40 protein-coding genes and 1 pseudogene are annotated in these 45,985 nt (G+C 69.8%); 24 read left to right on the top strand and 17 right to left on the bottom strand.

Annotated features, from left to right (window positions below; genetic code table 11):
- Positions 1–3,066: glycoside hydrolase family 38 N-terminal domain-containing protein (locus ETD86_RS19420; RefSeq protein WP_138667569.1), on the bottom strand; the 3,066-nt coding region annotated here is incomplete at its 3' end.
- Between the two features lie 207 nt (positions 3,067–3,273).
- Here ETD86_RS19420 and ETD86_RS19415 point away from each other — a divergent pair.
- Positions 3,274–4,125 (top strand): bifunctional methylenetetrahydrofolate dehydrogenase/methenyltetrahydrofolate cyclohydrolase, encoded by an 852-nt coding sequence (locus ETD86_RS19415; protein WP_138667568.1) that lies wholly within the window; start codon positions 3,274–3,276, stop codon positions 4,123–4,125.
- Between the two features lie 120 nt (positions 4,126–4,245).
- On the opposite strand, the pseudogene ETD86_RS60115 reads toward ETD86_RS19415, so the two are convergent.
- The 3 genes and pseudogenes from ETD86_RS60115 to ETD86_RS19400 form a co-directional block, all read right to left on the bottom strand.
- Positions 4,246–4,392: pseudogene (locus tag ETD86_RS60115) on the bottom strand (aldehyde dehydrogenase family protein); the annotation flags it as partial.
- A gap of 225 nt (positions 4,393–4,617) precedes the next feature.
- Positions 4,618–5,493, bottom strand: coding sequence for a MurR/RpiR family transcriptional regulator (locus ETD86_RS19405; RefSeq protein ID WP_170223160.1), 876 nt, complete (start codon positions 5,491–5,493; stop codon positions 4,618–4,620).
- A complete protein-coding gene (locus ETD86_RS19400) occupies positions 5,478–6,908 on the bottom strand; it encodes a glycoside hydrolase family 3 protein (RefSeq protein ID WP_138667567.1) in 1,431 nt (476 codons plus the stop codon). Before ETD86_RS19400 ends, ETD86_RS19405 begins: the two co-directional genes overlap by 16 nt.
- A gap of 91 nt (positions 6,909–6,999) precedes the next feature.
- Between ETD86_RS19400 and ETD86_RS19395 the strand changes: the two genes are divergently transcribed.
- Positions 7,000–8,541 carry a glycoside hydrolase family 10-like protein gene (locus ETD86_RS19395; RefSeq protein ID WP_138667566.1) on the top strand — a complete coding sequence of 514 codons (1,542 nt, stop codon included), beginning with the start codon at positions 7,000–7,002 and terminating at the stop codon, positions 8,539–8,541.
- 208 nt (positions 8,542–8,749) lie between these two features.
- Here ETD86_RS19395 and ETD86_RS19390 read toward each other — a convergent pair whose 3' ends face one another.
- Positions 8,750–9,403 carry an FHA domain-containing protein gene (locus ETD86_RS19390; RefSeq protein ID WP_138667565.1) on the bottom strand — a complete coding sequence of 218 codons (654 nt, stop codon included), beginning with the start codon at positions 9,401–9,403 and terminating at the stop codon, positions 8,750–8,752.
- Between the two features lie 237 nt (positions 9,404–9,640).
- On the opposite strand from ETD86_RS19390, the gene ETD86_RS19385 reads away from it, so the two are divergent.
- From ETD86_RS19385 to ETD86_RS19370, 4 genes are all read left to right on the top strand, one after another.
- Positions 9,641–10,762: a citrate/2-methylcitrate synthase gene (locus ETD86_RS19385; protein WP_138667564.1), complete on the top strand. Its 1,122-nt coding sequence runs from the start codon at positions 9,641–9,643 to the stop codon at positions 10,760–10,762.
- A gap of 7 nt (positions 10,763–10,769) precedes the next feature.
- The gene (locus tag ETD86_RS19380) at positions 10,770–11,072 is read left to right on the top strand and encodes a DUF3017 domain-containing protein (protein WP_170223159.1); all 303 of its coding nucleotides are present in this window, start codon (positions 10,770–10,772) and stop codon (positions 11,070–11,072) included.
- Between the two features lie 53 nt (positions 11,073–11,125).
- The gene (locus tag ETD86_RS19375; RefSeq protein WP_138667562.1) at positions 11,126–12,343 is read left to right on the top strand and encodes an NADP-dependent isocitrate dehydrogenase; all 1,218 of its coding nucleotides are present in this window, start codon (positions 11,126–11,128) and stop codon (positions 12,341–12,343) included.
- A 309-nt stretch (positions 12,344–12,652) separates the two neighbouring features.
- A complete protein-coding gene (locus ETD86_RS19370) occupies positions 12,653–13,045 on the top strand; it encodes a hypothetical protein (protein WP_138667561.1) in 393 nt (130 codons plus the stop codon).
- 80 nt (positions 13,046–13,125) lie between these two features.
- On the opposite strand, the gene ETD86_RS19365 is transcribed toward ETD86_RS19370, so the two are convergent.
- Positions 13,126–15,708 (bottom strand): AfsR/SARP family transcriptional regulator, encoded by a 2,583-nt coding sequence (locus ETD86_RS19365; protein WP_138667560.1) that lies wholly within the window; start codon positions 15,706–15,708, stop codon positions 13,126–13,128.
- Positions 15,709–15,838: 130 nt separating this feature from the next.
- Positions 15,839–15,970, bottom strand: a complete 132-nt coding sequence (locus ETD86_RS59160; protein WP_281286933.1) for a hypothetical protein — start codon at positions 15,968–15,970, stop codon at positions 15,839–15,841.
- A gap of 69 nt (positions 15,971–16,039) precedes the next feature.
- Between ETD86_RS59160 and ETD86_RS19360 the strand changes: the two genes are divergently transcribed.
- Complete coding sequence (locus ETD86_RS19360; RefSeq protein ID WP_170223158.1) at positions 16,040–16,519, top strand: WD40 repeat domain-containing protein; 480 nt, start codon at positions 16,040–16,042, stop codon at positions 16,517–16,519.
- 418 nt (positions 16,520–16,937) lie between these two features.
- Positions 16,938–17,966 carry a polysaccharide deacetylase family protein gene (locus ETD86_RS19355; RefSeq protein WP_246148006.1) on the top strand — a complete coding sequence of 343 codons (1,029 nt, stop codon included), beginning with the start codon at positions 16,938–16,940 and terminating at the stop codon, positions 17,964–17,966.
- On the opposite strand, the gene ETD86_RS19350 is transcribed toward ETD86_RS19355, so the two are convergent.
- Positions 17,963–19,093 (bottom strand): saccharopine dehydrogenase family protein, encoded by a 1,131-nt coding sequence (locus tag ETD86_RS19350; protein ID WP_138667558.1) that lies wholly within the window; start codon positions 19,091–19,093, stop codon positions 17,963–17,965. The genes ETD86_RS19355 and ETD86_RS19350 overlap by 4 nt on opposite strands.
- A gap of 169 nt (positions 19,094–19,262) precedes the next feature.
- On the opposite strand from ETD86_RS19350, the gene ETD86_RS19345 reads away from it, so the two are divergent.
- Positions 19,263–21,212 carry a serine/threonine-protein kinase gene (locus ETD86_RS19345; protein ID WP_138667557.1) on the top strand — a complete coding sequence of 650 codons (1,950 nt, stop codon included), beginning with the start codon at positions 19,263–19,265 and terminating at the stop codon, positions 21,210–21,212.
- Positions 21,213–21,266: 54 nt separating this feature from the next.
- On the top strand, positions 21,267–22,253 hold the full coding sequence (locus ETD86_RS19340) for a malate dehydrogenase (protein ID WP_138667556.1): 987 nt from the start codon (positions 21,267–21,269) through the stop codon (positions 22,251–22,253).
- A 239-nt stretch (positions 22,254–22,492) separates the two neighbouring features.
- Here the strand turns inward: ETD86_RS19340 and galE are convergent, their stop codons facing one another.
- Complete coding sequence (galE, locus tag ETD86_RS19335; protein ID WP_138667555.1) at positions 22,493–23,440, bottom strand: UDP-glucose 4-epimerase GalE; 948 nt, start codon at positions 23,438–23,440, stop codon at positions 22,493–22,495.
- 86 nt (positions 23,441–23,526) lie between these two features.
- Here galE and ETD86_RS19330 point away from each other — a divergent pair, with 86 nt between their 5' ends.
- Complete coding sequence (locus ETD86_RS19330; protein ID WP_138667554.1) at positions 23,527–24,840, top strand: hemolysin family protein; 1,314 nt, start codon at positions 23,527–23,529, stop codon at positions 24,838–24,840.
- Between the two features lie 14 nt (positions 24,841–24,854).
- Positions 24,855–25,859 carry a tryptophan--tRNA ligase gene (gene trpS, locus ETD86_RS19325; protein WP_211370160.1) on the top strand — a complete coding sequence of 335 codons (1,005 nt, stop codon included), beginning with the start codon at positions 24,855–24,857 and terminating at the stop codon, positions 25,857–25,859.
- 48 nt (positions 25,860–25,907) lie between these two features.
- Here the strand turns inward: trpS and ETD86_RS57045 are convergent, their stop codons facing one another.
- A complete protein-coding gene (locus ETD86_RS57045) occupies positions 25,908–26,132 on the bottom strand; it encodes a hypothetical protein (RefSeq protein WP_211370159.1) in 225 nt (74 codons plus the stop codon).
- Positions 26,133–26,272: 140 nt separating this feature from the next.
- Here ETD86_RS57045 and ETD86_RS19315 point away from each other — a divergent pair, with 140 nt between their 5' ends.
- Positions 26,273–26,830 (top strand): TetR/AcrR family transcriptional regulator C-terminal domain-containing protein, encoded by a 558-nt coding sequence (locus tag ETD86_RS19315; protein WP_138667552.1) that lies wholly within the window; start codon positions 26,273–26,275, stop codon positions 26,828–26,830.
- On the opposite strand, the gene ETD86_RS19310 is transcribed toward ETD86_RS19315, so the two are convergent.
- The 3 genes from ETD86_RS19310 to ETD86_RS19300 all read right to left on the bottom strand — a co-directional run bounded on the left by ETD86_RS19310 (position 26,827) and on the right by ETD86_RS19300 (position 28,854).
- Entirely contained in the window at positions 26,827–27,021 is a 195-nt protein-coding gene (locus tag ETD86_RS19310) for a hypothetical protein (RefSeq protein WP_138667551.1), read from the bottom strand. The genes ETD86_RS19315 and ETD86_RS19310 overlap by 4 nt on opposite strands.
- Positions 27,022–27,111: 90 nt before the next feature.
- Positions 27,112–28,302 (bottom strand): helix-turn-helix domain-containing protein, encoded by a 1,191-nt coding sequence (locus ETD86_RS19305; protein WP_138667550.1) that lies wholly within the window; start codon positions 28,300–28,302, stop codon positions 27,112–27,114.
- 81 nt (positions 28,303–28,383) lie between these two features.
- Complete coding sequence (locus tag ETD86_RS19300; protein ID WP_138667549.1) at positions 28,384–28,854, bottom strand: MarR family winged helix-turn-helix transcriptional regulator; 471 nt, start codon at positions 28,852–28,854, stop codon at positions 28,384–28,386.
- Positions 28,855–28,944: 90 nt separating this feature from the next.
- Between ETD86_RS19300 and ETD86_RS19295 the strand changes: the two genes are divergently transcribed.
- A complete protein-coding gene (locus ETD86_RS19295) occupies positions 28,945–29,808 on the top strand; it encodes a haloalkane dehalogenase (RefSeq protein WP_138667548.1) in 864 nt (287 codons plus the stop codon).
- Here ETD86_RS19295 and ETD86_RS19290 read toward each other — a convergent pair.
- The gene (locus ETD86_RS19290; protein WP_170223157.1) at positions 29,805–30,311 is read right to left on the bottom strand and encodes a MarR family winged helix-turn-helix transcriptional regulator; all 507 of its coding nucleotides are present in this window, start codon (positions 30,309–30,311) and stop codon (positions 29,805–29,807) included. The two genes, ETD86_RS19295 and ETD86_RS19290, sit on opposite strands and share 4 nt — an antisense overlap.
- Positions 30,312–30,372: 61 nt before the next feature.
- Between ETD86_RS19290 and ETD86_RS19285 the strand changes: the two genes are divergently transcribed.
- Positions 30,373–31,635, top strand: coding sequence for an amidohydrolase family protein (locus ETD86_RS19285; protein ID WP_138667546.1), 1,263 nt, complete (start codon positions 30,373–30,375; stop codon positions 31,633–31,635).
- A 46-nt stretch (positions 31,636–31,681) separates the two neighbouring features.
- A complete protein-coding gene (locus ETD86_RS19280) occupies positions 31,682–32,647 on the top strand; it encodes a YihY/virulence factor BrkB family protein (protein WP_138667545.1) in 966 nt (321 codons plus the stop codon).
- Here the strand turns inward: ETD86_RS19280 and ETD86_RS19275 are convergent.
- Positions 32,636–33,739 (bottom strand): D-alanyl-D-alanine carboxypeptidase family protein, encoded by a 1,104-nt coding sequence (locus ETD86_RS19275; RefSeq protein ID WP_246148005.1) that lies wholly within the window; start codon positions 33,737–33,739, stop codon positions 32,636–32,638. The two genes, ETD86_RS19280 and ETD86_RS19275, sit on opposite strands and share 12 nt — an antisense overlap.
- 98 nt (positions 33,740–33,837) lie before the next feature.
- Here ETD86_RS19275 and ETD86_RS19270 point away from each other — a divergent pair, with 98 nt between their 5' ends.
- On the top strand, positions 33,838–34,077 hold the full coding sequence (locus ETD86_RS19270; RefSeq protein ID WP_138667543.1) for an SCO4848 family membrane protein: 240 nt from the start codon (positions 33,838–33,840) through the stop codon (positions 34,075–34,077).
- On the opposite strand, the gene ETD86_RS19265 is transcribed toward ETD86_RS19270, so the two are convergent.
- On the bottom strand, positions 34,049–35,440 hold the full coding sequence (locus ETD86_RS19265) for a peptide ligase PGM1-related protein (protein ID WP_246148004.1): 1,392 nt from the start codon (positions 35,438–35,440) through the stop codon (positions 34,049–34,051). The two genes, ETD86_RS19270 and ETD86_RS19265, sit on opposite strands and share 29 nt — an antisense overlap.
- A 494-nt stretch (positions 35,441–35,934) precedes the next feature.
- Here ETD86_RS19265 and ETD86_RS19260 point away from each other — a divergent pair, with 494 nt between their 5' ends.
- Positions 35,935–37,158, top strand: coding sequence for a M20 family metallopeptidase (locus tag ETD86_RS19260; RefSeq protein WP_138667542.1), 1,224 nt, complete (start codon positions 35,935–35,937; stop codon positions 37,156–37,158).
- Here ETD86_RS19260 and ETD86_RS19255 read toward each other — a convergent pair.
- Positions 37,139–39,016, bottom strand: a complete 1,878-nt coding sequence (locus tag ETD86_RS19255) for a Xaa-Pro dipeptidyl-peptidase (RefSeq protein ID WP_138667541.1) — start codon at positions 39,014–39,016, stop codon at positions 37,139–37,141. The two genes, ETD86_RS19260 and ETD86_RS19255, sit on opposite strands and share 20 nt — an antisense overlap.
- A gap of 279 nt (positions 39,017–39,295) precedes the next feature.
- Between ETD86_RS19255 and ETD86_RS19250 the strand changes: the two genes are divergently transcribed.
- The 6 genes from ETD86_RS19250 to ETD86_RS19225 all read left to right on the top strand — a co-directional run.
- Positions 39,296–40,366 carry a BMP family lipoprotein gene (locus ETD86_RS19250; RefSeq protein WP_138667540.1) on the top strand — a complete coding sequence of 357 codons (1,071 nt, stop codon included), beginning with the start codon at positions 39,296–39,298 and terminating at the stop codon, positions 40,364–40,366.
- A gap of 84 nt (positions 40,367–40,450) precedes the next feature.
- Complete coding sequence (locus ETD86_RS19245) at positions 40,451–42,061, top strand: ABC transporter ATP-binding protein (RefSeq protein WP_211370158.1); 1,611 nt, start codon at positions 40,451–40,453, stop codon at positions 42,059–42,061.
- A complete protein-coding gene (locus ETD86_RS19240; RefSeq protein ID WP_138667538.1) occupies positions 42,061–43,200 on the top strand; it encodes an ABC transporter permease in 1,140 nt (379 codons plus the stop codon). The genes ETD86_RS19245 and ETD86_RS19240 overlap by 1 nt, the downstream gene beginning before the upstream one ends.
- A complete protein-coding gene (locus ETD86_RS19235; RefSeq protein ID WP_138667537.1) occupies positions 43,197–44,477 on the top strand; it encodes an ABC transporter permease in 1,281 nt (426 codons plus the stop codon). Before ETD86_RS19240 ends, ETD86_RS19235 begins: the two co-directional genes overlap by 4 nt.
- On the top strand, positions 44,474–44,869 hold the full coding sequence (locus ETD86_RS19230; RefSeq protein WP_138667536.1) for a cytidine deaminase: 396 nt from the start codon (positions 44,474–44,476) through the stop codon (positions 44,867–44,869). The genes ETD86_RS19235 and ETD86_RS19230 overlap by 4 nt, the downstream gene beginning before the upstream one ends.
- Positions 44,869–45,985: thymidine phosphorylase (locus tag ETD86_RS19225; RefSeq protein ID WP_138667535.1), on the top strand; the 1,117-nt coding region annotated here is incomplete at its 3' end. The genes ETD86_RS19230 and ETD86_RS19225, both read left to right, overlap by 1 nt.

The following is a 45,985-nucleotide window of genomic DNA, read 5'->3' as shown; positions in this document are numbered from 1 at the left end:
CGTGAGGAGTGAGTGGGTCGGCGGGAGGCTGCCGTCCTGGGGGTCCAGCGAGCGGGGGAGCAGCGGGGTGATGTGTTCCTGGGCCGCGGCGGGCAGGCGCAGGGCTCGCCAGTCGCCCTCGCCGGCGGCCAGCGAGTAGGAGAACTCGTGAGTCCAGTGCTGGAGCTGGAAGCCCGAGCCGTCCGGCGTCGTGCGGCGGGGCGGGTCCAGCCAGATGCCCGAGGGCCAGCCCGTGCAGGACCGCATCAGCGACAGGTGCAGCGCCCCGGACGGGTCCACGGCGAAACCGGGCAGGCCGTAAGCCAGCAGCGCGACCGTACGCTCCTCCAGACGCTCGGCCCCCAGCGGGCACACGGCCTCGATCGTGGCGTCGGCCAGGTCGGTCACCAGGTCCGCGATCGGCCCGGCGACGATGAGGGCGGGCAGGGCGCGGAGGTCGCGCAGGTCGGCGCTCGGCTGCCAGACCTCCGGCAGCGGGTGCTCGGCGGGCACCCACACGCGGGGGGCGCCCGACTTCAGCGCGTCCAGATACGCCGGGTCGGCCTGGGCGAGCAGGTCGGCGGCCACGGGGTTGGTGTCGGGGCCGCCCACGATGATGCGTACGTCCGGCAGGTTAGAGTCGACGTCCAGCCAGCCGTACCTGCTGCCCGAGGCGGAGGACGTGGTGGCGGTCACGCCCGCGCGGGCCAGCGCCACCACCAGGTCCCTGGCCCCGGGCGCGTCGGCGAGCGTGGGCACCACGACCTCCGCCACGCCCAGCGCCCGCGCGCCCGCCTCGCCGAGATCGACCTTGGCGGTGGTGGACAGCCCGAACCACGTGTTGGCCGGGTTGTCGAGCGTCCATGGATGCTCGGCCGTGTCCACGTCGGGAAGCGCGAAACCGCGACCCACCACGGCGCCCGACACGTCCGACACCGGCAGCGCGCCTTCGACGCGGGCGGGGAAGCGGACGCGGAGCAGGCGGTCGGCGCCCGTGTGGTCCAGCACCCGGGTGGTGAAGTCGATGCGGTCCGAGCCGGACAGCAGGGTGACGGTCTGCTCGTAGGAGATCTCGCCCACCCGACCTGTCACGATGAGGCGCCGGCCGATCGGGCTCGTCTCCGCACGCGCGGTCAGCGCCCGGGTCTCCCCCGACCCGGTGGGGTGACCTGTGGGGATGAGGTGCCACGGGCCCTCACCCATGTCGGGGTGCTGCGGGTATTCGTCGTAGAGGCGTAGCTCGTTGCCGAGCCCGGAGAGGACCTCCTGGCCCGAGGCCAGGTCGAGGATCGAGGTCAGGCCGCCGCCTTGGGAGGGGTCCGCGGTGACGCGCCAGCGGTCGTTCTCGATGGTGACGGCGCCGGACGCCGGTGTGGGACGCCAGGCGGCGGGGGAGCCCGGAACCACCCGGTACGTACGCCAGCCCAGCGAGGGAACGTCGTGGGCCAGGAACGTGAGCGTGCCGTCCTCCAGCACGGCAGGCACGTCGGCCAACGTATGACCCGCAGGCAGGCGTACCCGCGCCAGGCCGTCGCGGGCGAAGGGCAGCGTGTTCGTGACCGCGATGCTCGGGGCGTCCACCGCGATCTGGCCGGCCAGGGCGTCCAGGGCGGTGTCCCTGGCGGCCGTGGCCAGGTCGTGGGCCTCTCGCCAGCCGGTCAGCAGGTCGATGTAGACCTGGTCGGACTCCGAGCCGGTGATGGCGTCGTGGTGCGCGCCGTACGCCAGCTGCCGCCACACCTTGTCGAGGGCCGTGTGCGGGTAGCGGCCCAGGCCGAGCGCCTGCGCGAACGCCGACAACCGCTCGGCGTCGAGCGCGGCCACCTCGGCGGCACGCTGGGCCTGCTTGGTGTCGATGTAGGAGACGTCCTTGCCGGTATAAATCGGGTTCATGTCGCGCGTTTGGGGGCTGAAGTGCGACATGTCGGCGCGGACGGCGTCCAGGAAGTCCCGCGGCGTGGCGCACACGAACCTCGGCCACACGTAGCGGGCCGCCCACGTGCGGTGGACGTCGGTGACCCACTTGTTGGGCGGTGTGTAGTCGGTGCCCACAGGGAGCAGGATGTGCTTGGTCGCGGCCGCGGGCTTGAGCGACCGGTAGAGGTCGTAGACCGCCTGGCACGCCTCCTCCAGCGTGGGCGTGGAGTCCATCCACCAGCCCGCCGAGTAGTGCGCCGGCATGTAGTGGGTGAGCACGCCCTGCCCGGACGGCGAGATCCACTCGAACTCGCTCGGGAACTGCATCATGGCCGCGTCGTTCTTGGCCTGCTTGAAGTTCTTGTGGATCGGCCCCCACTGGTGGAACGGCCCGCGCGCCCACGCGCTGCCGGTCAGCCCCGCCGCCGCCAGGTAGCCGGGGAACTGCGGGTCGTGCCCGAACACGTCCAGCTGCCACGCCGTACGCGGATCGCCGCCCAGGATGTCGCGTTGGTAGCCGATGCCGTAGACGAGGTTGCGGATCGTGGTCTCGGCGCCGGTCAGGTTGGTGTTGGGCTCGTTGTAGGTGCCACCGATCAGCTCGGCCCGGCCCTCGGCCATGAGGGCGCGCAGATCGGCCCGCCGCTCGGGATGGGTGTCGAAGAACGGCTTGAGGTAGTCGACCTCGGCCAGCACGAAACGGTAGTCGGGGTCGCGCAACGCCAGCTCGATGTGCGCCTCCACCAGCGCGAACGCGTTTCGCTCCCACAAGGGCCTCGTCGTGGCGTCGGCCGAGAGCAACTCCCAGGGGCTGGTGTAGGCCGCCTGAGTGTTCCACCACACGGGGTCGTAGTGAAAGTGGGACACCATGTGCATCGTCCAGCCCGGCTCCTCGGCCGTGACCGTGACCTCCAGGGACTCCTCACCCAGCGTCACCACGCACGGCACGGCGGTGCCCGGTGACGCCGTCACGGTCAGGGGGATCTCCAGGACGCCGGAGGCGGTGGCGGGCACGGTCACCGGCTCGGCCGGACGCACGCCCTCGCCACGCAGCTCCAGGAGCGTGTCGTGCGCTCCTGGGGCGACCGTGACGCGTAGCACCTGGTGCGGCTCGCCCTCGGAGCCTACGAACAGATCGGTCGACTCGGCGGACAACAGGCGGACAGGCAAGGGCGTACCTCCGTGAGGAGCAGAGCGAGGTGCCGGCGCCCGTAACACTAAGCCCTCCGAAGATCAATGACAACGATGTCAAAGATCGTCTGTGGATAACTTGAGTCGACTGCCTGGGTTCTGTGGATAACTCCCGAGTCCGGCTCGTGTACGCGCCCGGGGACGGTGGCTGCGAGAACAGAGAGCAGGCATGGAAGGATGTCCCGCATGAGCGCAGTGAAACTCGACGGCAAGGCGACCGCCGCCAAGATCAAGGCAGACCTCACGACCCGGGTGACCGCGCTCAAGGACCGCGGCATCACGCCCGGCCTGGGCACGGTGCTGGTGGGCGACGACCCGGGCAGCCAGATCTACGTGGCCGGCAAGCACCGTGACTGCGCCGAGGTGGGCATCGCCTCCATCCGCGTCGACCTGCCGGCCACCGCCACGCAGGCCGAGGTCGACGCCGCCGTCGACGGGCTCAACGCCTCCCCCGAGTGCACCGGCTACATCGTCCAGCTCCCCCTCCCCAAGCACCTCGACACGATGGCCCTGCTGGAGCGCATGGACCCGGCCAAGGACGCCGACGGCCTCCACCCGGTCAACCTCGGCCGCCTCGTCCACATGGTCGACGCGCCGCTCCCGTGCACCCCGCACGGCATCGTGCTGCTCCTGCAGGAATACGGCGTGCCGATCAAGGGCGCGGAGGTGGCCGTGGTCGGGCGCGGCATCACGGTGGGCCGCTCGCTCGGCCTCCTGCTGACCCGCCGCAGCGAGAACGCCACCGTGACCCTCTGCCACACCGGCACCCAGGACCTGGCCGGCCACGTCCGCCGGGCGGACATCGTGGTGGCGGCGGCAGGCGTACCCGGCCTGATCACCCGCGACATGGTCAAGCCGGGCGCGGCCGTCCTCGACGTGGGGGTCTCCCGGGTGGACGGGAAGATCGCCGGTGACGTGGCGCCGGACGTGGCGGAGGTCGCGGGGTTCCTCACGCCCAACCCGGGCGGCGTCGGCCCCATGACCCGCGCCCTGCTGCTCTCCAACGTCGTGGAGGCCGCGGAACGCCAAGCTCGGTGAAGGCGGCAAGGCGCCGGGATCCCCGGCGCCTTGCACGCACCACGCGAGCCCTGAGCGAGCCTCGTCGTTCACCGTCTGGCCGTTGATGTGCACGATCCCCGTCGGCACCAGGTCGACCGGCGACAGCCCCTTCATGACGTCGCGGGTCAGGACGCCTGGCGACAGGCCGTGGTCCGAGTCGGCGGCCGGCGCCGCCGTCAGCTCCGCCGAGGAGAACGTCATCACCGGCGCCACTGGCCCGAACGCCTCCTCCGCGTACGCCGGCACGCGGGCCGGCACCCCGGCCAGCACGGTGGCCTCCCGCCGGACGACCTGGACGCCTACCTGGAACGGGCCTCGCCGCGCCGGCTCACCTCCCGCACGATCGTGCTGCCCGCCGCCTTGCGGGCGGAGCTGGATCGGGTGCGGGGCCGGGGGCGGGCGAGCGGTCGCCCGCGCCTAGCCTGACGAGCACACACCCATGCCGCCGCCGGCGGCGCCCGCCCGGCCGGGTCACCGGCTGCGGTACCGGTCCGTGGCGTCCCGGGTCGCCCGGATGGCCGCGTCCGCCGTCTCGTACGTCCGCTGCGCCAACCCCACGAAGATGCAGTCCACGATCAGCAACTGACTGATCCGGCTGGCCAGCGCCCCGGGCCGGAACGCCGTCTCCCGCCCCGCCGACACCAGCGTGTGATCCGCCAGCTCAGCCAGAGCCGACCGCGGATTGTTGGTGATCCCCACGATCAACGCCCCGGCCTCGGCGGCGGTCCGGGCGGGGACGAGCACGTCGGGAGTCTCCCCGCTGCAGCTGATCGCCACCGCCACATCCCCTTCCCGCAGTAAAGCCGCACTGGTCAAGGCCAGATGGGCATCGCTGAACGGATGGCTCGACAGCCCGATCCGCAGCAACTTCTGCGACATGTCGGCCGCGACCAGCCCCGACGCCGCCACCCCGTACACGTCCACCCGCCGCGCCACCGAGATCGCCGACACCACCTCGCCCAGCTGGTCGGGATCGAGCTGGGCGGCGGTGTCGGCCAGGGCCTCCGACTCGGCCCGCGCCACTTTGGCGATCACGTCCGTCAGCGGGTCGTCCGGCGCCAGGTCCCCGGGCACCAGCCGCTCGGGCTCCTTGGCCACGGCCGCCGCCAGCGCGAAGCGCATCTGCGAGTACCCGGAGAACCCGAGCGCCCGCGCCGTCCGCACGATCGTGGCCTCGCTGGTTCCTGACACCCCGCTGAACTCGGTGATCGTGCTGCGGACCACCAGCCCCGGGTCGTCCAGGATGATGCGCGCGATGGACTGGGCCGCCGGCGTGAGCGACGGCAGCACGGCACGTACGGTGGCGACGGGGTTGGCCGGCTCGGCGGCGCTCACCAGGTCAGCCATTCCGCCGCCGCCTGGGCGGACACCCGCGAGATCCCGTGGGTGGCGACGTGGGCCGCGCCGACCGGCGGGCCGGGGATGCCGGTGTCCACCACGATCACGTCGGGTCGCGCCGCCACGGCCTTGGCCACGACGTCGCGTACCCAGGGGTGCCGGGCGGCGTCGTGCACGACCAGCACGACCGGCCGTTCGTCGAAGGGCGGCAGCTCGCCGTCGGGTTCCATCCGCAACATGGCCGTGTCGGGCAGCCGCCTGGTGAGCGCCGCCGTGACGCCGGTCGGCGTCGCAGGGTCGACGGCCTGGCTGTGGCGGGTGTTGATCTCGATGACCAGCGGCCCCCGGTCGAGTTCGGCGCTGCCGGTCGTGGTCAGCGCGGCCCTGGCCGCCTCCAGGCCGACGCCGGGATCGACGTCGGCGCGGGCCTGGTCGCGCAGCGCGGTCTGGCCGGCGTACCAGCCGGAGAGGGCCAGCACCCGCGCGGCCGCCTCGGCCAGCCGCTCCTCGGGCAGGGTCCCGTCGCGCACGGCCGCCACGATCGTGTCGCGCATCTCGCGCAGGCTGTCCTCGGTGCACAGCCCCACACAGACGGCGTCGGCGCCGGCGGCCAGCGCCCGCACCGCGATCTCGCCGGGGGAGAACATCGCGGCCACCGCCCGCATCTCGATCGCGTCGGTGACGACCATCCCGTCGAAGCCGAGCTCGTCCCTGAGAAGCCCGGTCAGCACGGCACGGCTCAGCGTCGCCGGCGACGACGGATCGAGCGCGGGCACGAGCAGGTGGCCGGTCATGATGCTGCGTACCCCGGCGCCGATCGCGGCCTGGAACGGCGGCAGGTCGCGTTCGGCGAGCACCTCCCGCGAGGCGTGCACGGTGGGCAGCGCCAGGTGCGAGTCGGTGACGGTGTCGCCGTGGCCGGGGAAGTGCTTGGCGCAGGTGGCCACGCCCGCCCCCTGCACGCCGTTGACGTACGCGACCGTGTGGCGGGCGACGAGGCCGGGATCCGGCCCGAACGAGCGCACGCCGATCACGGGGTTGGCCGGGTTCGCGTTCACGTCGGCCGAGGGCGCGTAGTTCAGCGTGAGGTCGAGCTCGGCCAGCATCCTGCCGATCTGGCGGCCCACCCGCTCGGTAAGATCCACATTGTCGGCCACACCCAGCGCCCTGTTGCCGGGGAAGGAGCTGCCGGACAGGACTTCAAGCCGGGTGACCGTGCCGCCTTCCTCGTCGATGGCGACGACGGCGGCCGGATTCTCGGCCCGCAGCTGCCGCACGAGCTGCGCGTTGACGGCGTTGCGGGCGAACAGGACGGCCCCGCCGAGACCGTCGCCCAGCGCGCGGCGCAGCCAGTCGGGGGCGGAGGTCCCCTCGAACCCCGGATGCAGCACCGTCAGCGCCAGTCTGTACAGGTCACGGCTCATCGGCATTTTCCTTCACGATTATTGATCTGAAGGTAATTTTCTGTCATCGTCGCCCTCGACACAACCACCTCCCCCCGAGAGGCCATCCCCTATGCCGAGCAGAAGGACTCTCTTAAAGGGTCTCGCCCTCGCCGCCGCCGCTTCCGCCGTCCCGCTGCCTGCCTTCGCGCAGGCCGCCGTCGACAACACTGTGCCGCCGCTGCGCCAGATGCGCGGCATGTGGATCGCCTCCGTCGTCAACATCAACTGGCCGTCGAAGCCGGGGCTGACCGCCGACGAGCAGAAGGCCGAGTACCTCGCCTGGCTCGACGTGGCCGTGCAGCGCAAGCTCAACTCGGTGTTCGTGCAGATCAGGCCGACGGCGGACGCGTTCTGGCCGTCGCCGTACGAGCCGTGGTCCCAATACCTCACCGGCACGCAGGGCCAGGACCCCGGTTACGACCCGCTCGGGTTCGCCGTCGAGGAGACGCACAAGCGTGGCCTGGCCTTCCACGCCTGGTTCAACCCGTACCGCGTGTCGATGCAGGCCGACCCGGCCAAGCTGCACCCCGATCACCCCGGGCGCAAGCACCCCGACTGGATCCTGCCGTTCGGCGGCAAGCTCTACTACAACCCCGGCATGCCGGAAGTGCGGAAGTTCTGCCAGGACGCGATGATGGACGCGGTCACCCGCTACGACATCGACGGCCTGCACTTCGACGACTACTTCTACCCGGTCAACACCACGGCCTTCGACGACAGCGCCGCCTTCGCCAAGTACGGCGCCGGCTTCCCCGACCTGGCCGCCTGGCGGCGCAACAACGTGGACCTCATGGTGCAGGAGATGCAGCAGCGGGTCCTGGCGAGCAAGCCGGACATCGCCTGGGGCATCAGCCCGTCGGGCATCTGGCGCAACAAGGCGAGCGACCCGCTCGGCTCCGACACCAACGGCGGGCAGTCGTACGACAACCTGCACGCCGACACCCGCGGCTGGGTGAAGAAGGGCTGGCTGGATTACATCGCGCCGCAGCTCTACTGGTACATCGGGCAGCCGCCGGCCGACTACTCCAAGCTCGTGCCGTGGTGGTCCGACGTGGCGAAGGGCACGAACACGCTGCTGTGGATCGGGCAGCCCGCGTACAAGGCGGGCGACCCCGCCCAGCCCGCGCCGGAGTGGAAGAACCCCGCCGAGTTGTCCAACCACCTGACGCTCAACAGGAACCACCCCGAGATCAGCGGCGACATCTGGTACAACGCCAACGACGTCAAGGTCGACAGGATCGGCTCCATCACGACGGCCGTCGACGAGCACTACCAGCGGCCCGCGCTCGCGCCGGTGCTGCCCAGGCTCTCGAGCGGGGAGCCGCCGCGGCGGCCGGTGGTGGCGTACGCGCTGCGCCGCCAGGACGGCGTCGAGGTGCGGGCGGTGGCCACAGGCAGGGAGGAGCCGTTCCTGTTCGCGATCTTCCGCTTCGACGGGCACGCGTCCACCGGCGCCTTCGCCGACGCCCGTAACCTGGTCGCGGTCGTGCCGGGGGACCGGCAGATCCGGTGGACCGACCCGGACGGCAAGCGCGGCGACCACTACTACGCGGTGGCGGTGGACCGCGCCAACAGGACCAGCAAGCCCAGCAACGGATTCCGGGTCCTCTGAAATGCGCCGGCGACGCGGTTGCGAGCGTGCTTCGCCCACACGTGTCGCCGGCCATTGCCCTGACCTGCCTCGAGCCCGGCAAGTCGCCGCGTGCCGAAAGGCGTGCGGCGACCCACCGGGCTCACGAGCCCGTTCTCATGAGCATGGTGTTGTCCAGGTTCCGACGCTGCCGGAACCCCTCGCCGAAGCCCCGGTCGCGATCCAGTCCCTATGAAGCCCTGCGCCCAGCCGCCGAAGCCTGCTCGGCCGTGGCTGCGGCTCCCGATGACCTCTGCGGCGGCACCACAGGGGTCGGGCGCACCAGACCGAGCGCGACGACCTCGTTGGCCAGCCGCGTGCGCCGGTTGGTGCCCTCGGGAATCCTGAACTTCTGGTAGAGCCGCAGCAGATGTTGCTTGACCGCGGCCTCGGTCACGACCAGGTCGTCGGCGATCTCACGTGCGGTCGCCGGCGCGACGAACGCCTCGTCCGACAGCGCCGGCCGGCAGAGCGAGGTCAGCACGTCGACCTCACGCCTGGTCAGCTCGGGCGCCGCAGCCCTGCGCAGCTCCACCTCGGGGGTGAAGTCCTCACGGGGGACTCCGCCGATGCGGCCCCGCGCCGCACCGAACGAGACGACGTCGCCGTCGTCAAGGACCCTCCGGGCGATCGGCCTGCCGTTCACCCGCGTGCCGTTCCTGGACAGTCCCAGGTCGACGACGTACAGGTAGGGTCCTCGTCTGACGAATTCGGCATGGAGTCGCGAGACGCTGGGATCGGTGAGCCGGATGTCGACACCCCGGCCCCTTCCGACCGTCGTGATCTCGGGGCGCAACGGGATCACCTCGCCGGTGTCCTCGATGCGTATGAACGGCCCCTCCACTGGCGGTTCCTCCCCTTGTGAGGCAGCGTATGAACGGCACGCCTCCTCCTGGGCACGGCAGTTCCTCCCCAGGTAGCCCGCCGTAACTATTACTACAGCTCCGGCTTACCCAAACGAGGGGATGCGGAATCTCCTTTGCCGAAAGGAGAATCCGACGTGAAATTGGTCTGGACCTTTGCGGACGGTTTTGCCTGCTCACGGGTAGACTTCGGTCGAAGATAAGCGGAGGAAACACTCATGGCGGACAAGCCCACGAAAGGCCTGGCCGATGTCGTAGCCGCGTCCACAGCGCTGAGCGACATTGACGGTAAGGCCGGTCGGCTCTTCTACCGTGGATACGACATCCACGACCTGGCCGGCCGCGCGACGTTCGAAGAGACCTCACACCTGCTGCAACGTGGCAAGCTGCCCACCCGCTCGGAGCTGGACGCCTACGGCGAGGAGCTGGCGCGAGGCAGGGAGCTCGGTGCCCTGGTGTCCGCGAACATCGCCGAGATCGCCGAGAAGCAGAAACCCATGGAGGCGCTGCGCTCGCTGGTCTCGCTTTCGGGCGCGGACGATCCGGACAAAGACTCCATCGCCCCCGACGCCAACCTGCGCAAGGCCGCCCGCCTGGTCGCGCAGCAGCCGCTCCTCGTCGCCCGCTATCACGCCGCCCGCACCGGCGGCAGCATCCCCGAACCCGACCCGTCGCTGAGCATCGCGGCCAACTTCCTGCTCCAGGTCACCGGACGCACCCCCGAGCCACGCGAAGTCGAGATCTTCGACGAGTGCCTCGTGCTGCACGCCGACCACACCATGAACGCCTCCACGTTCGCCGCCCGTGTCTGCGCCGCCACACTGTCGGACATGCACTCCGCCATCGTCGCCGCCATCGGCACTCTGAAGGGCCCCCTGCACGGCGGCGCGAACGAGCAGGTCATGAAGACGCTGGAGTCGATCCCCGAGGACGGGGTGGCCCAGGCCGTACGCGACAAGCTGGCCGCGCACGAGAAGATCATGGGCTTCGGGCACCGCGTCTACAAGACCGAGGATCCGCGCGCCACCCACCTGCGCAGGATGTCGGCGGAGCTGGCCGAGGCCAAGGGCGACGACCGCTATTACCGGATGTCCAAGGAGATGGAGGAGGTCGTCTTCGAGGAGAAGGGCCTCTACCCGAACGTCGACTTCTACGCTGCTTCTGTGTATCACTATCTCGGCGTCCCGACGGACCTGTTCACGCCGGTCTTCTCGATCAGCCGCATGTCCGGCTGGACGGCTCATGTCATCGAGCAGCACGCCGACAACCGTTTGATCCGCCCCGACAGCGAATACATCGGTGAGACGGACCAGAAGTGGAAGCCGCTAGAAGAGCGTTGAGCGACTGTTGAGCGATCAAGGGACCGAACGTGAGAGCTGGGGACCGTACCCGCTGATTCTTGCGGGTGCGGTCGTCGGCGTGCTCGTGATCTTCTTCGTGGACCCGCGCTGGGGCGGGTTCGCGCTGGGCGCCGCCGTCATGGTCGGCGCCGCGCTGCGGTTCGCCGGGTACGGCGGCCAGTTGTCCGTCCGCAGCAAGCGCATCGACGTCACCACGCTGGCCGTGTTCGGCTTCGTGATGGTGCTGACCTCGCTGCTGCTGGACAGCAACGAGCTCAAGGCGTTCATCCTGTCCCTTTTCGCCCGTTGACCAGACGGTCCGATAGCCTCAACGCATCCATTCATTGAAGGGGAACCATTCGCATGCCCAAGATCAAGGTGGAGGGGCCGGTCGTCGAGCTTGACGGCGACGAGATGACCCGGATCATCTGGCAGTTCATCAAGGACCAGCTGATCCTTCCGTACCTCGACGTCGATTTGAAGTACTACGACCTCGGCATCGAGCACCGGGACGCCACGGACGACCAGGTCACCATCGACGCCGCCAACGCCATCAAGAAGTACGGCGTCGGTGTGAAATGCGCCACCATCACCCCGGACGAGGCGCGGGTGGAGGAGTTCGGCCTCAAGAAGATGTGGAAGTCCCCCAACGGGACCATCCGCAACATCCTCGGTGGTGTCATCTTCCGCGAGCCGATCATCATGGAGAACGTGCCGCGGCTCGTTCCCGGCTGGACCAAGCCGATCGTCGTCGGCCGTCACGCCTTCGGCGACCAGTACCGCGCCACCGACCTGAAGGTCCCCGGCGAGGGCACGCTGACCCTGACGTTCACCCCCAAGGACGGCTCCGAGCCGATCGAGCTGGACGTCTACGACTTCCCCGGCGGCGGCGTCGCGATGGCGATGTACAACCTGGACGAGTCGATCCGCGACTTCGCCCGCGCGTCGATGCGCTACGGCCTGGCCCGCAACTACCCGGTCTACCTCTCCACGAAGAACACGATCCTCAAGGCGTACGACGGCCGCTTCAAGGACCTGTTCGCCGAGGTCTTCGAGACCGAGTTCAAGGACGAGTTCGACAAGGCCGGCCTGACCTACGAGCACCGCCTCATCGACGACATGGTCGCCGCGGCGCTCAAGTGGGAGGGCGGCTACGTCTGGGCGTGCAAGAACTACGACGGTGACGTGCAGTCCGACACGGTCGCGCAGGGCTTCGGCTCGCTCGGCCTGATGACCTCGGTGCTGATGACCCCCGACGGCAGGACCGTCGAGGCCGAGGCCGCGCACGGCACGGTCACCCGCCACTACCGCCAGCACCAGCAGGGCAAGCCCACCTCCACCAACCCGATCGCCTCGATCTTCGCGTGGACCCGTGGCCTGGCCCACCGGGGCAAGCTCGACAACACCCCCGCCGTGACGGAGTTCGCCAACGCGCTGGAGCAGGTCTGCATCGAGACCGTCGAGGGCGGTCAGATGACCAAGGACCTCGCGCTCCTGATCGGCGGCGACGCCAAGTGGCTGACCACCCAGGACTTCCTGGCCGCGCTGGACGAGAACCTCAAGAAGAAGATGTCCGCCTAGTCGAATACGGCCTCTACCTGCGGTTTCGCCGCGAGGTGGGGGCCGTTTCGCATGCCTGGGCCGTCACGGCTTCGGATCGGGCGCGAAGACGGCCGAAAGGACCGGCCAGTCCCCCCGACCATCCCGCAACCGAGCGATCTTCCCCTTCATCTCCTGGACTTCCTCGATATCGACCCGCGAGACCTCCGCTGAAGATCACTCACGTGCGGAAAACGGGGCTGGCGGGCTCAACAAATCCTCAACACAAGCTCAACGCAGGAGTTCCTATCGTCCATGGCATCGATCGGTGCTAGGTGAAGGGGGAACGGCATGAGCCACATGGTCAAGACATTCGGGGCGCTGGCGATCGCAGGCGCCATGGGGGCGGCCCTGCTAAGTGGATCGGCCGCGGCGTCGGCCGCCACGCTGCCCGGGTGCGGCGGACCGAGTCCAGTCAACGTCGACGACGGCTGGGGCGTCATGCGAGGGTCGTTCAACCTCAAGACCGCTCCGTACGCCGCGTGCGGGAACGTCACCAAGCTCCACGCGGGCCAGGTCCTGTACTTCCACTGCTGGACGCGGAACAAGTACGGCAAGTACTGGGTGTACGTCCGTGTCAAGGGCACCGGGACGCACGGCTGGATGAGCAAGGACAACCTGCGCAGCATCAGGAACACCCAGAGGCAGGACTGCAGCGTCGAGGAGCACCGCGACTTCATCTGACGGTTCGGTCCTGGACGCCGGGGCACGCGGTCCACACCGGGACGCCGATGAGCTGCACTGCGAGAACCTCCGCCGGCGGTTCAGGCGAGTGCCAGGAGGGCGCGGGCGTTCGCGCTGCCCTGGCGGTCGCCGGTCTGCTCGAAGACCTCCAGTGCCGCGCTGGCCAACTCGCGCGTGCGCTCGGCCGCGCCCTCCGCCCGGTTGACCTTGGCCAGCGCCAGCAGGGCGTGCGCGTCGAGCAGCCGGTCGCCGAGGCGGACGGCGATGCCCCTGGCCTGCTCGGCGGCGGCCCTGGCGGCCGCCTTGGCGCCCTGCGCCTGGTGCACCGCGGACAGCTCCAGCAGCGTGTCGGCCTGCCGGTGCCGGTCGCCCAGCTCGGCCAGGTGCCCGACGGCGGCCCGCAGCCGCGCGGCGGCCTCGTCGAGCCGGCCCGCGCGGCGCAGCACGACGCCGAGCACCTGCTCGGCGTCGGCGGCGTCGCGCTCGTTCTCCGCGCCCTCCAGGCACGTGAGCAGGGCCCGCTCCGCCTCCTCCAGCCGGCCCAGCTCCAGGTGCACGCGGCCGAGCCGGCGCCTGGTGTGGTTGACGTCGCGGCTCCTGCCTGATTGCCCGGCCTGGCGCAGGAACATGGCCAGCGCCACCCGCAGCTTCGCGTGCGCGCGGTCCCACTCCCGCTCGGCCAGGTGCAGGTCGCCCTGGTCCAGCAGGGCGAGCGCCTCGCCCCGGTCGTCTCCCGCCCGGCGCGCCGACTCCAGCGCCGGCCCCGCCACGGCCTGCCAGTCGTCGAGGAACCGATGCCGCTCCAGGAACGGCACCAGCAGGTGCGCCAGCCGCCAGCACCCATCGTCCAGCCCCGCCGCGTGCAGGTCGGCGACGAGGCTCACGAGGAACGCCCGCTCGGCCGCCAGCCACTCCACCGACTCCCTGATGTCCCTGGTCGCCACGGCCGTGGCCGGATCGCCCGACACCAGCGAGAACCGCGACGCCCGCACCCTGGCCTGCACCACCTCCGACAGGGTCGCCAGCACGCCGGGCACCGGCTGCTCGCGGGCGAACAGCCGGGTCAGGCCGTGCAGCCGGTAACGCACCTGGCCCGCCACGTCCACCCCGTGCGTCTCCAGCAGGCCGGCGTCCACCAGCGCCTCCGCCTGCCCGCCCAGCTGCTCGGTCACCCAGTCCGCGAAGTCGGGCGCGGACAGCGCGCCGAGCCCGCGCAGCGTCAGCTTGGCCGCCTCGGGCAACCCGTCGAACCCGATCGCGAACACGCTCCGCACCGTCAGATCGCCCGCGTGCAGCCGGTCCAGCCGCTCGTGCTCGTCCTCCAGCAGCCCCACCAGGTAGTCGACGGTCCACCCAGGCCGGGCCGCCAGCCGGGAGCCCGCGATGCGCAACGCGATCGGCAGGCCGCCGCAGAAGCGCGCCAGCCTGCGCAGAGCGTCGTCCGCGGCCCGTCCCGAGCTCCTGACCAGCAGCTCCAACGCCTCGGCGTCGTCGAGCACGCCTACCGAGAGCCGCAGCGCGCCGGTCAGGCCGCCGAGCGGGGAACGGCTGGTCACGACCGTCGGGCACGCGCTCAGCAGCGGCCGCACCTGCGCCTCGTTGACGGCGTTGTCCAGCACCACCAGCAGCCGGCGGTTGGCGGTGTAGGTGCGGAACAGCCGTTCGCGCTGCTCCGGCGACGCCGGTATCGCCTGCGCCGGACAGCCCAGCCAGCGCAGGAAGTCCTCCAGCACCGCCGCCGGGGTCGTGGTCTCGCGCAGGTCGGCGTACAGGATGCCGTCGGGGAAGCGCTCACGTCGCAGCCACGCCGCGTGCGCCGCCAGCGCCGACTTGCCCGCCCCCGCCTGGCCGTGCAGCACGACCAGGCCGCCTATCACCCGCTCCAGCAGGTCCGCGCGGCCGGTGAAGTCGGTCATGTCGGGCGGCAGCAGCACCGGCGGCCCGGCCGAGACGTGCAGCGACACGTCGTCGTACAGCATGCGGTGGTAGAGCAGCTGGAGCTCCGGGTCGGGCTCGATCGCGTGGCCGCCGTCGAGCTGGTCGCGCAGCACCGCGTACGCCGCCAGCGCGTCCACCCGGCGGCCGCTGCGGTAGAGCGCCAGCATGTACTGGCCGCGGAAGCGCTGCCACATCGGGTGCTGCTTGGTCAGCTGCCTCAGCTCGGCCAGCAGCTCACGGTGCCGGCCCGCGTCCAGGTCCGCCTGCACCCTGCGCTCCAGGGCGAGCAGCCGCAGCTCCTCCAGCTCCTCGCGCAGCAGCCGGGTCTCCACCCAGCGCTCGCCCTCGGGGTCCACGTCCTCCAGGACCTCGCCCCGCCACAGAGCCAGCGCGTCCTCGTACGCCCCCCGGTCCACGAGCAGCCGGAACCGGTCCACGTCCAGGAGGCCGTCGCCGAGGTTGAGCACGTACGAGCCGGACACGGTCGTGATCACGTCTGGGCCGATCAGCCGGCGCAACTGGCCCACATAGCCGCGGATCAGGGAGTCGGACCGGTCGCCGCCCTCGCGCGGCCACAGCAGCCGGCGCAGCCGCTCGGCCGTCAGCGGGCGACCGGCGTTCAACAGGAACATCGCCAGCAGGTCACGGTGCTTCGGCACGGTCGGCGTGCGGTCCCGCCCGTCGCCGTCGCGCACCTCGAGCGGCCCCATGATGCGAAATTCCATGCGATCTTCCTTCTCGGGGAGATGTCGATCAGAATGGCACACTTGATGGCTCCTCTCACTCGCGCCGATCCGCACCGGCTCGTCGACTCCTGGCTCGCCGGGCGGCTGGCCCAGACGGCCAGGGCGTCGTCTACGAGGCGTACGGCGAGCCGGGCGAGCGGGTCGCGATCAAGGTGCCCAGGTCCGAGGGCGCGGAGGCGCGGGCCAGGCTGGCCAAGGAGGCGGCGGCGGCCCAGCGGGTCGCCTCGTTCTGTACGGCCAAGGTGATCGAGGCGCAGGTCGAGGCGGCCAGCTCGACGGCCCCTTCGCCTTCAGCCCGGACGGCCGTCAGGTGGCCTTCGCCGGCCCGGACCGGCTCACCTTGTGGGACGGCGACATCAGGACCCGGATCGCCCAGTTCTCCGCGGTGCCGGTCAGCGAGGCCGCCGTGCTCGCCTGGTCATCTGACGGGCGCACGATCGCCTCGTACGAGAAGGGCATGCGCGTGCAGGTGTGGGACGTGCCGAGCCGGCAACCGCTGGGAATCGTCTTCGACGGTAAGCAGAGCCTGGATGAGGTCGGCGACGGGTGGATGGCGTTCTCGGCGGACGGCACGAAACTGCACACCGCCACCGTCGATGGCACCGTGCGCGTGCATGACGTGAACGAGCGGCACGTGGCCGCGACGGTGTGCGCACGCGCGGGCCGTACACTCACCGCCGCTGAATGGTCCCGCCACCTGCCCGGCATCGAGCCTTTCACGTTGTGCCGATCCGCGGGACCGGCAGCCCGCGGGTCCACATCCGGAAGCGAACGCCGTAGTGGGCGCTGACCGAGAGCCACCAGCCGCGCAAGCGATGTCGAACACGTTCGGAGGGAACTTGCCCCTGCTTCTGCTGCGCTCACGCTGGCCGGCCCACCCCCCATGAATCCAGCCTGGGTCGACTCGTTCACCAGGATTTGGGCCGTCTGTGAGCTGTCCGAGGTAGGCCGACGATGACAGAGGTTGATCGGTGGTGACGGCTGCGACGCACGCCAGCGCGATTCTCGACACCTGCCGTGCATGTCGGCGGAACGGCCTGACAGTCCCTCAACAAGAAGCTGGCCTGACCGTCCACCGCAGCGTTCTCGCTAAAAGGGCCGCCGACGTGCGGCCCTTTCCCATGTCTTGACAGTGCGGCGGCGTGGCGTAGTTGATCACCTGGGTAAGAGCCCCCTCGTAACAGTCGTACGCGTCTCGGGGGGTTCGAATGCGACTGCGTATTTCCAGTGGGCTGGGGGTGCTCGCCGCCGCGGTGCTCCTGGCCGGGTGCGACTCGCAGCCCGACACCGCCAAGATGGCGGACACCAAGGCGAACACCGCCGGCAAGGTCAAGGTGGACAAGGCCGCCAAGGCCAAGGCCGCCGCCAAGGTGAAGGCGAACGAACTGGGGCAGATCCCGGTGTTGATGTTCCACCGGATCGTGGAGAAGCCGGCCACCACCGACGACCGCTCGCCGCAGCAGTTCCGCGCGGACCTGGAGCGGCTGGTCAAGGAGGACTACGTGCCGATCACGGCCGCCGAGATGGTGGCCGGCAAGATCGACATCCCGGCCGGCAAGCATCCCGTGGTCCTCACCTTCGACGATTCCTCGCCCTCGCAGCTCACGCTGAACGAGATGGGCACTCCGCAGAAGGACACGGCCGTCGCGATCATGCAGGACGTGGCCGCCAAGCACCCGGGCTTCCGACCGGTCGCCACCTTCTACGTCACGCGCGACATGTTCGGCAAGACCGGCCGCGAGGAGCAGGCCCAGATGCTGATGTGGCTGAAGGACAACGGGTTCGAGATCGGCAACCACACCCGCGATCACTTCGACCTGCGTACACGCTCGCACAAGGAGGTCGAGGAGCAGATCGGCACGATCGGCCAGCAGATCACCTCGCTGTCCTACGTCAAGCCCACCACGATCGCCCTTCCGTACGGCAACCAGCCGCGTAAGAAGGACTGGGCCATGCGCGGCAAGCACTACAACCACCAGGGCGCGTTCCTGGCGGGCTACACGCCGGCTCCGGCGCCGTTCAGCAAGGCGTTCGACGCGGCCGGCATCCCGCGCATCAAGGCCATGGAGAAGAAGGGCGACTGCTCCCAGTTCTGCTCGCACGCCTGGCTGGACTGGCTGAAGAACAACCCGGACATGCGTTACACCTCCGACGGGGACGTCAGCACGGTGGCGTACCCGAAGTTCAAGGCGCCGTACCTGCGTAAGACGTTCGCCAAGTGGAGCCTGCCGTACTAGCCGGCTTTCGTGGTGAACGTGATGCCCGCGCGTCGCAGCCGGTCGATGAGCGCATGCCCCATGGCCGAGGCCGTCGTCAGCTGTCCCGCGCGGTCGGGCACCTCGTCGAAGGCCAGGCACAGGGCCGACTCGCCGAGCATCTTGGCGGTCTCGCCGTACCCGGGATCGCCGCCGGCCACCTCGGTGATCACGCGCTCGCCCCCACCCTCGCCCAGGAACGTGACCTTGAACCAGCTCTTCGCGCGCCGCTCGGGCGACGGGCCCTCGCCCGGTCGCAGCCGGCTCTGGATCAGCCGGCGGGCCGGCGGGATGATCGCGAGCGCCGCGAACGCGCCCGCGCCCGCCGCCGTCGCCACCGCCTGCGGGAACGTCCTGACGGCGTAGTGCTGGCGGTAGGAGAAGTCAGGGCCGTAGCGGTCGAGCAGGCGGGCCGAGTAGCCGACGATGGACGGATCGACGGTGGGCATCGGCAGCGCCCATCCCCCCACGTACCGCAGGCCGCCGGGTGACGAGCTCACCTTGCGTTCCTTCAGCCTCGGCTCGGCGGACCGGCGCTGGGCGGCGGCCTCGGCCATCTGACGGGCGCGGCCGAACATGGTCATGGCGGTGGCCAGCGTGCCGCCGGACGGGCGCATGCTCGCCCGCAGGAAGCCGCTGACGGAGAGCGGGACGCCCTCGGGGAGCAGGCTGACGGTGTAGAGCACGCCGAGGTCCCACGGGACGGAGTCGAAGCCGCAGGCGTGCACGATCTTGGCCCCGCTCCTGGCGGCCTGGTCGTGGTGGCGTAGGTAGGTCCGGTCCACGAACTCGGGCTCGCCCGTCAGATCCAGGTAGTGGGTGCCCGCTTCGGCGCAGGCGGCGACCAGGGGCTCGCCGTACGTGACGTACGGGCCGACCGTGGTGACCAGGACGCGTGTCTGGCGGGCGAGCTCGGCCAGCGCGGCCGGGTCGGCTGCGTCGGCGATCATGATCGGCACATCGAGCCCGAGCGCCTCCAGCTTGGCGCGGTCGCGTCCGGCCAGCGCCCACCGGGTGCCGGGGGCGGCGGCACCGGCGAGGTAGGCGGCAGTGAGCGCGCCGGTGAACCCGCTCGCGCCGAAGAGCACAATGTCGTAGGGACGATCCATGATCTCGAGCCTTCCCGCGATCGGCCGCGCGCGCAAGGCGCTACTTGACTTCCGGCTCTGACAGGTGAGGCAATTCGTGACCTCACGAACGGTTAACGAAACCCTGAGAGGTTGCTGAGCGTCGTAAAGTTTGCGTCGTTGGGGTTGGTGAAAACGTGGGGAATGACGAATGCCGCAGATCTCGCCGCTGATGGCCGGCGATCCCACCCACCTGGGGTCATTCCGGCTGTCCGGACGGATCGGGGAAGGCGGTCAGGGCATCGTCTACCTCGGCGTCAACGAGGAGGGCGAGCGCGCGGCCATCAAGTTGCTGCACGTGAAGTTCTCCGGTGACACGATCGCGAGGTCGCGTTTCGCCAGGGAGTTGAAGGCGGCGCAGCGGGTGGCGTCGTTCTGCACGGCCAGGGTGATCGAGGCCGATCTCGACGGCGACACGCCGTACATCGCGAGTGAATACATCGACGGCCGGTCGCTCAGGGAGATCGTCGAGACCGACGGCCCGATCAGCGGCACGGCGCTCGACCGGCTCGCGATCGGTGCCGCCACCGCGCTCACCGCCATCCACCACGCGCAGATCGTGCACAGGGACTTCAAGCCCGACAACGTGCTGATCGCCGCCGACGGGCCGCGTGTGGTGGACTTCGGCATCGCCCGGATCATCGACTCCACAGGGACGATCACCAGCCGGGCCATCGGCACGCCCGCCTACATGGCGCCCGAGCAGATCGCCGGGGATGACATCGGGCCGTACACCGACGTGTTCTCCTGGGGCGCGACCATCGCGTTCGCGGCGACCGGGCAGGCCGCGTTCGAGGGCAAGTCCATCGCCACCGTGCTCAACCGGATTCTCAACCACGAGGTCGACGTCGGCATGCTGCCGGAGCCGCTGCGCGGCGTGGTGCGCTCCGCGCTGGCCAAGACGGCCGCCGAGCGGCCCTCGGCCGACCAGATCCTGCTGCGGCTGCTCGGGCAGTCGACCGGGGTGGGGGCGTCCACGGCCGTGCTCACCCGGGGCGTGCAGGTGGCCAGCGACGACACCACGCCGTTCAGGAGGGTGTCGGCCGGATCGATCACCGACAAGGGCTCCGCTTCGCTGGTGCCCGCCCACTCCGGCCCCTCAGCTCAGGAGGAAACGCCCGCCACGGGTCAAGGCGCCGTGACGGTGATGCCCGGCGGGTCAGGAGGCATGACCCCGCCGCCGGACGCAGGCCGGGAGCCGTACCCGATGACCGCGCCGTCAGGGCCGGTGCGGCGCCGCGCCAAACTGTGGATCGCGTTCGGCACGGCGCTCGCCCTGGTCGCCGCCGCGGCGGCGGCGCTGGCGCTGAACGGCTGGCCGCCGCTCGCGTTCCAGGAGGAGCGCGAGCCGAGCCCGGAGCCCACGAAGTCGTTCGCCTCGGTGGCGGACAAGGTCGCGCAGACCAAGGAGATCGTGATCGGCGTGAAGGGCGACCTGCCCGGCGTCGGGCTGCAGAACGGCGAGGACTTCCAGGGCTTCGAGATCGAGATCGCCCGGCGTGTCGCCGAAGGGCTGGGCGCCGAGCGCACGCGGTTCGTCAGGGTCAGCCGGGACGACCGGCCGATGGGGCTGGCCGAGGGCAGGGTGGACCTCGTCGTCGCGACCTTCGCGATCGACGAGGGCCCGACCCAGTTCGCGGGCCCCTACTACCTGGCGCACCGCGACGTCCTCGTCAGGGCGGGCAGCGGCATCGACTCGATCGAGGACCTCAAGGGCAAGAGGGTCTGCGCCCCCAACAGCCCGTCCGTCGGCGAGGTGCAGGACCGGGTGAAGGTCAAGCCCGTGCCGGCCGGCAACATGGCCCTCTGCATGGACAAGCTCAGGAACGACGAGGTGGACGCGATCCCCGGTGAGGACCTCATCCTGGCCGGCTTCGCCAACCGCGAGAACCTCCGCTACAAGGTCCTCGGCGCCAAGCTGAGCAACGAGCGCTACGCCGTCGGCATCAGGAACGGCGACGCGAAGACCTGCAAGGCCGTGAACGGCATCATCGCCGACCTCTACCGCACCGGCGCGCTCAAGCAGCTCATGTCCAAGTATTTCGGCAAGGTTGAGTTCAAGCCGGAGCTGGAGCAGCCCGCGATGGAAACCTGCGGATGACGAGGGGGTAACATCCCCAACGTCAACAATCCTGCTGCGAGTTAGGGGAAGGCTATGGCGTCGTCAGCCACTGCGCCCGTCAAGGTGACCGTCACCGGAGCCGCCGGCCAGATCGGCTACGCACTGCTGTTCCGCATCGCGTCGGGGCAGCTGCTCGGCGCCGACGTGCCGGTCAAGCTCAGCCTGCTGGAGATCACGCCGGCCCTGAAGGCGGCCGAGGGCACCGCGATGGAGCTGGACGACTGCGCGTTCCCGCTGCTGTCCGGCATCGAGATCACCGATGACCCCAATGTCGCCTTCAACGGCGCGAACGTCGGGCTGCTCGTCGGCGCCATGCCGCGCAAGGCCGGCATGGAGCGCGGCGACCTGCTCGGCGCCAACGGCGGCATCTTCGGCCCGCAGGGCAAGGCGATCAACGACCACGCCGCCGACGACATCAGGGTCCTGGTCGTGGGCAACCCGGCCAACACCAACGCGCTCATCGCCCAGCAGCACGCGCCCGACGTGCCGGCCGACCGCTTCACCGCGATGACGCGGCTCGACCACAACCGCGCGCTGTCGCAGCTCGCCGCCAAGCTCCAGGTCCCGGTCACCGAGATCAAGAAGATGACGATCTGGGGCAACCACTCCGCCACGCAATACCCCGACCTGTTCCACGCCGAGGTCGGCGGCAAGGTCGCGGCCGAGCAGGTCGACTCGGAGTGGCTGAAGGAGACGTTCATCCCGACGGTGGCCAAGCGCGGCGCCGCCATCATCGAGGCCCGCGGCGCCTCCTCGGCCGCCTCGGCCGCCAACGCCGCGATCGACCACGTCTACGACTGGGTCAACGGCACCGACTGGACCTCGGCCGCTGTCGCCTCCGACGGCTCGTACGGCGTCCCCGAGGGCCTCATCTCGTCGTTCCCCGTCCGCGCGGCGAACGGCAGGTTCGAGATCATCCAGGGCCTCGAGATCGACGCCTTCTCCCGCGAGCGGATCGATGCCAGCGTCCGCGAGCTGGAGGAGGAGCGCACCGCGGTGAAGGAGCTCGGCCTCATCTGATGTGGCGAGAAAGCCCCCCGACCGGCGCGGGGGGCTTTTCTCATGGGCTCACCCCGCTCTGTGCGGGGCAGGACGTGGGTTGTACGGCCGGAGCGGGCTGCGGGGTCGTGAAGACGACACCGGCGGCCGCCAGGAGGCTGCCCGTCATGATGAGGGCACCATAGATCAGCTTCGTGACCCTTGGTGAAAAGCTCCTCACGTTTCGGTATCACAGCACATATTCGGCCGGAGTATGTGGCTTATTTGCCAGAAAGTGCGTCCCACGCGTCGGAGACGATGTCGCGCAGCGCCGGCCGCTCGGCCTTCCAGCCCAGCTCACGCTGGATCTTCGCGGACGAGGCCACCAGCACGGCGGGGTCTCCGGCCCTGCGCTCGCCCACGACGGCGGGGATCTCGTGGCCGGTGACCTCGCGGCAGACCGAGATCACCTCCTGCACGCTGAACCCCGTGCCGCTGCCCAGGTTGTAGATCTTGTGCTCGCCCGGCGCGATCGCCTCCAGCGCCAGCAGGTGCGCCCGCGACAGGTCGGCCACGTGGATGTAGTCACGCACGCAGGTCCCGTCCGGCGTCGGGTAGTCGGTGCCGAACACGCTCACCGACGCGCGCTCGCCGGTGGCGACCTTCAGCACGTTCGGGATGAGGTGGGTCTCGACGGCGTGGCGCTCGCGGTAGCGGCCGTAGGCGCCGGCCACGTTGAAGTAGCGCAGGCTCACCGCGCCCAGCCCGCGGATGCGCGCGTACGCGCTCAACGCGGTGTCCACGGCCAGCTTGGTGGCGCCGTACGGGTTGGTCGGGCGCGTCGGGTCGTCCTCCTGGATCGGGGAGCGCTCGGGCTCGCCGTACGTGGCCGCCGTCGAGGAGAACACGATCTTGCCTACGCCCTTGTCCCGCATGGCCTCGAGCAACGCCAGCGTCCCGCCGAGATTGTTCTCCCAGTAGAGTCCCGGCTTCTGCACCGACTCGCCCACCAGCGACTTGGCCGCGAAGTGCAACACCGCGTCCACGCCGTCGAGCGCGTCGCCCGCGGCGGCGAGGTCTGCGCGGACAAAACGGGCACCCTCCGGCACCGCGTCCTCATGCCCGGTTGACAGGTCGTCGAGCACTGTCACCTCGTGTCCCGCCTCGACCAGCTGCGCCGCGACGACGCTGCCGACGTATCCGGCCCCTCCGGTGACCAGCAGTCTCATGTTGGCTCCTGTTCAAATATGTTTGATTTTGTATGGCTTGGCGTTCAGCATACGCTGGAAACCACCCGAGTACGCTGCCAACCACCATGTTTGACACCGTCGCGGCCAACATCGCCCTGGTTCTCATCTTCATTCTGACCGGGGGTTTCTTCGCCGCGGCCGAAATGGCGCTGGTCTCCCTCCGGGAGAGCCAGGTCCGCAAGCTCGCCGAACGCGGCCGCAGGGGCGAACGCGTGGCCAAGCTCGCCCGTGACCCCAACCGATTCCTCTCCGCCGTGCAGATCGGCGTCACCGTGGCCACCATGTTGTCGGCCGCGTTCGGCGCCGACCGGCTGGCCGCCCAGCTCGTGCCCGTGCTCGAAGGGTGGCGCGTGCCCGAGGCCGTGGCCCCCGTGCTCGCGCTCGTGCTGGTGACGCTGGCGATCTCGTACGTGTCGCTCGTGCTCGGTGAGCTCGCCCCCAAACGTCTGGCCCTGCAGCGGGCCGAAGGGCTCTCGCTCAGGGTGGCTCCTTTCCTGGACTGGATCGCCACCCTGTCGCGCCCGATCATCTGGATGTTGTCGAGGTCCACCGACGGCGTGGTCAGGCTGCTCGGCGGCAATCCGAAGGCCGACAGGGAGGAGGTCACCACCGAGGAGCTGCGCGACATGGTGGTCGGGCACACCGACCTGACCGCCGACGAGCGCAAGCTGATCGCCGAGGTGTTCGCCGCGGGGAAACGACAGCTCAGGGAGGTGATGCTGCCACGGACGGAGGTGGAGTTCATGGAGGCCGACACGCCGCTGGTCGAGGCTGCGCGCGAGGCCGCCAGGCTGCCGCACTCCCGCTTCCCGGTCTACCGCGAGTCGTACGACGAGGTCATCGGGTTCGTCCACGTCCGTGACATCCTCGATCCCGAGCTCGCCGGCCGCGCCGAGCCGATCAGCGCGGTCGTGCCGATCCGCCCCGCCAAGTTCGTGCCCGCCTCCAAACGCCTGCTCACCACCCTGAACGAGATGCGCGACGAGGGCCAGCATCTGGCGATCGTCGTGGACGAGTACGGCGGCACCGCCGGCATCGTCACCATGGAGGACCTCGTCGAGGAGCTGATCGGGGACATCAGGGACGAGTACGACGTCGAGGAGGACGTCGTCATCCTGCCCGCCGGCGAGATCGAGATCGACGGCCTGACGAACCTCAACGACTTCGCCTCCGAGACCGGCATCAGGCTGCCCGACGGCCCGTACGAGACGCTGGGCGGGTTCGTCATGGCCATGCTGGGCCACGTGCCCGTCCTCGGGGAGCGTGTGGAGGCCTCGGGATTCGAGCTGACCGTCACCGAGCTCGACGGCCGCCGGGTCGCCCGGGTGAGGGTGAAACGCCGACCGGTCGCCGAGTCGCCGCCCGACCAGGATTCCTGACACAATTGCCTGCTATGGCCAGACCTCGTGTTCTCTCCGGCATCCAGCCCACAGCGGACTCCTTCCACCTGGGCAACTACCTGGGTGCGGTCCGCCAGTGGGTCACCCTGCAGGAGACCCACGACGCCTTCTACTGCGTGGTCGACCTCCACGCGATCACCGTGCCGACCGAGCCCGCCGCCCTGCGCCGCCGCAGCCGCGTGGCCGCCGCGCAGCTCTTCGCCGCGGGCCTCGACGCGGAGCGTTCCACGGTCTTCGTGCAGTCGCACGTACGCGAGCACACCGAGCTCGCCTGGATCCTGATCTGCCTCACCGGCATGGGCGAGGCGGGCCGGATGACGCAGTTCAAGGACAAGTCCGCCAAGTTCGGGGAGAGCGCGGCCAGCGTCGGGCTGTTCACCTACCCGATCCTGCAGGCCGCCGACATCCTGCTCTACCAGGCCAACGCGGTGCCGGTGGGGGCCGACCAGAAGCAGCACCTGGAGCTGACGCGCGACCTGGGCCAGCGCTTCAACCACCGCTTCGGTGACACGTTCACGCTGCCGGAGCCGTACATTCTCAAGGAAGTCGAGAAGATCACCGATCTGCAGGACCCGACGGCGAAGATGTCCAAGTCGTCGTCGAGCCCGGCCGGGATCCTGGACGTCCTGGAGCAGCCTGGGCCGCTGCGGAAGAAGATCATGCGGGCGGTCACGGACACGGGGACCGAGGTCCTGTTCGACGAGGAAAACAAGCCCGGCATCTCCAACCTGCTGCGCATCCAGTCCGCGCTGACCGCCACGCCCATTCCCGAGCTGGTCGCCCGCTACGAGGGGCAGGGATACGGCACGTTCAAGAAGGACGTGGCCGAGGCGGTCTTGGAGACGTTCGCGCCGATCCGGGAGCGTACGGAGAAGCTGCTGTCGGACGAGAAGGAGCTGGACCGGCTGCTGGCCGTGGGCGCGGAGCGCGCCGCGACGGTGGCCAGGCAGACCATGGCCGCGGTCCGCGACCGGGTCGGCTTCCTCCCCACGCTCTGACTCCCGAGCCGTGGCGGTCCGTCCGGGCGGGAGGCCGGCCGGCGGTGGTCAGGGGCGACGGAGGTCGGCCGCCAGCTCGGCGGCTGCCGCGTAGTCGGTGGCGAGCGCCTCGCGCTCGGCCGGGGTCAGGTCCATCGCCTCCACCTCCGCCAGCACCGCCACCGCGCCGTCGTGGTCACCGGTACGCACCCGCAGCTCAGCCAGGTAGACCAGGGCCGGCGCCCGTTGGACGGCAGGGGCGTCGGCGTGCCGGGCGAGGCCGTTCTCCAGCACGCGGATCCCCGCCTCCTCATCCCCATGAGAGTCGGCCTGCCGGGCGGCCGCGGCCACCGCTCGGGCCAGCCGGCCCTCCGACGGCCCCGGCTCGTCGGCGTCCTCCTGGTACCGGCTGATCCGCGTCCCTGTACACGTACGTGCCGGGCAAGGCGGAGCTGCTGGAGCTGATGGTCGAGCGGGTGGCGGGCGCCCAGCCGCTCCCTGCCGCCCGCGCCGAGTGGCGGGCCGGGCTGCGTGACATGGCCGCCGCCGACCTGGCCGCCTACCGCGCCCATCCGTGGCTGCTGCAGGAGTCCACGTCGCGGACCGTCTTCGGGCCGAACGTCCTCACCCGGTACGAGGCCACGCTGGCCCTGCTCGACGGGCACGGCCTGGCCGCCATCGACGTCGTCGGCTGTGTGGCGGCCGTGGAGTCGTACACGCGGGGCGCGGCGTCAGCGGTCGTCGAGGCCGAGCAGGCGCCCGCGCACACCGGCAGCAGTGACGACGACTGGTGGGAGCGGCAGGTCCCGTTCCTGGAGGAGCGGATGAATGGGCGTTTCCCGCTGTTCGCGGCGCTGGAGGAGGCGGGGGCGTTCGCCGTGTCGGGCACGGCGCTGCCGTACACGCTGCAGCGGGCGCTCGATCGTTTCTCCTTCGGTCTCGACCTGCTTCTCGACTCGATCGGCGCCCGCATCGCCGCGTCCCGCCCTTAGTGGCACCGGGTGGCCCGGTGGATGCGCAAGATGGCGCGGAGGGCGGCCAAGGTGGGCCTGGTGAACCGGATGTCGCCGTGGACGGCGGTCCAGCCGGAACGATCCCGTTCGAAGGTCCACCCGGGAAACTCCCGCACGGCTTCCTGCTGTAGTCGTTCCATGACGAGATCGGCACTCGGCGCTGTGGTCATGAACGCAGCGTGTCATCAAAGTGCCGGTCCGTGACGAACTCGAGCGACAGATCTCCCTGTTCGCAAAGTCCGAACTCTCAGTTCGCGACGTCAGTTCAGGATGCCGTGGCGCTCGGCGAGATGACGTACCTCGGGCGCCCACGACGGCCGCGCCCGCCGCGCCAGCGACCGGACCATCTCTCTCAGCAGCAGCTTGTGATCGAGCTCCTCGGGGCACTCGCGCTCGATTCTCAGCAGGTGGAGCAGGCTGGCGGCGTCGTCGCCCAGGTCCTCGCAGGCGCGCGCGACGTGGCCCAGATGGGTGGCACGCCGTTCGATGGACGGGGTGTGGCGCAGGTCGATGTCGTCGGCGATCCGCAGCACCTCTTCGGGCCGGCCCACGTCGTTCTCGATGCCGGCCATGTGGATGGCCACGTTGGTGGGTCCAAAAAAGGCCAGGTCGTAGACGTCCGCAGAGTCCCGCACCCGTTCGGCGAGCTGCGCCGCGGGCCCGCGCACCCGATCCCTGGCCCGGTCGTCGTCGCCGGACCGGGCCTCGCCGGTGGCGGCGAGCAGGTGCAGCGCGCCGAGCGCCTTGACGTGGCGCTGGTCGCCGTCCGCGACGTGCGGCTCGATGAGCTCGATGCCGCGCCGCGCGACCTCGTACGCGATCTGGTGCATGTCGTCGGACAACATCGACTGCCCGAGGCTCCAGTACGCCCACGCGAGCATCAGCGGGTCCTCGGACTCCTCGGCGAAGCGCATGGCCCGATCCGCCGCGAGATGCGCGAGGTCCACTCGCCGCAGGTGCTTGAGCACCCCCCTGGCCAGGATGTACGCGTCCGCCGCGACGCTGCAGGACCGCGGGGTGCGCTCGGTCGCCAGGCTCTCCGCGTCGCTCACCAGGGACGGCAGCGCCGCCATCAGGATCGAGTAGCGGCGCGTCGAGGTGAACCAGGAGTTGCGGGCCGCCGCCACCCGCTCCGACAACTGGTCGGCGTCGGGCGGCTCGATGTCGGGCGCCGACGAGCGGCAGGTGAACAACGCGCGCTCGATGTCGCTGATCTGCGGCCGGCTCGGCTCGTGCGAGTCGCGCGGGGTCTCGCCTAAGAGCACGGCGGTGCGTACGCCCAGCACTTTGGCGATCTCCCGCAGGAGCGGCAGTGAGGGTGTGCGCTTGCCGTGCTCGATGAGCTCGATGTGCCGGGGGGTGCATCCGGCCTGGGTCGCCAGCGCGGTGGTGCTCATGCCCCGCCGCTCGCGCTGGAGTCTGACCATCTGCCCGGTGCTTATTTCGGTCATGGGGGTGGGCGCCTCCTGGCTCGCTTCAACACCCCAAAGGCTAGGGCTCCAGACTGTGGCCTGCCATGGTTTCCGCCCAGCTCAGGACGTACGAGAACGCGAGTGATGCTCCAGAATCTGGGCCAGGACGCCGGTCAGCTGCTCGCGTTCCGGTTGGGTCAACGGCGCGAGCACGTCGTCCTGTAGCTCGGTGATGAGCTTGTCCAGGCGGCGCAGGTGCCGGCGGCCTGGCTCGGTGACGGTGATGACGTTGCGGCGGCGGTCGGCGGGGTCGGGCGCACGCTCGACGTGGCCGCGTTCGGCCAGCTCGTTGATGACGGCGACCAGGTCGCTGCGGTAGATGCCGGTGCGCTTGCTCAGCTCCGCCTGGCTGGCCGGACCGGCCTCGTCCAGCGCCACGAGCGCCGCGTAGTGCCACTTGCGGGCGTCCTCGCGGGCGAGCCCCTCGCTCACCAGCCGGTCGGCGTGCATCGCGACCATCGACAACATGCGGCTGGGCAGGCGTCGCAGGCGGGCGGAGGGATGGTGGTCGTCCATGGCGTCCCAGGTCATGCGGGCGATCATACCGTCTTGCGTTAGTGGCACTAACGATATACGTTCGTTAGTGTCAAAAACGTTAGTGCAACGAACGAAAGAGGCGTCATGTCCAGAACGATCGACGTGCTCGACTCGACCATGTACTTCGAGGACTCGGGCGAGGGTGTGCCCTTCGTCTTCCTGCACGGCAACCCCGCTTCCTCGCACGCGTGGCGGAAGGTCCTGCCTGGGGTGGCCGGTGCCGGGCGTCGGCTGCTCGCCCCTGACCTCATCGGCATGGGCCGCTCGGGCAAGCCCGACATCCCCTACCGGTTCGCCGATCATGCCCGCTACCTCGACGCCTGGTTCGACACGCTCGACCTCTCCCAGGTCGTGCTGGTCGGCCACGACTGGGGCGGCGCGCTCGCCTTCGACTGGGCGGCCCGCAACCCGGGCCGGGTGCGGGGTGTGGCGTTCTTCGAGACCATCGTCCGCACGCTGAGCTGGGCCGAGCTCGGTGAGCGACCGCGGGCCCGCGCCGAGGCCATTCGCGGGCCCGGAGGCGAGTCCTTGGTGCTCGATCAGAACTTCCTCGTGGACACCGCGTTCGCGGGAGGGGTGCTGACGCCCTTGAGCGACGAGGAGAAGGAGCCCTACCTGGCGCCGTACCCGACCCGCGAAAGCCGGCGGCCGCTGCTGGAGTGGGCGCGTTCGTCACCGCTCGACGGCGACCCGGCCGACGTGGTCGAGCGGGTCGAGGGCTACCTCAAATGGCTGGGGAGCAGCGGCGACGTGCCCAAGTTGCTGCTCACCTTCGACTCCTCGCCGACGCTGCTGATCACGGAACGGGTGGCCGCCTGGTGTGCGGAGAACGTCGCCTCCCTGGAGACCGAGCACGGTGGCCCGGCCGGGCACCATGCGACGGAGGACCGGCCCGAGGCCATCGCCGCGGCGATCTCGGCCTGGGCCGGCCGGCACCATCTGGGCTAGCGGTGGCGGCGGCGGCTCATCGGGGCCAGGACCTCGCGGAGCGCGTCCGCCGCCCGCCGCACCGTCTCCTCCGGGATCCCGGCGGTCATGTCCGTGTGCGCCCGGGCCGAGGCCTCCAGGCCCGCCTCGGCCACCCGCCGCCCCTCGTCCGTCAGCTGCACCCAACGGCTGCGCGCGTCCCCCTCGTTGGCCTCGCGCTCCACGTAGCCCGCCGCCGTCAGCCGCTGCAGCAGGTTGCTGATGCCCCCCGAGGTGAGGAGCAGCGCCTTCGACAACTCGCTCGGCTTCATCCGGTACGGCGGCGCGGCCCGGTTCAGCGCCATCAGCACGTCGAACTCGGCGTAGGTCAGTCCCAGCTCGGCCAGCTCCGCCTTGATCGCCTGCTCGAACAGCAGGTGCAGCCGGGTGATGCGCTTGCCGAGCTCGAGGGTGGCGATGAGCGACGACGACATGCCCGCTTCTTTCCACAGGGGTGTCAGCGCGTCGATCTCATCCGGTTTCACGTCATCGAGGATACCTAGCACGAGATAGCTTTTTGAAAAGCTTCTGCTTAAGCTTTTAGACATGACAGTTACCACATTGATCAAGAACGGCGTCGTCGTCGACACGGAGCCGGAGCCCGGCGTGCTCGGCCGCGCCGACGTGCGGATCGAGGACGGCGCGATCGCCGAGGTGGGCCCCGGCCTGCCGGACGTCCCCGGCGCGGAGGTGATCGACGCGACCGGGCGCATCGTGCTCCCCGGCTTCGTCGACACCCACCGGCACACCTGGCAGGCCGCGATCAGGGCCGCCGCTCCTGACGTCGACTTCCCCGGCTACCTGCGGCGCGTCGTCGGCGAGCTCGCGCCCCGCCACCGCCCCGAGGACGTCTACGCCGGCAACCTCGGGGGCGCGCTGGAATGCCTCGACGCCGGCATCACCACGCTGCTCGACTGGTCGCACATCCAGCTCAGTCCCGCCCACACCGACGCGGCCCTCCAGGCGCTGCGCGCGTCCGGCATCAGGGCCGTGTTCGGTTACTGCCACGGAGGTGAGCCCGGCGGCCTGGCGAGCGAGACCCGGCGGGTGCGGGAACAACTGCCGGACGGCCTGGTCACGATGGCCCTCGCCGCCCTCGGGCCGGAGATCGCCGGGGAGGAGCGCTCGCTGGAGGAATGGTGGCTGGCCAAGGAGCTCGGCCTTCCGGTCACCTGCCATCTCGGGCACGGCCCCGACGGCGCCGGGCTCGCGTTCCTGGAGGCGAACGGGTTGCTCGACACCCCGACGACCTTCGTGCACGCGCTGCACTACACCGACGAGGAGTTCAAGCGCATCGCCGGCAGCGGCGGCAGCGTCTCGCTGGCGCCGGTGGACGAGATGAATCTGGCAATGGGCTACCCGGCCACGGGGCGGGCCAGGGCGGCAGGCGTACCGACCGGGCTCGGCGCCGACACCGTGGTCTGCGCACCCGGCGACATGTTCTCCCTGATGCGGACGGTCCACCTGCTCGAACGCGGCCGCCCCGGCGGGGCCGGTCTCGGCTTCACCACCCGCGACGCGCTGCGCATGGCCACGATCGAGGGCGCCCAGGTGCTCGGCATGGACGACGTGATCGGCTCGCTGCGGCCCGGCAAGCAGGCGGACCTGGTGCTGCTGCGTATCGACCGGCTCGGCATGGCCGCCGCCCACGACCTGATCGGCGCTATCGTGCTGAACGCCGATACCAGTACCGTCGACACGGTGCTGGTCGCGGGGCGTGTCGTCAAGCGAGATGGGCAGTTGCTCCACCACGACCTGGCGGCGGTCGTCGCCTCCCTACGGGAGTCCGCCGGCGCGGTTGTGAGGTGATGCCTGGCGGCTGGGGAGCGACCAGAGCGGAGGAAGGCGGCGGCGTATGGCGACCGAGCCCGCCTCACGGAGTGAGGCCAAAGGCAGGGCTGGCCTGGCGGCGAGGGTCGAGGAGGCCAAGGCCTGGGGCCGCGGCAAGGTGGACTACTGGCGCGTCCGCAGGTTGTCGTTCGACCATCTCATCAGGGCCGTGCGGCGCTACCAGGTGCAGCACGGCGACCACCTGGCGGGCGCGGTCACCTACTTCGCGTTCCTGTCGTTCTTCCCGCTGGTGGCGTTGTCGTACGCGGTGCTCGGGCTCGTGGTGGCGACCAGCGAGACCACCAGAGAGGCGCTGGAGGCGGCGATCGTCGAGCGGCTGCCGGGGATCGCCGCGGATCTCGACCTCGACGCCATCGCCACGGCCAAGGGGACCGCGGGGATCATCGGCCTGCTCGGCCTCCTCTACGCCGGGCTCGGCGCGCTGGACGCGCTGCGCGGGGCGCTGCGCGAGATGTCCATGACCACCGAGCCGCCGCTCAACTTCTTCCTGGGCAAGCTCCGTGATCTGGCCTCGCTCGTCATGATCGGCGTGACGATGATCTCCTCGGTGCTGGTGGCCGGGTTCGCCACCACGGCCACGGACAACGTGCTGCGGTTCCTGTTCGGCAGCGAGTCCGGTCCGGCCACCCTCGGGCTGAGGCTGGCGGGGGTGGCGGCGAGCGTGGCCGCCGACTGGTTGTTGTTCCTGATCCTGCTCGGGTGGGTGGCCAGGCCGACCCAGCCGTTCCGGGTGATCGCCAAGGGCGCGTTGCTCGGCGCGATCGGGTTCGGCCTGCTCAAGCAGCTCGCCACGTTGCTGCTGGGGCAGACGCTCGGCAACCCCGTCTACGGCACGTTCGCCGTCATCGTGGGCCTGCTGGTCTGGATGAACTTCTCCGCCAGGCTCGTGCTCTACGTCGCCGCGTGGACGGCGACGGCGGGGTTCTGCCCGCCGCCGTCCCCGACACCGCCGCCGACGTCAGAAGCGTGACCTGGCGCGCTTGCGGCGGATGCCGTACCAGAGGTAGATCAGCCCGAACAGCAGCCCGCCGCCGATCACCACCGATCCGACCGTCTTGGTGGAGTCGTCCTGGTTCCGCGCGGCCGTGTCGAGCAGCGGCGGCTGCTGGGCGGGGGTGACCTTCGTGGCCGGCGCGGACGCCTGCTGCTGCGGGGCGGGCAGCCCTGCGGGGAGCGGGTCCACCAGCTGGCCGACCGGCGCGGCCTTGCCCCTGACCGAGAAGCCCCAGTCCATCAGCGAGGCGACCTCGTCCCAGAAGCCGCCCTCGTGCCGCATGATGCTCACCACGATCGTGTGGCCGCCACGGGTGGCCGCGCCGACGAAGCTGGCCTGCGCCTTCGAGGTCCAGCCGTTCTTGACGCCGACCATGCCGTTGTAGCGCCAGAGCAGCTTGTTGTGGTTGCTGATCTGGTAGTGCTTGCCCTTGGGCGCCGGGAAGTTCGCGACCTTCGTGCTGATGTAGTGGGTGAAGTCGGGATTGGCCAGGCCGGCGCGGGCGATGAGCGCCAGGTCGTAGGCCGAGCTGCTCTGCCCGGGCTTGTCCAGGCCGCTCGGTGTCTTGGCCACGGTGTCGTTCGCCTGCAGCCGCTTGGCCTCGGCGTTCATGTCCGCCATCGTCTTGGCCAGACCGCCGTTCGTCTCGGCGAGTGCCATGGCCGCGTCGTTGCCCGACGACATCATCAACGCCCTGAACAGGTCCTCGACCTTGTACGTCGTCTTCGGCGTCAGGCCGACCGCGCTGCCCTCCTGGTTGCAGGCGTTCTGGCTGGGCCGGATCTTGCGGTTCTTGTCGAGCTTGGGGATGAGCGTGAGCGCGGTCAGCGTCTTCAGCGTGCTGGCCGGCAGGTAACGCCCGTGGGCGTCCTTCGCCGCGAGCACCTGGCCCGTGCCGGCGTCCGCGACGACGTACGACGTAGCCTTGGTCTTGGGGGGTTTCTTGACGCCCTCGGGCGCCACCAGACCGCGGCTGCCCAGCGCCTCGCCACCGACGGGTGTCGCCGGTTCGGCATATGCGGTCCCACCGGTGAGCGAGACCGAGGCGATGAGTGCCGTAACCGGCACGATTTTTGTCCACATAGCGGTCTCAGCGTAGCTTCGTGTGAATGCCCATGTGGCGACACATCCCCCGAAGATCCACCTTCGATACCAGAGAGGCACGCATGTCACGAAAGATCGCCGGATTCCTGATCGCGCTCGGCGCGTTCATGGTCTTCGAATGGGTGAATCTCGGGTTTAACCTGCAGGATGGGCATGAAACCAGCTTCTATGTCGTCCACGGCATCTTGATCGCGGTGAACATCGTCCTCGCCATCGTGCTCGCCGTCATCGGCTGGCGCGGACTCCGTGCTCATCCCGGCAGTGCCCATTCCTTCAGGGGCCGCAGAGGAGACGCCGGGTGAGCGCGTGCAGCTCGTCGGCCTCCTCTGGTGAGTCGCCTATCGAGGTGAAGCCGAGCTTCCCGTGCTCGGGAACGGCTCCGAGCAGATGGAAGACGTTCCCCGTGCGCCGCTCGGCGTCGAAGCCGATGCCGAGCCGGTCCGCCGTGCGCATGACCTCCCCGGGGGTGCGCCCGCGCAGGCAGGAGGAGGCGCAGTTGTCGGTCGCGGTGTAGTACTTCGGCTGGTCGCCGGCCATGAGCTGACCTGTCGCCGGATCGTACGTGGCCCCGGTCGTCAGCACGGCGGCCCCGAACGGATGCGTGGTGCCGCCGATGCGCAGGTTGATCTCGCACAGCAGCGCCGCGTACCCGGCGTCGGCCTTCAGCGCGAAGAAGTCCATCCCGAAGACCCCGACCACGCCCCGCTCGGCCAGCACGCGCGCGATCCGCTCCGCCGAGGCGCCCACCTCGGCGCGGTACTCGGGCGCGGCCGGGAACGTGCAGCCCTGGTAGACCTGGCCGTTGACGCCCCCGAGCACCTGGTCGTGCGTGGCCAGCACGCGCGCGTGGCCGCCCGGCGTGATGCAGGCCAGCGCGCTGGGGTAGTAGAGCGGCCGGTGCTCGATGTACTCCTCGACGACCGCGCCGCGGTCCCTGATCTTCGCGGAGAACGTGTCCCAGCACTCGCCTGCCATCGAGAAGCTGGTCAGCGACCTGTCGGCCTTGGTGACGATCGCGTTGCCGAGCCCGGAGTAGGCGTCGTTCAGCTTGACGATCACCCGTTCCCCCGGCAGCGCCTCGATCGCCTCCTCGATCTGCAGCGTGGTCCGCAGGTCGCCGAAGCCGCGCGCCATCCGCACGCCGGCCTCGTGGCCCAGCTCACGGGCGCCGCTCTTGGAGCCGTAATAGGCGAAAGAGGTGGCTGGACCGTAGAGGGGCACGTTGAGTAACGACGCGAGCTCCTCCTCGAGCTCGCTCAGGACGAACGGCACGATGCACGCGTCACCGTCGATCTCCGATCGCAGCTGTTCGATCACGTCGGGGCGGTCGAGCAGGCCCCTGGTCAACGGCTGAGACCAGGGGTCGTCGAGCGTGATCAGCGTGAGCCGCTTGGCGGCGTCATCCGGATCCGGCAGGAACGCGAAGTAATAGTCAATGATGTCGGGATCGATGGGCGCGGAGGAGAGGTAGATCACCTTTGCCCCGGGTTCGCGGAGCGTCAGCAGGAGAAAGAGCAGGCGCTCCTCGTACGACCTGGCCGCCGTGATGCGGCGGAGCTCATCCTGCGGAAGGGAGAGCGAGGGTACGACCACCAGGGTCCCCTCACTCGGCTCGAAGATGCTCAACCCAGCATACTTCTCCCCGAACGGGATATTAGTGATCATATTGCGAGTGAAACACGCATTCTTCTCAAATGCAGCCAGCGTCGAAGTGTGATGACCATGACAGAAGGTGACAGGATTCGGAATCGCCGACCACGTTTGGAACAGGCGACATCGGGTCACCATCTAATGATCCCTTGTGACCATTTCCGGATCAGGCTGACGTTCACGTAACGTGACCACCTGCGGTTACGGGCGTGCCGTCGGCTAACTTTTGGTGTATCTGTCGGCGGGAACTCGCGAGCGAGCGATAGAGTCGAAGCATCGCCATCGGGCTCACGGCCAACCGCTGTGCACCCGGGCTGCGGCGGCACTCGCGACTGACGAACGCAACGCCCATGCTGACGATCTCGCGCACCCGAACCAGCGGGTGTGTTTTTTGATTCGCCGAGCAGCCGCTCGACCGGGTGGCCACGGCGGATGGACGAGCTTTCACAGCGCATGAGCCGCGGTGGTCAGACATATTGGTGCGCGCGGCATGGACAGGATGGTGACATATGCGGGGACGTGAGCTTCGGGGCGAACTCGACGCGTTCCTAGCGGAGACCGAGCAGGACCTCGTGGCGTTCCGCCGCGATCTCCACATGCACCCTGAGCTGGCCTTCGCCGAATATCGCACGACACAGCGGATCGTCGAGCGGCTCACCGCCGCCGGACTGACGCCATCGGTGCTCCCCCGGGGCACCGGCCTCGTCTGCGATGTGGGCAGCGGCGACGGTCCGACCGTCGCGCTGCGGGCCGACATCGACGCGCTGCCGCTGCAGGACGAGAAGGACGTGTCCTACCGCTCGACCGTGGCCGGCGCGTGCCACGCCTGCGGCCATGACGTGCACACCACTGTGCTGCTCGGCACCTCGCTCTTCCTCGCCCAGCAGGCCGCCGCGGGCCTGCTGCCCGGCCGGGTCCGGCTGATCTTCCAGCCCGCCGAGGAGTTGCCCGGCGGCGCGCTCGAGGTCATGGCGCACGGCGGCATCAGCGGCGTCGACCGCATCTTCGGCCTGCACTGCGACCCGCGCGTGGACGTCGGCCAGGTCGGTCTCCGGCCGGGTCCGATCACCTCCGCCTGCGACAAGCTGAGCATCCGGGTCTCGGGACCCGGCGGTCACACCGCGCGCCCGCACCTGACCGCCGACCTCGTCTTCGCCCTCGCCAAGATCCTCACCGAACTGCCGGCGGCCCTGTCGCGCCGCGTCGACCCGCGCTCCTCGCTCAGCCTCGTCTGGGGCCGGGTCGAGGCCGGCACGGCGGCCAACGCGATCCCCGACGACGGCATCGCCGAAGGCACCGTGCGCTGCCTCGACGAGAACGCCTGGCACGCCGCCCCCGACCTGATCAAGTCCCTGCTGGACTCGGTGGCCGGCGCCTACGGCATCGAGGCCGAGCTGGACTACAAGCGCGGCGTGCCGCCGGTGGTCAACGACGAGGTCAGCGTCGAGATGCTGGCCGAGGCCGCCGAGCGGGTGCTGGGCGCGGGTGCGGTGATCCCGACCCAGCAGTCGCTCGGCGGCGAGGACTTCGCGTGGTACCTCGAGTCGATTCCCGGTGCGTTCGCCCGTCTGGGCACCCGCTCGCCGGCCGGCGTGACCTACGACATCCACCAGGGCACGTTCGACGTGGACGAGAAGGCGATCGCGATGGGCGTGCGGATCATGGCCGCCACCGCGCTGACCGCCCTCTGGGAGGTCGGGCCGCTCGACTCGATCACCAGCGCGATGGCGTGACCATCGGCAGCCGCAGGGACGAGTGCCCCGGCGAAACCGTGATCTCGGTGCCCGGCGGGTACCGCAGGGTGTAGTCGTAGTCGGTCGAGATGATCACCAGGCCCAGCCGGTGGCCCTTCTTGAACAGGTAGTCCGTCGGCTGGAAGTCCCAGGTGAAGGTATATTCCTTGCCCGGCCGCAGCGGCTCGGTCCGGTCCGGGCGGTGCCGGTTGCGGACGTCCAGCCAGCCCCGGGTGACGATCTTGTACGGCGTGGCGGCCGTGCCGAGCACCCTGAGCGTGGTGCAGCCCGTGTCACCCGGGACGCCCTGGCCGTAGCAGTAGGTCTGGCCGGTCGAGAGCAACGTGCCGTTCGGGCGGACGTCCGTGCCGTAGTCCACCAGTAACGCCGTCAGGTACGGCGACGCCCCGTTCTTGAACGAGGCCCGCACCGACACCGTCGGCGTGCCGGAGACGCGCACGTCGGCGGGGAGCTCGCCGGTCGTGTACGCCAGCCGGTTCGGGTCCGCCCCCGTGGCCTCGACGAGCTGCTCGGCGGTCCTGGCCTTCTGGTCGACGAAGGACTCCTTGGCCGACGGCCGGGGGATCAGGCCGAGCCGCTGGCCTGAGCCAAGGTGAAGCGGGACGGCGGTGGCGCCGGGCAGCGGCCACGACCTGTGCTGCGCCCACTGGCCTGCCGCGATCTCGACGTCGGCCTGCGGCTCGCGCATGATGCCCGAGTCGATGTCGTACAGCCAGTGGTCGAACCAGCCGTGCAGCTGGCGCAGCCACTCGACCGTGCGCAGGCTGAACGGGTTCATGTGGGTGCCCTGGTGCAGCCAGATCTTGCGCGGCACGTGCCGCTTGGCCAGGGCGTACCACCACTGCGCGAACTGCTTGGTCTTGACGTTCCAGTCGTTGAGGCCGTGCACGACGAAGACGCTGGCCTTGACCTTGCCGACGTCGTTCATGTAGTTGCGGGCGTCCCAGACAGGGCTGTAGTCGCCGGTGATCCGGTCCTGGGTGGCCGTGATCTGGTCCATCAGCGCGCCGCAGGCCTCCTGGCCGTTCTCCCTGGTCAGCACGTACTTGGCGAGCACGTCCAGGTCCTCGCCCTGGAAGCCGCCGGGGGCCAGGACGCCGCCGTTGGCGCGGTAGTAGTCGTACCAGCTGGAGATCGCGGCGATCGGCACGATCGTCTCCAGGCCCTCGACGCCCGTCGCGGCGACCGCGTTCGGGAGCGTGCCGTTGTAGGAGACGCCGATCATGCCGACCTTGCCGGTCGACCAGGTGGCCTCGACCGGGTCGCCGGCGGCGTCGAAGGCCTTGGCGCGGCCGTTGAGCCAGTCGATCGCGGCCTTCGGGCCCGCCGTCTCGTTGCGGTCGCCGGAGGTCGGGCAGCCGGTGGCGCGGCCGCTGCCGAGGTTCTCCACCAGCACGATGGCGTAGCCGCGGGGCAGGAAGTAGTTGTCGTAGTAGCCGTCGAACGGCTCGGCGGCCAGCTTGTTGGCCAGTGCTCTGAGCGTGGGCAGGGGGTTGCCGTTCTCGTCCACGTCCACGGGGTGGTTGGCGACGTCGTTGCCGCCGGCGTAGTAGGGGCTGGCCTCCATGATCACAGGGACCTTCAGTCCCTGGTCGGTCTCCTTGGGGCGCAGGATGTCCACCGCGACGCGGTCCGGTGCGCCGTCGTTGTCGCTGTCGGTCCCGGCGACCTCGACGAACACTGTCTGCTTGATGGCGTCCGCCCGGGAGAAGACGGGTTGCGTGGCGTTGTTCTCGACCTTTATGGCGGGGGTGTCGGCTGCGGCCGGTGTGGTGCCGGTCAAGGCCGCGACGAGGATCGCGGCCAGCGGCACGGCCAGTGCCTTCCTTGGGTGCATGCGGGGCTCCGATCGGAAACTTCCACCGTCGGTCGGAATCTCTGTCATGATCGGGCCCAAGGCAAGGGGTGATTCAACCCCAAAGTCTGGCAAAACTTGTATGTGCTCTCTCATGGGGGCTTCAGGTCACAGACGCGACTGAGGTCGATAACGGAGTAGTTGCGACCCTGTGTGCTGGTTTGGTCTGCCCTGGTCAAGCAACTATCTTCCGTGCAGGTGCCGTACGTTTCTTCGCGCCTGCGATGAATCTCGACGGCGGGGAAATGGAAGGGAGTCGCCTTGCTCGGCAAGCGATTCAACAGGATGGCGCTCGGCTCGGTAGCCGGCGTCATGCTCATGGCAGCAGCCGCATGTGGCGGCGGTGGTGGGGGCTCCACGACGGCCAGCGAGGCGCCGACCGGCGCGGCCAGCAGCGAGGCGCCGAAGAGTGCGCTCAAGGTTGGACTGGCGTTCGACATCGGCGGACGTGGCGACAAGTCCTTCAACGACGCTGCGTACGCCGGCCTGGAGAAGGCGAAGACGGAGCTCAGCGCGGAGATCAAGGAGCTGAGCCCGGCCGCCGACGGTTCCAACCGCGGCGACCTGCTGCGCCAGCTCGCTGATGCCGGCTACAACCCGATCATCGGTGTCGGCTTCGCCTACGGCGAGGACATCAAGAAGGCGGCCGAGGAGTACCCGGACATTCAGTTCGCGGTCGTCGACTCCGCCTCCAACGCGCCCAACGTGACCGGTCTGCTGTTCGCCGAGGAGCAGGGCTCCTACCTGGCGGGCGTCGCCGCGGCGACCAAGTCGGAGAGCAGCCACATCGGCTTCGTGGGCGGGGTCGAGAACGACCTGATCAAGAAGTTCGAGGCTGGCTACGTGGCCGGCGCGAAGTCGGTCAAGTCGGACATCAAGATCGACATCAAGTACCTCACGCCCGACGGTGACTTCTCCGGCTTCAAGGCCCCGGACAAGGGCAAGGTGGCCGCCGACAAGATGTACCAGGACGGCGCGGACATCGTCTACCACGCCTCCGGCGACTCCGGCCTGGGCGTGTTCCAGGCGGCGGCCGCGGCCAAGAAGAAGGCCATCGGCGTCGACTCCGACCAGCGCCAGACGGTCAAGGAGACCGATCTGCAGTCGGTCATCCTGACCTCGATGCTCAAGCGCGTCGACGTCGGCGTGTTCGAGTTCATCAAGGCCTTCCAGGGCGGCGCCAAGGGCGGTGCCAACGTCACGTACGACCTCAAGGTCGACGGCGTGGGCCTGGCCACCACCGGTGGCGAGATCGACGACATCAAGGACAAGCTCGACGCTGCCCGGCAGGACATCGTCGGCGGCAAAATCACGGTTCCGGCTAAGCCGTAACCTGGGTAGGACCATCGACAGAGGGCCCGGAGTCCGGCTACTTCGGGCCTTCTGCCTATGCCGCCCCCCTCTAGGAGAGGCGAAATGAGTGCTGACACCCTGGCCACGGCGAAACCCGCCGTAGAGCTGGAGGGCATCACCAAGCGTTTCCCCGGTGTCGTCGCGAACCACGACATCCGCATCACCGTCGAACCAGGCACGGTGCACGCCATCGTGGGTGAGAACGGCGCGGGCAAGTCCACCCTGATGAAGATCCTCTACGGCATGCAGAAGCCGGACGAGGGCACCATCAAGGTCAACGGCACGGAGGTCGCCTTCCGCACGCCGAGCGACGCCATCGCCGTCGGCATTGGCATGGTCCACCAGCACTTCATGCTGGCCGACAACCTCACCGTGCTGGAGAACATCGTCCTCGGCGCAGAGCCGAAGAAGGGCGGCATGCTCGACACGGCCACCGCCCGCAAGCGCATCACCGAGCTCGCGGAGAGCCACGGCCTGCGGGTCGATCCGGACAAGCTCGTGGAGGACCTCGGCGTCGGCGACCGCCAGCGCGTGGAGATCCTCAAGGTCCTCTACCGCGGCGCCCGCATCCTGATCCTCGACGAGCCGACGGCCGTGCTGGTCCCCCAGGAGGTCGAGGAGCTCTTCCAGAACCTGCGCGAGCTCAAGGCCGAGGGCCTGACCGTCATCTTCATCTCGCACAAGCTCGACGAGGTGCTCGACATCGCCGACGCGATCACCGTGATCCGGCGCGGCACCACGGTCGCGAGCCTGGCCAGGAACGAGGTCACCAGCGCCCGCCAGCTCGCCGAGCTCATGGTCGGCAGCGAGCTGCCCACGCCCGAGACCCGCGAGTCCACGGTGACCGACCGCGTGGCGCTCCAGGTCGCGCACCTCACCATGGAGGCCGACGGCTACCGCCCGGTGCCGAAGGGCACCTCTGTGGAGACGTACGTGGAGAAGCTGCGCGCCGACGGCAAGCGGCTGCTCCTCGACGACGTGTCGTTCGAGATCCACGAGGGCGAGATCCTCGGCATCGCCGGCGTCGAGGGCAACGGCCAGTCCGAGCTGATCGAGGCCATCATGGGCATCCGCGCCGCACACGGCGGCATCGCCCTGGGCGAGCAGGACATCAGCACCTGGTCGACGCTCAAGCGCCGGGAGTCCGGCATCGGCTACATCCCCGAGGACCGGCACCGCCAGGGCCTGCTGTTGGAGGCGTCCCTGTGGGAGAACCGCGTGCTCGGCCACCAGACCAGGAAACCGGCGCGTAACGGCATCTGGGTCGACCGGCGGGCGGCCAAGGCCGACACCGAGCGCATCGTCAAGGACTACGACGTCCGCACGCCGGGCGTCGACACCCTCGCCCTGGCCCTGTCCGGCGGCAACCAGCAGAAGCTGATCGTGGGCCGCGAGATGAGTGGCGCGCCCAAGTTCCTCATCGCCGCGCACCCGACGCGGGGCGTGGACGTCGGCGCCCAGGCCGCCATCTGGGACCACCTGCGCAACGCCCGGGCGGCGGGCCTGGCGGTGCTGCTCATCTCCGCCGACCTCGACGAGCTGATCGGCCTGTCCGACACGATTCAGGTGATCTACCGGGGACGCCTCGTGGCCGCGCTCGACCCTTCCGACATCACGCCCGAGCGGCTGGGCGGCTACATGACCGGCGCCATCGCCGGCACTGAGGAGACGTGATGCCCGCCGGGCTCAACCGGGCGCTGCTCACCGTGGCCGGCGCCGTCATCGCCATCGTCCTGGCCATCGCGATCTCCAGCGTGGCGATCACCGCGGCGGGCGCCAGCCCGCTGCACGCGTTCGCCGCCTTCTTCGACTTCGGTGCCAGTGAGCGGGCTCAGTCCAACGCGATCGCGACCTTCCTCAACCGGGCGGTGCCGCTGTTCATCGCCGGCCTGGCGGTGGCCGTCGGTTTCCGCATGAACCTCTTCAACATCGGTGTGGAGGGCCAGTACCGGCTCGCCGCCATTTGCGCCGCCTACGTCGGGTCGACGTTCTCGGCCCCCGCGCCCATCCAGATCACCGTGATCATCGTGGTGGCGGCGCTCGTCGGCGGCCTCTACGCGCTGATCCCCGCGGTCATGAAGGTGACCAGGGGGGTGAACGAGGTCATCTCGACGATCATGCTGAACTACATCGCGATCAACCTGTCCTCGTTCCTGGTGCGGGGACCGTTCGCGGGGCAGCGCGCCGAAGGGCAACTCACCACGACGACGCCGGAGCTGCCGGACTCGGCCATGTTCCCGAACCTCAACTTCGTCTTCGACTGGTTCGGGCTGCTGCCGCCCACCCGCGGCGGGGGCGTGTGGGGCTTCCTGCTCGTGGCGATCGCGCTCGGCATCGTGATCTGGGTCGTGCTCGAACGCACCCGTTTCGGCTTCAACGTCAAGGCCAGCGGGCTCAACGGCCCGGCCGCGCTCGCCTCGGGCGTGGACCCGAAGAAGATGATCATCGCGGCGATGATGTTGTCCGGCGGGATCGCCGGGCTGATCGGCCTGCCCGAGATCCTCGGCGACAAGGGCGCGTTCAACTCCAACTTCACCGCGGGACTGGGCTTCCTCGGCATCGCGGTGGCGCTGCTCGGCCGGAACAAGCCGGTCGGCATCGCGGTCGCCGCGTTGTTGTTCGCCTTCCTCGACCGGGCGCAGGGCGCGCTGCAGATCGCGAACGTGCCGCCGTCCGTCATCACGATCATCCAGGGCGTGACCGTCCTGCTGGTCGTGGTGGCCAACGAGGTGACGAACCGGCTGGCCCTCAGGCTCGAGGAACGGCGGGCCGCCCAGGAGCTCGGCACCAACAAGGTTGAGGTGGCAGCATGACGAGGTTCACCAAATACCACCTGGTGCTCGTCGGCATCGCCGTGCTCCTCCTGCTGATGTCACTGGTACGCGTCGCATCGGGCCAGAACGACATCACCTCCTCCGGCACGTTCGCCGCCGCGCTGCTGCTCGCGGTGCCGATCGGCCTGGCCGGCCTCGGCGGGTTGTGGGCCGAGCGGGCCGGCGTGGTCAACATCGGGCTCGAAGGCATGATGGTGCTCGGCACCTGGTTCGCCGGCTGGGCCGGTTACCAGTGGGGCGCCGTGGCCGCGCTGATCGCGGGCTTGCTTGGTGGCGCGCTCGGCGGCCTGATCCACGCCGTGGCGACCGTGACGTTCGGCGTGGACCACATCATCAGCGGCGTCGCCATCAACCTGCTCGGGCCCGGCGTCACCCGCTTCTTGTCCGAGGTGCTCTACAAGGAGGGCACTCCCGCGGCAGACGCCGGCGCGGGCATCACCACCTCGCCCGCGATCACGGGGAAGACGTGGGAGCCCAGCCTGCCGCTGCTCTCCGACGGCCCTGACCTGCTCGGAAAGCTCGAGAGCACCCACTGGTTCCTGCTCTCCGACCTCGCGGGCATCCTGGGCGGCCTCACGCGCAACGTGAACATCCTGGTCGTCCTGGCGGTCCTGCTGCTGCCGCTGACGTTCTTCGTGCTCTGGCGCACGGCCTTCGGCCTGCGGCTGCGCTCGGTGGGCGAGAACCCGTGGGCGGCCGAGTCGCTGGGCGTGAACGTCTACCTGATCAAGTACATCGCGGTCGTCATCTCCGGCGCGTTCGCCGGGCTCGGCGGCGTGTTCCTGGTCTTCGTCTCCACCAAGTACGTGGAAGGTCAGACGGCAGGGCGCGGCTTCATCGGCCTGGCCGCCATGATCTTCGGCAACTGGCGTCCCGGCGGGCTCGCGGCGGGCGCCTCGTTGTTCGGCTACGCTGACGGCCTGCAGCTGCGCAGCTCGGGGGCGGTCACGTCGTTCTTCCTGTTCGGCGCGGTGCTGCTGCTCGCCTACCTCATCATCAGGGCCCGCCGGATGCTGGCGCCGGACCAGCCGGCCGAGCTGGCGGCCAGAAGCCCCAAGGACTACACACTGATGGCCGCCGCGGCGGCGGGCATGGTCGTGTTGTTCTGGCTCTGGGTGACCGTCGACCAGTTGCCGAACGAGTTCGTCTTCATCACACCACACGTGCTCACGCTGCTCGTGCTCCTGGTGGCTTCGCAGCGGCTGCGGATGCCCAAGGCCGACGGCGTGCGCTACCGCCGGGGGGAGCAGCATTGAGCATCGACTGGGACGGCCTGCGCGACGAGGCCGCTGAGGCCATGCGGCACGCGTACGCGCCGTACTCGAAATTCCCCGTGGGGGCGGCGGCGCTCGTCGACGACGGCAGGATCGTCACGGGCTGCAACGTCGAGAACGCCTCCTACGGGCTCGGCCTGTGCGCCGAGTGCGGGCTGGTGTCGGCGCTGCAGCGGTCCGGCGGTGGCCGGCTGGTGGCCTTCACCTGCGTGGACGGGCACGGGGAGCTGCTGATGCCGTGCGGCCGCTGCCGGCAGCTCCTGTACGAGTTCGGCGGTGAGGACCTGCTGGTCGAGACCGTCGACGGGCCGAAGCCGATGTCCGAGATCCTGCCGTACGCGTTCGGCCCTGAAGACCTGAGCAGGAGCGCGTAGTGGACGCCATCGAGGTCATCCGCGCCAAGCGGGACGGCGGCGAGCTGACCACGGCCCAGATCGACTGGGTGATCGCCGCCTACACCCGCGGCGACGTGGCCGACGAGCAGATGTCCGCGCTGGCCATGGCCGTCCTGCTGAACGGCATGAACCGGCGGGAGATCGCCGACTGGACGCAGGCCATGATCCGCTCGGGCGAGCGGATGGACTGGTCGATGCTGGACCGGCCCACCGCCGACAAACACTCGACCGGCGGCGTCGGCGACAAGATCACGCTGCCGCTGGCCCCGCTGGTGGCGGCGTGCGGCGCGTACGTGCCGCAGCTGTCGGGCCGCGGGCTCGGCCACACCGGCGGCACCCTGGACAAGCTGGAGTCCATTCCCGGCTGGCGGGCCTCGCTCTCCAACGACCAGATGCTGCACGTCCTGCGCTCGGCCGGCGCCGTCGTCTGCGCGGCGGGCTCCGGCCTCGCCCCCGCCGACAAGAAGTTGTACGCCCTGCGCGACGTCACCGGCACCGTCGAGTCCATCCCGCTGATCGCCTCGTCGATCATGTCGAAGAAGATCGCCGAGGGGACCGGTTCGCTGGTCCTCGACGTCAAGGTGGGCTCGGGAGCGTTCATGAAGTCCGTCTCGACGGCGCGTGAGCTGGCCGAGACGATGGTCGCGCTCGGCACGGACGCGGGGGTGCGCACGGTCGCGCTGCTCACCGCGATGGACCGGCCGCTGGGGCGGGCCGTGGGCAACGCGCTGGAAGTCGAGGAGTCCGTCGAGGTCCTCGCCGGTGGGGGGCCCTCCGACGTGGTGGAGCTGACGGTACGGCTGGCACGGGAGATGCTTGAGGCGGCCGGGGTCTCCTCCGGCAAGGACCCCGCCAAGGCGCTGCAGGACGGGTCGGCCATGGACGCCTGGCGGCGGATGATCGTCGCCCAGGGCGGGGATCCGGACGCCGTGTTGCCGCGCGCGGCCGAGACGATGGTCGTCGAGGCGCCGGAGTCGGGGGTGCTGACCCGGCTGGACGCTTACGCGGTGGGACTGGCGGCCTGGCGGCTGGGGGCCGGGCGGGCGCGCAAGGAGGACCCGGTGTCGTTGGTGGCCTTTCGCCTCTCCACATCTG

This window comes from Nonomuraea turkmeniaca, from assembly GCF_005889735.1.
GTDB classification, from domain to species: domain Bacteria; phylum Actinomycetota; class Actinomycetes; order Streptosporangiales; family Streptosporangiaceae; genus Nonomuraea; species Nonomuraea turkmeniaca.
Note: the sequence above shows the minus strand (reverse complement) of the source record. Positions and strands in the feature narration are given on the sequence as shown.

Coding starts and splice junctions, on each gene's coding strand:
- ETD86_RS19415 (WP_138667568.1), top strand. CDS start 3,274: ATGAGCGCAGTGAAACTCGACGGCAAGGCGACCGCCGCCAAGATCAAG.
- ETD86_RS19405 (WP_170223160.1), bottom strand. CDS start 5,493: ATGGCTGACCTGGTGAGCGCCGCCGAGCCGGCCAACCCCGTCGCCACC.
- ETD86_RS19400 (WP_138667567.1), bottom strand. CDS start 6,908: ATGAGCCGTGACCTGTACAGACTGGCGCTGACGGTGCTGCATCCGGGG.
- ETD86_RS19395 (WP_138667566.1), top strand. CDS start 7,000: ATGCCGAGCAGAAGGACTCTCTTAAAGGGTCTCGCCCTCGCCGCCGCC.
- ETD86_RS19385 (WP_138667564.1), top strand. CDS start 9,641: ATGGCGGACAAGCCCACGAAAGGCCTGGCCGATGTCGTAGCCGCGTCC.
- ETD86_RS19375 (WP_138667562.1), top strand. CDS start 11,126: ATGCCCAAGATCAAGGTGGAGGGGCCGGTCGTCGAGCTTGACGGCGAC.
- ETD86_RS19370 (WP_138667561.1), top strand. CDS start 12,653: ATGAGCCACATGGTCAAGACATTCGGGGCGCTGGCGATCGCAGGCGCC.
- ETD86_RS19365 (WP_138667560.1), bottom strand. CDS start 15,708: ATGGAATTTCGCATCATGGGGCCGCTCGAGGTGCGCGACGGCGACGGG.
- ETD86_RS19355 (WP_246148006.1), top strand. CDS start 16,938: ATGCGACTGCGTATTTCCAGTGGGCTGGGGGTGCTCGCCGCCGCGGTG.
- ETD86_RS19350 (WP_138667558.1), bottom strand. CDS start 19,093: ATGGATCGTCCCTACGACATTGTGCTCTTCGGCGCGAGCGGGTTCACC.
- ETD86_RS19345 (WP_138667557.1), top strand. CDS start 19,263: ATGCCGCAGATCTCGCCGCTGATGGCCGGCGATCCCACCCACCTGGGG.
- ETD86_RS19340 (WP_138667556.1), top strand. CDS start 21,267: ATGGCGTCGTCAGCCACTGCGCCCGTCAAGGTGACCGTCACCGGAGCC.
- galE (WP_138667555.1), bottom strand. CDS start 23,440: ATGAGACTGCTGGTCACCGGAGGGGCCGGATACGTCGGCAGCGTCGTC.
- ETD86_RS19330 (WP_138667554.1), top strand. CDS start 23,527: ATGTTTGACACCGTCGCGGCCAACATCGCCCTGGTTCTCATCTTCATT.
- trpS (WP_211370160.1), top strand. CDS start 24,855: ATGGCCAGACCTCGTGTTCTCTCCGGCATCCAGCCCACAGCGGACTCC.
- ETD86_RS19310 (WP_138667551.1), bottom strand. CDS start 27,021: ATGACCACAGCGCCGAGTGCCGATCTCGTCATGGAACGACTACAGCAG.
- ETD86_RS19305 (WP_138667550.1), bottom strand. CDS start 28,302: ATGACCGAAATAAGCACCGGGCAGATGGTCAGACTCCAGCGCGAGCGG.
- ETD86_RS19300 (WP_138667549.1), bottom strand. CDS start 28,854: ATGACCTGGGACGCCATGGACGACCACCATCCCTCCGCCCGCCTGCGA.
- ETD86_RS19295 (WP_138667548.1), top strand. CDS start 28,945: ATGTCCAGAACGATCGACGTGCTCGACTCGACCATGTACTTCGAGGAC.
- ETD86_RS19285 (WP_138667546.1), top strand. CDS start 30,373: ATGACAGTTACCACATTGATCAAGAACGGCGTCGTCGTCGACACGGAG.
- ETD86_RS19280 (WP_138667545.1), top strand. CDS start 31,682: ATGGCGACCGAGCCCGCCTCACGGAGTGAGGCCAAAGGCAGGGCTGGC.
- ETD86_RS19270 (WP_138667543.1), top strand. CDS start 33,838: ATGTCACGAAAGATCGCCGGATTCCTGATCGCGCTCGGCGCGTTCATG.
- ETD86_RS19265 (WP_246148004.1), bottom strand. CDS start 35,440: ATGATCACTAATATCCCGTTCGGGGAGAAGTATGCTGGGTTGAGCATC.
- ETD86_RS19260 (WP_138667542.1), top strand. CDS start 35,935: ATGCGGGGACGTGAGCTTCGGGGCGAACTCGACGCGTTCCTAGCGGAG.
- ETD86_RS19255 (WP_138667541.1), bottom strand. CDS start 39,016: ATGCACCCAAGGAAGGCACTGGCCGTGCCGCTGGCCGCGATCCTCGTC.
- ETD86_RS19245 (WP_211370158.1), top strand. CDS start 40,451: ATGAGTGCTGACACCCTGGCCACGGCGAAACCCGCCGTAGAGCTGGAG.
- ETD86_RS19240 (WP_138667538.1), top strand. CDS start 42,061: ATGCCCGCCGGGCTCAACCGGGCGCTGCTCACCGTGGCCGGCGCCGTC.
- ETD86_RS19235 (WP_138667537.1), top strand. CDS start 43,197: ATGACGAGGTTCACCAAATACCACCTGGTGCTCGTCGGCATCGCCGTG.